Origin of the sequence: Paenibacillus naphthalenovorans (assembly GCF_001465255.1) — a bacterium.
Taxonomy (GTDB): domain Bacteria; phylum Bacillota; class Bacilli; order Paenibacillales; family NBRC-103111; genus Paenibacillus_G; species Paenibacillus_G naphthalenovorans.
In genome coordinates, this window is the sequence record NZ_CP013652.1 from 3,880,001 (window position 1) to 3,937,039 (window position 57,039).

Annotated in this window: 60 protein-coding genes and 1 pseudogene (2 of these 61 only partly in view); 22 read left to right on the forward strand and 39 right to left on the reverse strand. The window is 51.5% G+C overall.

All coding sequences use genetic code 11. The features are described from left to right. From IJ22_RS19005 to IJ22_RS19030, 6 genes are all read right to left on the reverse strand, one after another. Positions 1-1,076, reverse strand: the 5' portion of a protein-coding gene (locus tag IJ22_RS19005) for a putative ABC transporter permease subunit (RefSeq protein WP_062409933.1). It extends 598 nt beyond the left edge of the window; the window shows 1,076 of its 1,674 coding nt (coding positions 1-1,076); its start codon is at positions 1,074-1,076; its stop codon lies off the left edge, out of view. Next, on the reverse strand, positions 1,069-1,794 hold the full coding sequence (locus tag IJ22_RS19010) for an ABC transporter ATP-binding protein (protein WP_062409934.1): 726 nt from the start codon (positions 1,792-1,794) through the stop codon (positions 1,069-1,071). The genes IJ22_RS19005 and IJ22_RS19010 overlap by 8 nt, the downstream gene beginning before the upstream one ends. A gap of 207 nt (positions 1,795-2,001) precedes the next feature. Then, on the reverse strand, positions 2,002-2,517 hold the full coding sequence (locus IJ22_RS19015; protein WP_309144123.1) for an ABC transporter permease: 516 nt from the start codon (positions 2,515-2,517) through the stop codon (positions 2,002-2,004). A gap of 197 nt (positions 2,518-2,714) precedes the next feature. After that, on the reverse strand, positions 2,715-3,482 hold the full coding sequence (gene fabI / locus IJ22_RS19020; protein ID WP_054819545.1) for an enoyl-ACP reductase FabI: 768 nt from the start codon (positions 3,480-3,482) through the stop codon (positions 2,715-2,717). 312 nt (positions 3,483-3,794) lie between these two features. After that, positions 3,795-4,112 (reverse strand): hypothetical protein, encoded by a 318-nt coding sequence (locus IJ22_RS19025; protein ID WP_054819544.1) that lies wholly within the window; start codon positions 4,110-4,112, stop codon positions 3,795-3,797. Positions 4,113-4,330: 218 nt separating this feature from the next. After that, on the reverse strand, positions 4,331-5,353 hold the full coding sequence (locus IJ22_RS19030; RefSeq protein ID WP_054819543.1) for an amidase domain-containing protein: 1,023 nt from the start codon (positions 5,351-5,353) through the stop codon (positions 4,331-4,333). A 225-nt stretch (positions 5,354-5,578) separates the two neighbouring features. Here IJ22_RS19030 and acnA point away from each other — a divergent pair, with 225 nt between their 5' ends. Then, a complete protein-coding gene (gene acnA, locus IJ22_RS19035) occupies positions 5,579-8,287 on the forward strand; it encodes an aconitate hydratase AcnA (protein ID WP_062409936.1) in 2,709 nt (902 codons plus the stop codon). 113 nt (positions 8,288-8,400) lie between these two features. Here acnA and IJ22_RS19040 read toward each other — a convergent pair whose 3' ends face one another. After that, positions 8,401-9,144, reverse strand: coding sequence for an IclR family transcriptional regulator (locus IJ22_RS19040; RefSeq protein ID WP_054819542.1), 744 nt, complete (start codon positions 9,142-9,144; stop codon positions 8,401-8,403). Positions 9,145-9,472: 328 nt separating this feature from the next. On the opposite strand from IJ22_RS19040, the gene IJ22_RS19045 reads away from it, so the two are divergent. Continuing rightward, positions 9,473-10,492, forward strand: coding sequence for an alpha/beta hydrolase (locus IJ22_RS19045; RefSeq protein WP_054819541.1), 1,020 nt, complete (start codon positions 9,473-9,475; stop codon positions 10,490-10,492). An 84-nt stretch (positions 10,493-10,576) separates the two neighbouring features. Then, positions 10,577-11,803, forward strand: coding sequence for a Fe-Mn family superoxide dismutase (locus tag IJ22_RS19050; RefSeq protein WP_062409937.1), 1,227 nt, complete (start codon positions 10,577-10,579; stop codon positions 11,801-11,803). A gap of 125 nt (positions 11,804-11,928) precedes the next feature. On the opposite strand, the gene folE is transcribed toward IJ22_RS19050, so the two are convergent. From folE to xylA, 9 genes are all read right to left on the reverse strand, one after another. Next, complete coding sequence (folE, locus tag IJ22_RS19055; protein ID WP_062409938.1) at positions 11,929-12,519, reverse strand: GTP cyclohydrolase I FolE; 591 nt, start codon at positions 12,517-12,519, stop codon at positions 11,929-11,931. Positions 12,520-12,589: 70 nt separating this feature from the next. After that, a complete protein-coding gene (locus IJ22_RS19060; protein ID WP_062409939.1) occupies positions 12,590-12,805 on the reverse strand; it encodes a YneF family protein in 216 nt (71 codons plus the stop codon). A gap of 89 nt (positions 12,806-12,894) precedes the next feature. Next, complete coding sequence (locus IJ22_RS19065) at positions 12,895-13,923, reverse strand: HD-GYP domain-containing protein (protein WP_062409940.1); 1,029 nt, start codon at positions 13,921-13,923, stop codon at positions 12,895-12,897. Then, positions 13,920-14,450: a methylated-DNA--[protein]-cysteine S-methyltransferase gene (locus IJ22_RS19070; protein WP_062409941.1), complete on the reverse strand. Its 531-nt coding sequence runs from the start codon at positions 14,448-14,450 to the stop codon at positions 13,920-13,922. Before IJ22_RS19070 ends, IJ22_RS19065 begins: the two co-directional genes overlap by 4 nt. A 1-nt stretch (position 14,451) precedes the next feature. Further along, positions 14,452-15,621, reverse strand: coding sequence for a tRNA epoxyqueuosine(34) reductase QueG (gene queG / locus IJ22_RS19075; protein ID WP_235594169.1), 1,170 nt, complete (start codon positions 15,619-15,621; stop codon positions 14,452-14,454). Beyond that, entirely contained in the window at positions 15,621-15,872 is a 252-nt protein-coding gene (locus IJ22_RS19080; protein WP_235594170.1) for a S26 family signal peptidase, read from the reverse strand. The genes queG and IJ22_RS19080 overlap by 1 nt, the downstream gene beginning before the upstream one ends. A 20-nt stretch (positions 15,873-15,892) precedes the next feature. After that, positions 15,893-16,465: a DUF402 domain-containing protein gene (locus IJ22_RS19085; protein ID WP_082661025.1), complete on the reverse strand. Its 573-nt coding sequence runs from the start codon at positions 16,463-16,465 to the stop codon at positions 15,893-15,895. 189 nt (positions 16,466-16,654) lie between these two features. Continuing rightward, a complete protein-coding gene (locus IJ22_RS19090) occupies positions 16,655-17,092 on the reverse strand; it encodes a GNAT family N-acetyltransferase (RefSeq protein ID WP_062409944.1) in 438 nt (145 codons plus the stop codon). A 349-nt stretch (positions 17,093-17,441) separates the two neighbouring features. Next, positions 17,442-18,608, reverse strand: coding sequence for a xylose isomerase (gene xylA / locus IJ22_RS19095; RefSeq protein ID WP_062409945.1), 1,167 nt, complete (start codon positions 18,606-18,608; stop codon positions 17,442-17,444). 185 nt (positions 18,609-18,793) lie between these two features. Here xylA and IJ22_RS19100 point away from each other — a divergent pair, with 185 nt between their 5' ends. Together IJ22_RS19100 and IJ22_RS19105 are read left to right on the forward strand one after the other, a co-directional pair. Then, positions 18,794-19,003 carry a hypothetical protein gene (locus IJ22_RS19100; protein ID WP_062409947.1) on the forward strand — a complete coding sequence of 70 codons (210 nt, stop codon included), beginning with the start codon at positions 18,794-18,796 and terminating at the stop codon, positions 19,001-19,003. Positions 19,004-19,108: 105 nt separating this feature from the next. After that, complete coding sequence (locus IJ22_RS19105) at positions 19,109-19,723, forward strand: superoxide dismutase (protein WP_062409949.1); 615 nt, start codon at positions 19,109-19,111, stop codon at positions 19,721-19,723. 59 nt (positions 19,724-19,782) lie between these two features. On the opposite strand, the gene IJ22_RS19110 is transcribed toward IJ22_RS19105, so the two are convergent. After that, on the reverse strand, positions 19,783-20,406 hold the full coding sequence (locus tag IJ22_RS19110; RefSeq protein WP_054819537.1) for a LysE family translocator: 624 nt from the start codon (positions 20,404-20,406) through the stop codon (positions 19,783-19,785). Positions 20,407-20,578: 172 nt separating this feature from the next. On the opposite strand from IJ22_RS19110, the gene IJ22_RS19115 reads away from it, so the two are divergent. Next, complete coding sequence (locus tag IJ22_RS19115; protein WP_062409951.1) at positions 20,579-21,262, forward strand: Crp/Fnr family transcriptional regulator; 684 nt, start codon at positions 20,579-20,581, stop codon at positions 21,260-21,262. Here IJ22_RS19115 and mutY read toward each other — a convergent pair. After that, positions 21,259-22,425 carry an A/G-specific adenine glycosylase gene (gene mutY / locus IJ22_RS19120; RefSeq protein WP_062409953.1) on the reverse strand — a complete coding sequence of 389 codons (1,167 nt, stop codon included), beginning with the start codon at positions 22,423-22,425 and terminating at the stop codon, positions 21,259-21,261. The two genes, IJ22_RS19115 and mutY, sit on opposite strands and share 4 nt — an antisense overlap. 69 nt (positions 22,426-22,494) lie before the next feature. On the opposite strand from mutY, the gene IJ22_RS19125 reads away from it, so the two are divergent. From IJ22_RS19125 to IJ22_RS19135, 3 genes are all read left to right on the forward strand, one after another. Further along, positions 22,495-23,349 (forward strand): AraC family transcriptional regulator, encoded by an 855-nt coding sequence (locus IJ22_RS19125; RefSeq protein ID WP_062411060.1) that lies wholly within the window; start codon positions 22,495-22,497, stop codon positions 23,347-23,349. 213 nt (positions 23,350-23,562) lie between these two features. Beyond that, positions 23,563-24,102, forward strand: coding sequence for a hypothetical protein (locus IJ22_RS19130; protein ID WP_062409955.1), 540 nt, complete (start codon positions 23,563-23,565; stop codon positions 24,100-24,102). 2 nt (positions 24,103-24,104) lie between these two features. Beyond that, on the forward strand, positions 24,105-24,485 hold the full coding sequence (locus tag IJ22_RS19135) for a c-type cytochrome (RefSeq protein WP_082660884.1): 381 nt from the start codon (positions 24,105-24,107) through the stop codon (positions 24,483-24,485). Between the two features lie 114 nt (positions 24,486-24,599). Here the strand turns inward: IJ22_RS19135 and acpS are convergent, their stop codons facing one another. Next, positions 24,600-25,028, reverse strand: coding sequence for a holo-ACP synthase (gene acpS / locus IJ22_RS19140; RefSeq protein WP_062409957.1), 429 nt, complete (start codon positions 25,026-25,028; stop codon positions 24,600-24,602). Between the two features lie 114 nt (positions 25,029-25,142). Here acpS and bioA point away from each other — a divergent pair, with 114 nt between their 5' ends. Beyond that, a complete protein-coding gene (gene bioA / locus IJ22_RS19145) occupies positions 25,143-26,498 on the forward strand; it encodes an adenosylmethionine--8-amino-7-oxononanoate transaminase (RefSeq protein ID WP_062409958.1) in 1,356 nt (451 codons plus the stop codon). A 150-nt stretch (positions 26,499-26,648) separates the two neighbouring features. After that, positions 26,649-26,922, forward strand: a pseudogene (locus IJ22_RS25835) (manganese catalase family protein); the annotation flags it as partial. A 101-nt stretch (positions 26,923-27,023) separates the two neighbouring features. Here the strand turns inward: IJ22_RS25835 and nadE are convergent. From nadE to IJ22_RS26580, 4 genes are all read right to left on the reverse strand, one after another. Continuing rightward, positions 27,024-27,833, reverse strand: a complete 810-nt coding sequence (nadE, locus tag IJ22_RS19155; protein WP_062409960.1) for an NAD(+) synthase — start codon at positions 27,831-27,833, stop codon at positions 27,024-27,026. A 120-nt stretch (positions 27,834-27,953) separates the two neighbouring features. Next, positions 27,954-28,388: a BrxA/BrxB family bacilliredoxin gene (locus IJ22_RS19160; RefSeq protein ID WP_062409961.1), complete on the reverse strand. Its 435-nt coding sequence runs from the start codon at positions 28,386-28,388 to the stop codon at positions 27,954-27,956. A 114-nt stretch (positions 28,389-28,502) separates the two neighbouring features. After that, complete coding sequence (locus tag IJ22_RS19165) at positions 28,503-28,928, reverse strand: DUF3905 domain-containing protein (RefSeq protein ID WP_062409962.1); 426 nt, start codon at positions 28,926-28,928, stop codon at positions 28,503-28,505. 26 nt (positions 28,929-28,954) lie between these two features. Continuing rightward, on the reverse strand, positions 28,955-29,095 hold the full coding sequence (locus IJ22_RS26580) for a hypothetical protein (RefSeq protein WP_201023567.1): 141 nt from the start codon (positions 29,093-29,095) through the stop codon (positions 28,955-28,957). An 859-nt stretch (positions 29,096-29,954) separates the two neighbouring features. Here IJ22_RS26580 and IJ22_RS19170 point away from each other — a divergent pair. Together IJ22_RS19170 and IJ22_RS19175 are read left to right on the forward strand one after the other, a co-directional pair. Then, a complete protein-coding gene (locus IJ22_RS19170) occupies positions 29,955-31,280 on the forward strand; it encodes a hemolysin family protein (protein WP_062409963.1) in 1,326 nt (441 codons plus the stop codon). A gap of 143 nt (positions 31,281-31,423) precedes the next feature. Continuing rightward, positions 31,424-32,686, forward strand: coding sequence for a BaiN/RdsA family NAD(P)/FAD-dependent oxidoreductase (locus tag IJ22_RS19175; RefSeq protein WP_256380570.1), 1,263 nt, complete (start codon positions 31,424-31,426; stop codon positions 32,684-32,686). 66 nt (positions 32,687-32,752) lie between these two features. Here IJ22_RS19175 and IJ22_RS19180 read toward each other — a convergent pair whose 3' ends face one another. Continuing rightward, positions 32,753-33,109, reverse strand: a complete 357-nt coding sequence (locus tag IJ22_RS19180) for an aminoacyl-tRNA hydrolase (protein WP_062409964.1) — start codon at positions 33,107-33,109, stop codon at positions 32,753-32,755. Positions 33,110-33,280: 171 nt separating this feature from the next. On the opposite strand from IJ22_RS19180, the gene IJ22_RS19185 reads away from it, so the two are divergent. Further along, positions 33,281-33,574 (forward strand): hypothetical protein, encoded by a 294-nt coding sequence (locus IJ22_RS19185; protein WP_062409965.1) that lies wholly within the window; start codon positions 33,281-33,283, stop codon positions 33,572-33,574. Between the two features lie 147 nt (positions 33,575-33,721). On the opposite strand, the gene IJ22_RS19190 is transcribed toward IJ22_RS19185, so the two are convergent. The 3 genes from IJ22_RS19190 to IJ22_RS19200 form a co-directional block, all read right to left on the reverse strand. After that, a complete protein-coding gene (locus IJ22_RS19190; RefSeq protein ID WP_062411063.1) occupies positions 33,722-34,600 on the reverse strand; it encodes a cation diffusion facilitator family transporter in 879 nt (292 codons plus the stop codon). Positions 34,601-34,879: 279 nt separating this feature from the next. Beyond that, positions 34,880-35,299, reverse strand: a complete 420-nt coding sequence (locus tag IJ22_RS19195; RefSeq protein WP_062409966.1) for a hypothetical protein — start codon at positions 35,297-35,299, stop codon at positions 34,880-34,882. 133 nt (positions 35,300-35,432) lie between these two features. After that, positions 35,433-35,954: an NUDIX hydrolase gene (locus IJ22_RS19200; RefSeq protein ID WP_235594172.1), complete on the reverse strand. Its 522-nt coding sequence runs from the start codon at positions 35,952-35,954 to the stop codon at positions 35,433-35,435. 227 nt (positions 35,955-36,181) lie between these two features. Between IJ22_RS19200 and IJ22_RS19205 the strand changes: the two genes are divergently transcribed. Both IJ22_RS19205 and IJ22_RS19210 read left to right on the forward strand, forming a co-directional pair. Continuing rightward, the gene (locus IJ22_RS19205; RefSeq protein WP_054820242.1) at positions 36,182-37,144 is read left to right on the forward strand and encodes an aldolase catalytic domain-containing protein; all 963 of its coding nucleotides are present in this window, start codon (positions 36,182-36,184) and stop codon (positions 37,142-37,144) included. Positions 37,145-37,247: 103 nt separating this feature from the next. Further along, on the forward strand, positions 37,248-38,081 hold the full coding sequence (locus IJ22_RS19210; RefSeq protein WP_062409967.1) for an SPL family radical SAM protein: 834 nt from the start codon (positions 37,248-37,250) through the stop codon (positions 38,079-38,081). Between the two features lie 94 nt (positions 38,082-38,175). Here the strand turns inward: IJ22_RS19210 and IJ22_RS19215 are convergent, their stop codons facing one another. After that, positions 38,176-39,579, reverse strand: coding sequence for an NAD-dependent malic enzyme (locus IJ22_RS19215; RefSeq protein ID WP_054820239.1), 1,404 nt, complete (start codon positions 39,577-39,579; stop codon positions 38,176-38,178). Between the two features lie 130 nt (positions 39,580-39,709). Then, a complete protein-coding gene (locus IJ22_RS19220) occupies positions 39,710-40,759 on the reverse strand; it encodes a peroxiredoxin family protein (protein ID WP_062409968.1) in 1,050 nt (349 codons plus the stop codon). A 165-nt stretch (positions 40,760-40,924) separates the two neighbouring features. Here IJ22_RS19220 and IJ22_RS19225 point away from each other — a divergent pair, with 165 nt between their 5' ends. Further along, the gene (locus tag IJ22_RS19225) at positions 40,925-41,710 is read left to right on the forward strand and encodes a C40 family peptidase (RefSeq protein WP_062409969.1); all 786 of its coding nucleotides are present in this window, start codon (positions 40,925-40,927) and stop codon (positions 41,708-41,710) included. A gap of 122 nt (positions 41,711-41,832) precedes the next feature. Here IJ22_RS19225 and IJ22_RS19230 read toward each other — a convergent pair whose 3' ends face one another. From IJ22_RS19230 to coxB, 6 genes are all read right to left on the reverse strand, one after another. Beyond that, a complete protein-coding gene (locus IJ22_RS19230; protein WP_062411064.1) occupies positions 41,833-42,294 on the reverse strand; it encodes a DUF420 domain-containing protein in 462 nt (153 codons plus the stop codon). Between the two features lie 45 nt (positions 42,295-42,339). Next, complete coding sequence (locus tag IJ22_RS19235) at positions 42,340-43,212, reverse strand: cytochrome c oxidase assembly protein (RefSeq protein ID WP_062409970.1); 873 nt, start codon at positions 43,210-43,212, stop codon at positions 42,340-42,342. A 122-nt stretch (positions 43,213-43,334) separates the two neighbouring features. Next, entirely contained in the window at positions 43,335-43,646 is a 312-nt protein-coding gene (locus IJ22_RS19240) for a cytochrome C oxidase subunit IV family protein (protein ID WP_062409971.1), read from the reverse strand. A gap of 1 nt (position 43,647) precedes the next feature. Continuing rightward, positions 43,648-44,271 (reverse strand): cytochrome (ubi)quinol oxidase subunit III, encoded by a 624-nt coding sequence (locus IJ22_RS19245; RefSeq protein ID WP_062409972.1) that lies wholly within the window; start codon positions 44,269-44,271, stop codon positions 43,648-43,650. Next, the gene (gene ctaD, locus IJ22_RS19250; protein ID WP_062411065.1) at positions 44,268-46,079 is read right to left on the reverse strand and encodes a cytochrome c oxidase subunit I; all 1,812 of its coding nucleotides are present in this window, start codon (positions 46,077-46,079) and stop codon (positions 44,268-44,270) included. Before ctaD ends, IJ22_RS19245 begins: the two co-directional genes overlap by 4 nt. Before the next feature lie 69 nt (positions 46,080-46,148). After that, complete coding sequence (gene coxB, locus IJ22_RS19255; protein WP_062409973.1) at positions 46,149-47,174, reverse strand: cytochrome c oxidase subunit II; 1,026 nt, start codon at positions 47,172-47,174, stop codon at positions 46,149-46,151. 341 nt (positions 47,175-47,515) lie between these two features. Here coxB and IJ22_RS19260 point away from each other — a divergent pair, with 341 nt between their 5' ends. The 4 genes from IJ22_RS19260 to IJ22_RS19275 all read left to right on the forward strand — a co-directional run bounded on the left by IJ22_RS19260 (position 47,516) and on the right by IJ22_RS19275 (position 51,824). Beyond that, positions 47,516-48,226 carry a hypothetical protein gene (locus IJ22_RS19260; RefSeq protein ID WP_054820232.1) on the forward strand — a complete coding sequence of 237 codons (711 nt, stop codon included), beginning with the start codon at positions 47,516-47,518 and terminating at the stop codon, positions 48,224-48,226. Positions 48,227-48,411: 185 nt separating this feature from the next. After that, complete coding sequence (locus tag IJ22_RS19265; protein WP_062409974.1) at positions 48,412-49,833, forward strand: DEAD/DEAH box helicase; 1,422 nt, start codon at positions 48,412-48,414, stop codon at positions 49,831-49,833. Positions 49,834-49,935: 102 nt separating this feature from the next. Next, the gene (locus IJ22_RS19270) at positions 49,936-50,526 is read left to right on the forward strand and encodes a guanylate kinase (RefSeq protein WP_062409975.1); all 591 of its coding nucleotides are present in this window, start codon (positions 49,936-49,938) and stop codon (positions 50,524-50,526) included. A gap of 104 nt (positions 50,527-50,630) precedes the next feature. After that, on the forward strand, positions 50,631-51,824 hold the full coding sequence (locus IJ22_RS19275; RefSeq protein WP_062409976.1) for a conserved virulence factor C family protein: 1,194 nt from the start codon (positions 50,631-50,633) through the stop codon (positions 51,822-51,824). 153 nt (positions 51,825-51,977) lie between these two features. Here IJ22_RS19275 and IJ22_RS19280 read toward each other — a convergent pair whose 3' ends face one another. Continuing rightward, positions 51,978-54,065 carry an ABC transporter ATP-binding protein gene (locus IJ22_RS19280; protein ID WP_062409977.1) on the reverse strand — a complete coding sequence of 696 codons (2,088 nt, stop codon included), beginning with the start codon at positions 54,063-54,065 and terminating at the stop codon, positions 51,978-51,980. A 39-nt stretch (positions 54,066-54,104) separates the two neighbouring features. Next, positions 54,105-55,907: an ABC transporter ATP-binding protein gene (locus IJ22_RS19285; protein ID WP_062409978.1), complete on the reverse strand. Its 1,803-nt coding sequence runs from the start codon at positions 55,905-55,907 to the stop codon at positions 54,105-54,107. Between the two features lie 113 nt (positions 55,908-56,020). Here IJ22_RS19285 and IJ22_RS19290 point away from each other — a divergent pair, with 113 nt between their 5' ends. Further along, positions 56,021-56,266: a hypothetical protein gene (locus IJ22_RS19290; RefSeq protein WP_054820332.1), complete on the forward strand. Its 246-nt coding sequence runs from the start codon at positions 56,021-56,023 to the stop codon at positions 56,264-56,266. A 61-nt stretch (positions 56,267-56,327) separates the two neighbouring features. Here the strand turns inward: IJ22_RS19290 and rnhA are convergent, their stop codons facing one another. Then, on the reverse strand, positions 56,328-56,984 hold the full coding sequence (gene rnhA / locus IJ22_RS19295) for a ribonuclease H (protein ID WP_062409979.1): 657 nt from the start codon (positions 56,982-56,984) through the stop codon (positions 56,328-56,330). Between the two features lie 49 nt (positions 56,985-57,033). Further along, positions 57,034-57,039, reverse strand: partial view of a DNA helicase RecQ gene (recQ, locus tag IJ22_RS19300; RefSeq protein WP_235594173.1) — the 3' portion only. 1,824 nt of this gene lie beyond the right edge of the window; the window shows 6 of its 1,830 coding nt (coding positions 1,825-1,830); its start codon lies beyond the right edge, outside the window; the stop codon is at positions 57,034-57,036.

A 57,039-nucleotide genomic window follows, 5' to 3' on the forward strand; every position in this document is an offset into this window, starting at 1 on the left:
ATCAAATTCGGCTGTGTCAGAACCGGAATAAGAAAAAACACCGGCCACAAAAAAGACATCAGTACACAGTTCAGGAAGTAGGGCGGGGTTCGAAACAGAATACGAAGTTCTTTGATCAAGTAAGCTTTTAGTACAGACTGCTGCACAGTCAACTTGTCATACCGGGATGCGCTAAGCCGTTTCCGCCGCGCCGACGATTCCGAAATGCCTAACACGCCTTTAAAATACAGGCGCTGTCCAAGAAAGACAAATCCGATAAAGAACAGACAAGAAAGGCTTAAGAAAAGCGTCAGATTCGCCAACCCTGCCAATGACGTCTCCTTCAACAGCGCATCAGCCGCCAGCTTGGCGCTTGGAAATGCCCGGGCCGCCAAATCGATGAAGGCGTTATGGCCGTTCTGCAGCATGTCTTGCAGCTGTTCGGGATTCATCGATTTGTTCATCGTACGTTGAAATAAAATATTGCCCCCGACAGAAAGAATAACCGCCACAATTCCCGCCAACATCCTAAAACGGTCTTTGTTGCGGGCGATACTGGAAAAGCTCATGGTGATCATGGCTACAAGGGAAGACAACACCAGCGGAATGATAGGGAGCGCCAGGAAGATAAGCCCCGAATAGATATAGTAGACGATTCCGCTGCCATTCTTGATCCCAAAGGTCAGCAGCACGGGCAAAAGCAGAAGCAGCTGCGTCAAATACTCATAAAGCAGCGTTACGATCAATTTGGCCGTCAAGATCTGGGCAGGCTTCAATGGAAGCGGCAGCAAGTGCTCGACGTCCTGAGAGAAGTAAAAGACGTTGATGACATAAAAAACGCCGAAAATGAAGATGACTACACATGTGACTGCCAGGCCAAGACCCGGGATCATCCCTTCGAGTCCAAAAGACGCAAGTCCGTCGTACATAAAAGAGACCAACGAAACCAAAGAGAACATCAAAGGCAAGAAGGCGGCCAATAGAAGCACCGGCAAAAGAAACCGTACGGAAAGCCTGCGTTTTTTCCTGCCTGCCCCCGTTAGCTGTCCTCCGCCGTTCTTGAGCAGGATGCGTGTTAGCAGAAGCGTTTTATTCATGATTCGTCAGCTCCAAAAACAGGCTTTCCAAGGACTGATCCGATTGGAAGCGCTCCTGCATGTCCTTAAATGTTCCGCAGAACAAGATCACGCCCTTATTGATGATCGCCACCCGGTCACACAGCTTTTCAGCCACCTCAAGCACATGGGTGGAGAAAAGTACCGTTTTGCCGCTGTCCGTATGCTCCCGCATCATTTCCTTCAGCGTGTACGATGATTTGGGGTCAAGACCGGTCAGGGGCTCGTCGAGAATCCATACGGCCGGGTCATGCACAAGGACACCCATAATAACGATTTTTTGCCGCATGCCGTGAGAATAGCTTTGGATCGGGTCAGATAACGCATGCAGCATATCGAAACGCCGGGCGAGCGCCTCTATACGTTCCTTTCTCAGCTCTCGCGGCACATCGTACATGTCGGCCATAAAATTCAAATATTCCAACCCCTTGAGCCGTAAAAACAAATCCGGACTATCCGGAACGTAGCCAAACTGCTTCTTCGCTTCAAGCGGCGATTGGGATATGTCCTTCCCGTTGATCCGGATCGTGCCTTTGTCCGGCTGAATAATGCCGGTGATCATTTTGATCGTTGTCGTTTTCCCGGCGCCGTTCGGTCCGAGAAAACCGAAGATTTCGCCGCCCCGGACAGTCAGCGTCAGGTTATCCACCGCTTTTACCGTACCGTTATAGCTTTTGGTCACGTCCATGAGCTCGATCATAACCATTCTCCTTCCCGATATGCCTTTATGTTCGTTAACTTAGTATCGTATTATATATGCCGGGTTTAACCGTCGCGAACAGAATCATGGTTCGCTTTTGGCGGGCCGCTTGTCTCGATCCGCACTCCCAATATCATCAGCCGGGATACGGCATAAGCCAGGCCTGTCCCGGCCGAAAGCATCAGCGGTACACCCAGCCACAACCTTTCAGGCCATGCAGTGCAAGCGAGAGCAACGCTCATGGCTAAGGTTGCCGGGAGCAGCAGCGTAAATACCGCACGGCTCATGCCGTCGGACAAATCCGCGGCCTCCCACCGGAACAGCCGGAGAACGGGAATCCAGCAGCTCCTGCCCGCTAATCCTAAGCCATGAAGCCAGCAGAAAAGCTACAACGCCCCAAAGCAGCCACTTCAACCATGAGGGCACGATCGCCACTGCATACATCACAAGCACCACAAACTGCACATAAAGCTTCATTCGCGGCCCGCTTCTGACAAACGCCTTCAAGGCCGCTTCCGCCACCCCTGTCCCCGGTGTCCGCCGGTGAAACAATCTGCCGGACCTGCGGAATAACAAGGGCCGGGAACGAGGGGTGCTCGGCGGTTTCTCTATCCCTTGGCTCAGCACAAGCGCAGCAATCTTCATCTTCTCTTTATGTTCGCGTTCGATATCGCCGAAGAAAGCCCCTTTACACGGATTCGGCGGCGAATGAATAACGATAATGTCCCCGCTGACAAGAAGCTGAGAAGCACCGGCACTACGCCGGCATCAGGCAATAAGCAAGTTTTGCCGGATACAAATGAATGGTATATTATAGTATAAATTTTATACACTTTCCCCAAGAATACCATATACCATAAAGCACAAAAAAACCACCTGTCAATAAAACAACAGGTGGTCCACTATTTGGAAATCTCGTATTACACACCAACGATGTGATACCCGCTATCTACATAAATTACTTCGCCAGTGATGCCCCGGGACAAGTTACTCATCAGGAACATAGCCGTATCGCCAACTTCGGCGGTTTCCGTCGTCCGGCGAAGAGGTGCTTTTTCCTCTACGGTTTTCAGGATGGAGTTAAAATCCTTAATCCCTTTCGCGGCAAGCGTCCGGATCGGACCGGCGGAGATGGCGTTCACGCGAATGTTGAATTGGCCCAGATCGTTCGCCAAATAACGCACGCTGGCTTCCAGAGCAGCCTTGGCAACCCCCATGACATTGTAGTTTTTCATGGCGCGTTCAGCCCCGAGGTAGGTCATCGTCATAATGCTTCCGCCCTCGGTCATGAGCGGATACAGCTTTTGTGCAACAGCAACCAGCGAATACGCGCTGATGTCGTGCGCCAGAGCGAATCCGTCCCGGCTCGTATTCACGAACAAGCCTTCAAGCTCTTCGGTCCGGGCAAAAGCAATGCTGTGCACGATACCGTGAAGCGCGCCGAAATGCTCCTTTAAGGAACCCGCCAGCTTCTCGATATCTTCATCAACGGTCACATTGCAAGGCAGCATGACCGCATCCGGAATCGTATTCACCAGTTTGCGCACGCGTTCCTCCACCCGTTCGTTCTCATACGTAAACACCAATTTGGCGCCTTGGCTCGCCAAAGACTGCGCAATCGCCCATGCGATACTCCGGTCATTAGCCACACCCATAACCACAATATTTTTACCCTCTAGCAAACTCATCCGTACGTTCCCCTCTCCATTGTCAAATAGGGCTTGGACACTTTCTTCCCTACTCAAAGTATATCATTTTACCGAATATTTCAAGCGAGCTTTTCGCCCCTGAACAGGACCGTTCACAGTTCAAAAGAAGCTTGGAACAGCACGGTTAAACCGGATTCTCCCCTCACAGATTAAATCAGCTTAAACAGCGCATCATCTTTCCTCCCGGCCTCCGATATCATATCGTGTATTCCGCCCATCCTAAATTCGAACTTAAAAACAAAGCACCCATACCATTAAGGAATGAGTGCTCCAAACTCCGGTTTGTAGGATCTACTTTCCAGCTCCAAAAAACAATTCGTCGGCTAATGCGGTTTGAATGCGCGCTTCTTCATCCGTGAGCTTGCGGACCAGCTCCATTTCGACCTCCGTCACTTCTTCCCCCTGGAAATTGATTTCGGCGATGGAGGCGAGAATCTTCACGATGGCAATCGCCTGATTGTCCGGGGTGTAAGCAATCACCTTCTGTCCTGCGGGATAAACGCGAAAGCCTTTCTTTACCATTTTGCCGCGGCCGTATTCCAGCAGCTCGAACAGCTCCTGCTCGGACTTAAATTTGCAAACGGAATTAAATTCGGTTTGAAAACCCATAGAATTTCTCCTCCCGGCTTGTTCATTAGCCTTAGCATAATGGAAGCGGCAAGGCAAAAGCAAGCCTGGACACGCGGCACATTCCCCGCATCCGATACCGAAACCCCGGAAAATTCCGACACCGCCCGCGAATCATAAATATAGAAAAACAACGCCTCGAAGGTGCATGGACACGGTAAAATTAGCAAAACCTAATCTACGGCACGTCTCATATGCATTTAAAAAGAATCCGAAATATGTAAAAGCCGGTAACGCGTACGTTCAGTCCACGCCGGCGAATCCGTGTAGCTCCAATAACGGTGCTTGCTGCTGACCGTATTGGCGTTAACCAGCGGCATCCCGTTGGAATCTTTGGCGGCAACCACTGTCGTGTGCTGGAATCGGCCGTCGCCGTCCCAGTCATAGCTGATGACATCGCCAGGCTCAAGCTCGGCCGCGCTGGAAACCTCCTGAGCGCGAAGACCTGATCGGCTGGTCAGCAAATAAAACTGCAGGCTTTCGGCAACAGCCCAACTGAAGCTCCACAGCTCCCGCCCGCCTACACGGCCTTTGTACCACCATCCCGTATCTCTCTGGCCCGTATGCTTCATCGGAGCGCCTCCGGCAAACAGACATTGGGACACATAGTTACTGCAGTTCACTTCGAATGTCAGGTAAGCCGGGTTCCCTTTATCCCACCAGAGATCCGCGTAACGGGCGGCCTCCATTCGATTGTATATCGCCCGCGCCGCGGAATGCTGCAGCTCCGGCACAAGCTGCCGGTTCAGGAAAGGCACGGACGGCGCCCGCATCAAACCGACCGCTGCGAATTCGTCCTCCGCCTCCATAATGCCGCCGGCAACAGCCGGCTTCAAACGAAGCGCCGCTTCCGTTTGGAGCGCTTCAATCTTAGCAATGATCCAGCCGTCGGCTCCGGGTACCAGCGTCACGCGCTCCTGCTCCAGCCGTTGTTCTTCATAAGAAGAGTGGCCAATCTGGCCTACGGAGGTTCTTCGCAGCAATACATCGGCCATAACCCGGTCTTCCCGCTCTGCAGCGCGTAATATCGTAAGGCGGGTTTCGCTTTTGACCGGCATGAAATGTCTATCCTTGTCCGTCGCCGCTCTGCGGGAAAGTCGGGCGGTCTGGTCGTGGAGGTATGCTTCGTCCTCTACAATCGGCAGCATGGGATCTACGGAATAATCGATGTCCATTTGATTGCGATGATGTACATAGTCGTACAGGATCGTTTTCCAAGTCATGGCATCTGGCCCCTTTCCTTAAAAAACCTGTCGGGAGTTATTCGGCGTTTCAAACATTCATTCCATTCGTATGCATAAAACCGTACAAAAATGATTCAAATCAACCTTTACGAAAAGGGGCCGCAGCATGTATACTGTAATTAGAGCTAATTTTGAAATCTAGTTTTACTAGGTGAAACAAAATAAAAGGCTGAATAATTGTTTTATAAGGAGGAATTAGCGACGATGTCTATCAAAGACCAATTTTCAGTCCGCAAGCAGCTGAACGTAGGCAATAAATCCTATAGCTACTACAGCCTGCCGGCGTTCGAAGAGCAAGGAAACGGAACGATTTCCAATCTCCCTTTTTCCATTAAAGTTCTTCTTGAAGCAGCCGTTCGTCAATTCGACGGAAAGGCCATTACACAAGAGCATGTCAAACAAATCGCTAACTGGGCCTCCGAACGCGACGCCAACAAAGAAATTCCTTTCATTCCTGCACGTATCGTGCTGCAGGACTTCACTGGCGTACCGGTTGTCGTTGACCTCGCAGCCATGAGAGATACCATGAAGCGTGCCGGAGGAGACCCGAAACGCATCAATCCGCTCGTGCCCGTTGATCTTGTTATCGACCACTCCGTCATGGTTGACGCATTCGGCTCCAAGGAAGCGCGTGAATATAACGAGAGAGTGGAGTTTGAACGCAACGAGGAACGCTACCGCTTCCTGCGCTGGGCGCAAACCGCTTTTGACAACTTCCGCGCCGTTCCGCCGGATACGGGGATCGTCCACCAGGTCAACCTGGAGTATCTGGCATCGGTTGCCGCTACGAAAACCGTTGACGGCGAAACGTTCGTATACCCGGATTCCCTTGTAGGCACCGACTCCCACACGACGATGATCAACGGTCTCGGTATCGTGGGCTGGGGCGTCGGCGGTATCGAGGCGGAAGCCGGAATGCTTGGCCAACCGCTCTATTTTGTTACACCTGAGGTTATCGGCTTCAAGCTGACAGGTACACTGGCAGAAGGCGCTACGGCAACAGACCTTGCTTTGACCGTTACGCAAATGCTGCGCAAGAAAGGCGTTGTCGGCAAATTCGTTGAATTCTACGGTCCCGGTCTGAGCAACATCAGCTTGGCAGACCGTGCAACGGTAGCCAACATGGCACCGGAATACGGCGCAACGATCGGCTTCTTCCCGGTGGACGCAGAGTCCTTGAACTACCTGAGAGGTACAGGGCGTTCCGAAGAACAAATCGCGCTCGTTGAAGCTTACTATAAAGCGCAAGGCATGTTCCGTACCGATGATACGCCGGATCCGGTATTCAGCGACACCATTGAGCTTGATCTTGGTTCCGTCGTTCCAAGCTTGGCCGGTCCGAAGCGTCCGCAGGACCGCGTAGAGCTGACGAACATGAAAGAATCGTTCAACAGCATCATTCGCACCCCGATTGAAAAAGGCGGCTACGGTCTCTCCGAAGAAAAAATCGCCGAAGTGGTGGAAGTGAAGCATCCTAACGGGGAGACAAGCAAAATGGGCACCGGTGCAGTGGTCATTGCTGCGATTACTTCCTGTACGAATACGTCCAACCCAAGCGTTATGCTGGGCGCCGGCCTTGTTGCGAAGAAAGCTGTAGCACGCGGTCTGCGCAAACCGGGTTATGTCAAGAGCTCTTTGACACCAGGTTCCCTGGTTGTAACCGACTACCTGAAAAAAGCGGGGCTTCTCGAACCGCTCGAATCGCTTGGCTTCCACGTGGCAGGCTACGGCTGCGCTACTTGTATCGGTAACTCCGGACCGCTTCCGGACGAAGTAAGCGCGGCGATTGCCGACAACGATATGACGGTTGCTGCCGTGCTTTCCGGTAACCGGAACTTTGAAGGCCGCGTTCATGCGCAAGTCAAAGCAAACTACCTGGCTTCTCCACCGCTAGTCGTAGCTTACGCTTTGGCGGGCACGGTGAATATTGACCTGGCCAACGATCCGATCGGTTACGATCAGAAGAACGAACCGGTATACCTGAAAGACATCTGGCCAACGGCTCAAGAGATTCAAGAAGCGATCCAGTCCGCAATGAGCCCTGAATTGTACCGTGCAAAATATGCCGACGTATTCCGTTCCAACCCTCGCTTCAATGCGATCCAGGTTCCGGAAGGCGATCTGTATGAGTGGGATGAAAAATCCACCTACATTGCCAATCCGCCGTTCTTTACCAATGTTGGCGATCAGCTCTCCGACATTACGAATATCCGCGGCGCCAAAACGCTGGCCTTGCTGGGCGACTCCGTAACAACGGACCACATCTCGCCTGCAGGCAACATCAAAGTCGACAGCCCGGCGGGTAAATACCTGATCGAGCATGGCGTGAAGAAGGAAGACTTTAACTCGTACGGCTCCCGCCGCGGTAACCACGAAGTGATGATGCGCGGCACATTCGCCAACATCCGGATCCGCAACCAAGTGGCTCCGGGTACTGAGGGCGGCGTAACCACTTACCTGCCGACAGGCGAGGTCATGTCCATCTATGACGCTTCCATGAAGTATCAAGAGCAAGGCACGAACCTTGTTGTCATTGCGGGTAAAGAATACGGTACGGGAAGCTCCCGCGACTGGGCGGCCAAAGGTACGTTCCTGCTCGGCGTGAAAGCCGTTATCGCCGAAAGCTTCGAGCGGATCCACCGTTCCAACCTGGTTGGCATGGGCGTATTGCCGCTGCAATTCATCGATGGCCAAAGCTGGAAATCCCTTGGCCTCACCGGTACCGAAACGTTCGATATTGTCGGCCTGAACAACGATGTACAGCCGGGTCAAAAATTAACCGTAAATGTAACCCGCGAAGACGGCTCCACCTTCAGCTTTGAAGTGATCGCCCGTCTGGACAGCTACGTTGACGTAGAATACTACCGCAACGGCGGTATTTTGCAGACAGTTCTGCGTCAAATCATGGCTTAATTGAAAATCCTTCAATATACAAAAACCTCCGAAGCCTCTATTTTTCCAGAGGCCCGGAGGTTTTTTTCATGGTTCTTCATGCGAACAGGCGTCGAAAAGAAGCGCTGCTTCATTTACTTCAGCATTTTGCCCATGCGCCGGGCGGCTTCCATAAGAATCGGCGCATGCTCTTTCATCATCTCCAGCGTCAGCCGGTTGGAGGGACCCGAAACCGCGAGCGCGGCAACCAGCCGCTGTGCCCGGCCGAAGATCGGAGCCGCCACAGCCGCAGCGCCGGGCTCGCGCTCCTCCACGCTGGTGGCATAGCCCAGCGTCCTTACTTCCTCCAGCTGCTCCATATAAGCAGCCGTACTCACCGTTTTTGGCCAGGCAGGATCGTGCAGCAAAGCCTGCTGCTCCGCAGGGTCCGCGAAGGCGACAAGGATTTTGCTCGACGCGCCGACGTACAGCGGCAGTCTTGCTCCGATCGGCGCCACACGGCGAATGGCTTGATTGCTCTGCACCGCCTGAACGCGGACACGCTCCATCCCGTCGCGCACATACAGACTGACCGTCTCTCCCACTTGGTCGCGCAGACGCTCCAGCTCCGGCAGCAGAATCAACGCGGGGTCGTCGCTGTGCGTCAGGTTCGCCGATAGCTCCCATATGCGAAAACCGAGCCGGTAGCGCTCCGATCCGGGATTGCGGATGATGAAGCCCTTGCCTTCCAGAGAAGCGAGCAGCCGATGAACCGTACTTTTGTGCAGCCCTACCCGTCCTGCAATTTCGGTTAAGCTCAAATCCTCGGCTTCCGTAAAACAAAGAAGGATATCCAAAGCACGCTCAACGGCGCGCACGGTTAATTTTCCGTCTTCCATCAGCTTCCCACCTTCCGAAAATCCGTTTCACCAGTTGAAATATATTATAGCTTATTTCGATGTATTTTCATATCTTTAAACTGAAAATCATCGTCATTCCCATTTTTCACTTCCATTAAGCATCTTCATTATTACAGGAAGATTACAGGTAGTTTACATTTTTCGACTTTCATTGACTCTATGCGGCAGTTGCCTATAATATTAAATTAATAAAATGATCCAAGCTTCATAATAATGTATGGTTCTTTATTCCCTCTTTGGAAATCAAATTTTCCTTTTGGAATAGTATAATTACAGAAACCTCAGTTTACGTTGGGAGGGATCCATCATGGAAACGAACTCTTACTCATCCGTCCCTTTAAATCCGGCAACCGTTGAAACCGCTCTCAAACGAACCTCGTTTGCCCGACGCCACAAAGGATGGCTTATCGCACTGATGTCCGTGCTGCTCTTGCTGTTCAGTTTGACTATGGCCTTTCACGCTTACGTTGCCTGGACTCTTGCACGGCCGCACATCGACCCGCTGCGCTCCAATCCCGCTCTTGCCTTCGGAGCTCCTTACGAGGACGTGCGCTTTCCGAGCCTAAACGAATTATCGGAGCTGTCAGGCTGGTACATTCCAGCTTCCGGGGCCGCGCCATCCAAGCAAACGGTCGTTTTCTCCCACGGCTACGGGGGCAACCGTGAAGAAATTTGGGTGCCGATCTATGATCTGGCCAAAGCCGTATACCATCAGGGATATAATGTATTGATGTTTGATTATGGGTATGTTCAACCCAATTGGAACGTGACCGGAGGGCTGCGCGAATCGCAGGAGCTGCTCGGTGCAGTCAAGTACGCCAAAGACCGCGGGGCCGAACGCGTCTATGTATGGGGCTTCTCTATGGGCGCGGGTACCGCTCTGCAGGCAGCGCTTCAAACCAGGGACATCGACGGCATGATTCTCGACAGCACATTTGTACTGGAGCCCGATACGCTGTATCACAACATGAAGCAAGAAGCCAATTTGCCTAAGGTCTCCCAGTCTTTGGTTCATATGTTTTTTCCATTGATCAATGGTGTCAGCATGAACCAAATGCCGTATTCGAAAGTCAAGGAAACACAGTATGATATCCCGATCTTCTTTATTCACGGCAAGAAGGATCTGAAAGCCCCTTACGAAACAGCCCAAGAGATTTACCAACGGCAAAAAGCGGATTCCGGCTCCCAGCTGTGGCTGCTCGAAAATGATGGGCATGAACTCATTTACCGGGCGCATAAAGAAGATTATCTTCAAATAACGACAGGCTTCCTGCGAACGCTGTCCAGCGCTCCTCCGGCTCCAGTTAAATTTAGCCATTCAAGGTAGCATAGGCAATGGCCTCCCCGAATACAATGATCTCGTACAACCAGCACAGAGTTGGAAGGACAGAACGACGGGGAGGTTTTTGTCATGCTGTATGTGTACGGAGCTTTGATGCCTTTAAGGGTGTTGGAGGAAATCCGTTTTTGGAAAATGCAGGAGAAGGAGCATACGGTCGTTATCCGCGAGCTTGTTCCGACGTTGGAACCGCAATTCGTTTTGCTGATGCAGCAATGGGAGGGCGTATTTGCCCAAACGGAGGCCGTTAGCGGACAGCTCATCGAAGCCGTGGTCCGTTCCCATCCGCCGATCAGCCCCTATTTGTCCGCACAAATCCAACAGCTGCTCTACATCTCCATCCGCCAATCACGCGAATTCGTCAACCAGTTGTTTAACCTCATGAAACAAAGCCAGCCTGTCCGGTCAAACCCAGTCATCCAGACGGTGGTTATGCATATTATTCGCGAATCGGAGTACTTTATTGGCGTGCTTCATGCCGCCAGCCCGGGACCATTCATGGACGAATATGTCTGGCCTCGGGAATTCGCAGTTAAAGAGGGAACGCCAGCACCATCGCCGGATACGGAGGAAAAAGCCCACATCCACAGATTAAGCAGCGATGAAGAGTTAACCGCTACACAGGAAGGAACCTGGTCGTCGGGTATTAGACCTACGACACCGGCCCTGAAACCGGTGCCGATCGGTGGTCATGTGCTGCCGGCGCTCCCCTACGCTTATGATGCGTTGGAGCCGTATATCGATACGGAAACGATGAAGCTTCATCATGATAAACATCATAAGAGCTATGTGGATGGTTTAAATTATGCGGAAACGATGCTGGCCAAAGCGAGGGAAAGCAATGATTTTGCGCTGGTGAAGCATTGGGAACGCGAACTCGCGTTTAACGGTGCGGGGCATTACCTTCATACGATATTCTGGAATATCATGAAGCCCAGCGGCGGCGGACCGGCTACCGGACCGATTGCTGCCGAGATCAGGAAATCGTTCGGCAGCTTTGAAGCGTTTAAAAAGCAGTTTAGCTCAGCAGCGGATAAAGTGGAGGGTGGAGGCTGGGCTATTCTCGTATGGAGTCCGCGCAGCCATCGGCTGGAGATTTTACAGGCGGAAAAGCACCAAAATTTATCCCAATGGGATGTGATCCCTCTACTTGTGCTGGATGTCTGGGAACACGCCTACTACCTCAAGTACAAGAATGAGCGGTCGAAGTATATCGAATCCTGGTGGCATACCATCAACTGGGATCATGTCAATGAGCGGTTCTCCGCCGCCCGGATGCTGAGGTGGCTTCCTTATTGACCGGTATATGTGAAATTATCCTTGCGGCATGAACAAAAGCACCAGAGCGCTCATCCCATGCGCCCAGTGCTTTTGTTCAACTGCGTTATCCGGTTTGGACAAACCATCGCAAACGGCCTATGTCATTACTCCTTTACCAGAGCAAGAAACTCAGCCCGCGCAGCCGCGTCCTTGCGGAACAAGCCCCGAACGGCAGAGGTCACGGTCTTGCTGCCCGGCTTCTTCACACCGCGGGCGCACATGCACAGATGCTCCCCTTCCACGACGACCATACAACCGTGCGGCTCCAGCACCTCTTCTATAATATCAGCAATCTCCGAGGTGATTCTCTCTTGTACCTGCAATCGGCGGGTCACCGCTTCCACGAGCCGGGCAAATTTGCTGAGTCCGGCAATCTTGCCGCTCGGAATATACCCGATATGAATCTTGCCGAAAAAAGGCGCCATATGATGCTCGCACTGGCTGTAGTACACGATATCCTTGACGATGACAAGCTCCTCGTGCTTTTCATCGAAAGCCACGCCCAAAATCTCCCTGAAGTCGGCCTCATAGCCCGCAAAAATTTCTTCATACATGCGCGTTACCCTCGCAGGGGTATCCAGCAGCCCTTCCCTGTCCACATCCTCGCCAATTAAACGCAAAATTTGGCGAATATGCTCTTCGATTTGTTCGCGGTTTTCGGCAACCAGACGGTTCTTATATTCCTTCGCCGGCATCGTCAATCCCCCTTCTTTTCAAATTTTCGATGGTGCAAAGAAGAAAGCCTGCGCCTTGAAGGCTTCAGGCTCACGGACGAAACTTTTGATTTTTCATCATCTGCTGCATTTTCTGCATTTGCTGTTTGTTCAAGTTATAGCCCATCTGCTTGGCCATACGCTGCAGCATTTCCGGGTTGCTCTGCATTTTTTCGAGCTGCTTGCGCAAATAGTAGACGCCGATAAAGAAACCGCCTACCCCTCCAACCAATAGCGCAATAACTCCTGTAATGATATATCCCCACATGTTGAACCTTCACCTCAAACGATGGATGTCATTTAATCATCATAGCATGTCAAGACTGCCGTTACAAATGGTTTTGCAAAGCTTTTTCATTAGGTCAGCACACCATCAATAAATATGGTCGTATGCTTAGCCAGATCGATTTCCTTGATCTCAAGGTCATCCGCGCTGCCCTTGACGACACGTACGATAGGACGGCCCGGCAGTCCGCGGTGCTGTCCTACGACTACCCCCGTTTCCCGGGTCGATAACCTGACGGAAGAGCCGGTAGGGTAAACCGACACGATGCGCAGAAATTGAATGACGATCTCCCGGTCCAGCTTGTCCCCCGCCAGCACCATCATGCGTTCACAAGCTTCATGCGGCAGCATTCTCCGTCCTTCCGACAAATCGGACAGCAGGTTGTCATATGTATTGGCTACGGCGGTGATTTTCGCATACAAATGGATTTCATCGCCTGTCAAACGCCGCGGCAGACCTTGTCCGTCCATCGTTTCATGATGCTGAAATGCCACATGGGCGATCAACAGGTTCAGCTCTCTCTTCGATTTCAGCACCTCGAAGCCCCGCCACGTATGATGCCTTTTCCTATCGGGGCTTTCGTCATCTGTGATCTTGTCCAGCTTGCCTATATCGTGCATCAGCGCTCCAATGGCCAGCTCTCTCAATTGCGGCATGGAGAGTCCCAGATTGATCCCGATCAAGGTGGACATCATACAAACGTTAATGGCATGCACGTACATCTCGTTATCTTCCGTACGGATATCGGATAATTGCACCAGCACTTCCTTGTTTTGCATGATCTCTTCCAGGAGATTATCGATACTTCCAATGACGTGCTTGGTGTTAAAATCTTTACCGGACCGGATCGAATGGAACGTTTCTCCCATTTGCTTCATCACAATCTGTTTCGTTTCCTCCGATACAAGCTCGGGAATCTCGATGTCTTCAAACTGCAAATCCTTAATATAGATCATGGTGACACCGATCCGCTTGAGCGTCGTAATCATGTAAACGGTCAACTGTACGCCTTCCGATAACAGGACCGATCCGTTCGCCGAGAAAATCGTACGTCCTAAATATTGCCCTGGCTCTACATTATCAATATGCACATACCTCATGGCTGATCTCCTTCCATCGAAAAGCCTTCGTGCTGAAGCAAAAAGGTTTTTTTGTCAAGCCCGCCGCCATAGCCGACCAAGGTTCCGTTTGCGCCGATCACTCGATGGCAGGGAACGATAATCGGCACCGGGTTGCCATTATTGGCACCTCCTACCGCCCGAACCGCTTTAGGCGAGCCGATCCGTTCGGCGATATCCTTGTACGAACGAGTGCTCCCGAACGGAATCTCCGTAAGCGCCTCCCAGACTTTCACTTGAAAGGGGGTTCCCTTCAGATCCAAAGGCAAATGAAAGGAGTGCAGCGCTCCGGCAAAATAATCCCGAAGCTGTCCCGCTGCTTCGGCCAGCGACTTCGGAGCCCGCTCCCATTCTTCCGTTCCATAGCGGAGCCGGGACCACGCTCTGAGCTTAGTCTCCGTCTCCTTAAACGTTCCGAATTCAATGGAACACAAGCCTTTATCGCTCCATCCCAACGTCAACGGCCCGATGGGCGATTCCATTTCATCATATTTAATTCGACTTGTCATATCATTCCACCTGCTGCCCCTCCGCATATTGGCTTATCGCTTTGGCGAGCTCGCGCCGCACCGCTTCGTCCTGTTCCTTCCCGGCTGCCGCTTCCAGCGCCTCACGGGCTTCCGCTCCGCCGATTCGGCCCAACGCCCACACAGCCGCACCGCGAATTTCAGGACGCTCGTCGGTCCGCAGCAGACGGATCAATTCCGGGACCGCCGTCTTATCGCGGAAATTTCCGAGCGCCAGAATCGCGTTGCGCTGGATCGGCTTACGTCCTCGCCATGCAGCCGCGCTTGAGCCGAAACGCTCTTTGAATTCGCGGTTCGACAGGAACAGCAGCGGCTTAAGCAGCGGCTTCACCAGTTCCGGGTCAGGCTCAAGCTCCGGATGATGATCCGCATGCATTCCTTTGTTCTTCGGACAGACGATTTGGCAAGTATCACAGCCGTACAGCCGGTTTCCGATCTTGCGCTTCAACTCATCATCTTCGATGTGCCCCTTGGTCTGCGTAAGATACGAAACGCAGCGCTGCGCGTTGAGCTGACCCGGCCCGACAAGAGCTCCCGTCGGACAGGCATCGATGCATAGCGTGCAGTCCCCGCAGCTCTCCGTTACAGGCGTATCCGGCGGGAACGGCACATTCGTGATCAGCTCGCCCAGATACACCCAAGAGCCCCATTCCGGCGTGATGACCGAACAGTTTTTACCCAACCAGCCAATGCCGGCCCGTTTGGCCACCGCACGGTCCACCAGCGCCCCGGTATCGACCATGCTGACCGTCCGGGCTCCCGGCACCCGTTCCCGGATCCACTGCTCAAGCCGTTCAAGCCGGTTTCGCAGCACATGATGATAATCTGTTCCCCAGGCGGAACGTGACAATATGCCACGGTAGGCGCCCGGTTCCGACCTGGGCGGATTCTTCATCTTCGACGGATAGGCCACCGCGATGGAGATTATCGATCTCGGCGCTTTCAACGTTAAAGCCGGATCCACCCGTTTATCGATATCGGGCTCCTCGAACCCCGATTCATATCCTTTTTCACGATGCTTTAAGAGAATATCCTTCAACTCAACGAACGGATCTGCTGAGGCAAAACCGATTTTATCAATTCCAAGCCGGGGAGCATCCGCCCGCAGTTCTTCCTTCAGCCGGGCCCAATCCACAGCTTCATTTTTAACCATTACAGGCTCCTCCATTGTTTTGGCGGCCATACGATCATCTCTGCCCGCCCCTCCACTTTCGATAGCGGGACCGCTCCGAAGCTTCGGCTGTCGTTGCTGGCATACCGATGCCGGTTGTCCCCCATGACGAACAGATGGCCTTCCATGATGATATACGGTTCGAACCGCCCGTCTTCTATTAAACTATCCGTATAAGACTCGTGCAACCCTTGGGGAGTTGAGGCTTTCCTCCGGTTGAGGTTCTGTTTCATCGGGAGAACACAGCCGTATCCTATCCCTCCGCTCCGTGTTCTCTCCATCGCTCATAGTAAAACTTGATGTGCTCATCACGAAAAGGCGGTTCGGCTCCCTGCACCCGCGCCAGCAGCGCCTTCAATCCCTGCTTCACTTTGCCGTCGACAACAGAGGAATAATGATACAGCTGCTTGTGCTGCTCGTATTCCTCCTGATCGACAACGTATACCTCCCCGCCCGGCATCCGTATGACATCCAAATCATAATCAATATAGGTGATCACCCTGCCGTTGACATAAGGCGGAGAGGCGACATTGCAGTAATAACGAATACCGTTGTCTTCCAGCAAAGCCACAACATTAAACCACTGCTTCGGAATAAAAAACGACACGCCTGGAATTCGGCTTACCCATTCCTTTCCGTCCGCCTCGACAATTTTGGTTTGACTGTTGATGAGCACCAGCATCGCTTCTTTGCGATGATCTTCATGGAGCAGGCCTTCAGGCACAAGCCAATTTTTCAGCCACATCCGGTGCAGGTGCCCGTCGTGCTTGAAGCTTTTGATTACATACGATGAGAAAGTGTTCATCCGGTCCTGACCCTTCTGCATTTTCGGCACCCGGCCGGCATGCGCTTTGCTTGTTTGTCCCCTTAATCTTTGATCTTAGCATAAACTTATGCAGAACAGCTTTCAAGAGTCTGGTCCCGATCGGGAATACAAAAAAAGCATAACTGCGAAAGCCGCAACAGCTCCCCGTTATGCCCCATGTATTAATAAAAGCCTGATTCTGCTTGTTATTTACCCGTTAACAATGCTTAACCGGTGGGCCGTCCGGGAAAAATCGGTCGATTGGTATCCGGCCTTTTCATAAACCGGAAGCACTACTTCGTTATGCACATCAACCGTTACCATAATACGGCGCACCTTGCGTCCCAGGAATCTTTGCCGGAGCGACTCGATCAGCGCTTGACCGATTCCACGCCGCTGATGCTGCTGCTCTACCGCGATCCGGTAGTAATAGCCATTGTCATTGTCGATCGTTCCTACGATTACTCCGACAATCTTGCCCTCTTCCTCGGCCACCAGGACGAGTTCGCTATCCCACGACAACTGCCGGGCGAAAGCTTCCATCGTCTCCTGATAACAGGGTTCGGACAATACATTCTTGAAAAGCTCGGTGACCGAAACGTAATCAGACAAATAAAAAGTACGAACCTGATAGGAATTTACAAGCATATTAAACTCCCCCACCTTGTGTGCTATTTATACAGAATACCACAAATATCGCAAAATTCCTTCTAAAATTGTATAAAAAGACACATTTATTTTCATTTTCTCGGTAAAGCGCTTTATATTAAGCGGTTTCAAGGAAATAAACAAGAAGATTAACATATTTTTACTTTCATTTCTTACTACGATAGATATGCCGTTCATAGGATTCGTATTCAAAAGAATAACAAGCCTTTCCGGCTCATTATTCCTTTTTTTTCTATTCCTTCCATAAGATCAAGGAGATTTATAGACATAACGAAATGAAAAAACAAAACCGTCCTCTGCCTATGCAAAGAACGGTCATTGACATTTCTTATCTTACCCCAAACAAAATTTCGCAAGTGAGCTGGTCCAGCCTCTCATACGGTATGCCTTCCGCGCCAATGGCTGTACGGTCCACCTGATAGCTCTGGAGAGCTTTGAGGCTTTCCGGCGAGAATTTGAAGTCGAAGTCCGGAAGCTCCAGCTTCTTGCCGTTCATTTCTGCGATGAGCGCTTGAATCTCCTGGTCCGCATTAAATTGCGCCACTTTTTCCTTGAGAATCAAGTAGGTTCTCATGCAGCCCTTGGCGAACTCAATGACGCCTTGACGGTCTTCTGTACGCAGTGCATGGGCGTCAAAATGCTTCATTCCGGTGTATTGATAATCCTCCAGCAGTTTCACGAGAAAGAATGCTTCCTTAATACCGTCGGATCCGAAGCGCAGGTCTTGGTCGAAGCGGCTCATCTTCTGATCGTTCAAGTCAATGTGGAACAGCTTGCCGGCCTCCAACGCCTGGGCTACCGCATGATAGAAGTTAAGTCCGGCCATGCGCTCGTGCGCCACCTCCGGATTAACGCCAACCATGTCCGGATAATCAAGTGTGGCAATCATGCCGAGCATAGCCCCCGTCGTCGGCAGATAAATGTCGGCGCGCGGCTCGTTCGGCTTGGCTTCAAGCGCAAACTTATATCCGTACTTTTGCGACAGGTTGTATTCACACAGGTAGTTCAACGCTTCACGGTAACGCTTCATAGCCTCGACGGCATTCTTGCCTGCATCGACCTCGGAGCCCTCACGCCCGCCCCACAGTACGAACACTTCCGCTCCAAGCTCGGCGCCCAAATCCATGGACTCTATCGTCTTTTGGAGCGCATAAGCGCGGACGCGCGGATCGTTAGAGGTGAAAGCACCGTCTTTAAAGATCGGATCGGTAAACAGGCTGACCGTAACCATCGGGACCTTCAAACCGGTTTGTTCCAAAGCACATCTGAATCCGCTTACAATCCGCTGCTTTTCAACAGGCGTCGCATCGATCGGAACAAGATCGTTATCGTGGAAGTTTACGCCGTAAGCTCCAAGCTCCGCAAGCATATGTACGGCTTCCACAGGAGAAAACCCATCGCGTACGGGCAGGCCGAACGGGTCGCGCCCCGGATTGCCGACAGTCCATAAACCAAATGTAAAGCGGTCTTCTTTGACGGGGATGAATTTACTCATAAAGCGCACCTCCGGATATACTTTGTTTATTTAATAAACAATCTTTCGGATTTAGTGTACCATCGAACATAAGAAAAGAAAAGAGAAAAAATTTGCGGAATTCGAGCTGATGATTCATGTATAAAAGCTGACGCAAGGTGAAACGATAATCCGGAAAACGCTGAGTATCCGAAAGGAGGAGACCGATGACGGAGCGGCTGACCGGCGGACCAGTACGCCGGATTCATGAATTGAATGACAGGAAGACGTCCGAGTGGACCTCTGAAGAACTGCATTACCATCAGAGGGCCATGAGCGACTTATCCCCATGGCTGAACGCGCAAGGTACGGCCATGCTCGGACAAATCATTACGGAAATCGAACGTCGGGGCGGCGTGCAGTCTCAAGGGCCGTAACGAGACTGTAATCAATACTTAATATACATAAATGTTGATTTTATATAAAAAATAGGCGTATAATAAAACTTGGAAATTTATATATCCTAGGAGGTAGATTTGAAGATGGCACACCAATTACCGGCACTTCCTTATCCAAACAACGCGCTCGAGCCTTACATTGACGAACTGACCATGACGATTCACCACGATCGTCACCACAACACATACGTAACGAACTTGAACGCGGCATTGGAAGGGCATGCTGACCTTCAGTCCAAAAGCGTTGAAGAGCTCATTGCCGACCTGAACAGCGTACCTGAAGCTATTCGTACTGCAGTTCGCAACAATGGCGGCGGCCACGCTAACCACTCCCTGTTCTGGGAAACGATCGGCCCTAACGGCGGCGGCGCTCCAAGCGGCAAGCTGGCTGACGCAATCAACAACGAGCTCGGCGGTTTCGATAAATTCAAAGAAGACTTTACCAAAGCGGCCACTACCCGTTTTGGCTCTGGTTGGGCTTTCCTTGCCGTATCCAAAGACGGCAAGCTGAAAGTATACAGCCTGCCAAACCAAGATAGCCCGATCATGGAAGGCGACACGCCGATCCTCGGACTGGACGTATGGGAGCACGCTTACTACCTGAAGTACCAAAACAAACGCCCTGACTACATTGCAGCGTTCTGGAACGTTGTCAACTGGGCTGAAGTAGGCAAACGTTACGAAGCTGCTGTAAAGTAACGTTCTTTCATAGTAAAGACCGCTCGGTATTTTCTCCGAGCGGTCTTTTTGCGCTGTCTTCATTTTTGGGCAAACATCAATCGCAAACCAATCACCGCATACAAAAGGGCCTTGGCCCTGTTGATCCATCGGATGGTTCCGGTTCGGGCACGCAGCTTGCTGCCGACAAAACCTGCGCCCAAGGACACCAGACTGAAAACAACGATGGCCTGGACCATAAAAATAACTCCCAATACCATCATCTGCAGAGCCGGATGGCTCCCGTCGGGCGTCACAAATTGAGGCAGCAGCGCCAGAAAAAAGAGCGACACCTTTGGATTGAGCATATTCATCAGAATGCCTCTGCGATACAGCGCTCCCGCACTTTGACGCGGCACCCGTTCAAGCGACAATTCACCTGCTCCTTCCTTAAGAGCCTGCCAGGCCAAATATAAAAGATAGGCAGCTCCCGCATATTTGACAAGCTGGAAAAGCAGCGCAGAGTTATAAAGCAAGGCAGAAATGCCCGCTGCTGCGGCAAAGGTATGGGCAAGCACACCGGTACATAAACCCAATGCTGTGGCAATCCCCGCCTTACGGCCGTTGGATACGCTCTGTGCGGCAACAAACAGAATGTCCGGCCCCGGCGCCAGCGTCAGAAGTATGGATGCCGCCGTAAAATACAGTACGATGTGAATATCCATAAGGTATGAGTCCTCCCTTAATCAGAAATCGTTTTATTCCGATATATACATCATGATGCTTCAGGGCAGCATGGACGAGTTGGCGCACAAGGCTAATCGTGCTATCATTTAGGCCGGCAATTCCGCCTATGGTGGAGAAATCAGGAAAACCGTATGAGAAAAGAGTGAGATAATGAATAGATTGATCTCTCTTCTGCAGAATGTGCCGTTGTTTCAGGATTTATCTGCAGCTGAGCTGGAGGAGATCTCTCCGTTATTTGCCGAACGCACATTTAAAAAAAATACTGTTCTGTTTGTTGAAGGCGATCCCGGCGAAGAATTTTTTCTCGTACAAACCGGGGCTGTCAAGGTTTACCGAATCGATAATGCCAAGGAAATTATCCTCTCCCTGTTCCGGGAAGGTGATTTCTTTGGAGAGATGGCGCTGATCCAGCAAGGGATGAGACGCTCCGCCAGCGTCGAAACGCTGGAGGATTGTTCCATGTATACGCTGACGCGATCCGATTTTCAACAATTCATGGAACGAAGTCCCAAACTGTGCCTGCGTCTGCTTGAAGTTACGATGGAACGACTTCGTAAAGCCAATGAGCAAATTTACGATCTGACCTTTCTCGATGTCCGTTCGCGCACCGTCAAAATGATTTGCCGGCTGTCAGAACAATACGGTACGCCGAAGCCGGGCGGCACGCTCATCAATATGAAGCTGACGCATCAGCAGCTCGCCAATATGGTAGGTACCGTGCGCGAGTCGGTCACCAAGGTCCTTCAGGATTTGCAGGAGGACGGAATCATCGCCATCGACAAGAAGTATATTCTGGTCAAAGAGCCCGAATCACTGAAGAAGCAGATTTATTAAAGAACAGATTGTCTTGAATGGAGGCTGCGCCGCTCTTTTTCTTTCAACTGGAACGTACCTTTAAAATAGGTGTTCAAAATACGAAGGAATACATTCGGAAACGCATACTGCTCCATCTCCTCGCGGCTGATCCAACGATAATGTGACGGCAGCAGCTCAGGCAGCTCCGAAAGCAGCGGCGAAGGCTCGGGCCGGCATACGTATACCTGCATATCCCAGCGGATATGGCTGAATACGTGCTCCGCCTGCATAAGCAGGTGAAGCGAGTCGATGCCCAGTCCGTCGGCGGCCAGATGCGAGGCCAACGCCTCATGCGCAGCGGCCGGATCTCCGGCAGCGCCAGTGGCAAGCGTATGCGGCAGCTCCCACATCCGGGCGAGCAGCCCTTCCGCCGGACGCTGACGGATCAATACCTTGCCGGTATGCTCACCGGTACCCTCGACCAGCGCTGTGTATCTGCTCTCCGGACGCGGGGGCTTCGCCTTCTTTTTGATCGGGAGGGAGTCCTCCATTCCGGCGGCTCTTCCCGCGCAGTGCGCCATCACCGGACAGGTCAGGCAGTGCGGTGATTTGGGCGTGCAAACCAGCGCGCCGAGTTCCATGAGCGCTTGGTTGAAATCCCCGGCCTCCCCTTCCGGAATCAGTTCCTTTGCCAGCTTTTCCATAAGCACGCGGGTACTGCCTTTCATGATGTCCTCTTCAATGAGAAAATAGCGCGACAGCACACGCATAACATTGCCGTCTACCGCGGGCTCCGGTTTATTGTAGGCGATGCTGAGAATCGCTCCGGCCGTATAAGGTCCAACGCCCTTCAGCGAGAATACGTCCTCCTTCGTATCCGGCACGGTACCCCCGTAGCGCTCCTGTACTTCCCGTACAGCGGTTTGGAGATTGCGGGCACGCGAATAATATCCGAGTCCTTCCCACGCCTTGAGCACCTCTTCTTCCGGCGCTTCCGCCAACGCCTCTATCGTCGGGAACTTGTCCATGAAGCGTTCAAAATAAGGAATGACCGTGTCAACGCGAGTCTGCTGCAGCATAATTTCCGATACCCAGATATGATATGGATTACGGCTGCGCCGCCAAGGAAGATCGCGTTTATGCCGCTTATACCAGGACATCAGCTCTGCGCTGAAATATTGTTTTTGTTCTAAACTGTACATGATGTCTCCTTCTCTTTGCACACGTTTTCGAGATATAATAAATTTAAAAACATGAAAGGACCGATGCCGATGCTCACCCCCGGAGAGTTGGCCTCTCGCTTGAATAAGCTGGTGATATCCATTCTTATTGTCGGCCATAGAAAGTGCGAGACGGACTGGTACCAAAAAGCGCAGCCGATCAAACATCATTCCGTCTGGCTCATCATCAAGGGGAAGGGCACCTTCACCATCAATGGAACCCATTATCCGGCGGAGCCCGGCAAGCTCTTTTGGTTTGCCCCCGGTATGGTCGTGGAGCGCACCACCGATCCGGAGCATCCCCTGGAATACTATTTCATACGTTTTCATTATACGGAATGTTATGAGGATAAGGAACAGTGGGTTTACAACAACGCCTCGGAAACGCGTTTTCCCTTGGAGGGTATGTATACGGTAACCAACACCCCCCAGCTGATCTATCTGTTTGAGCAGCTGGATGTGCTGTGGAAGCGGCGGGGGCACATGACGGCGATGCGCCGCAAAATCTTGCTTCAGGAACTGCTGCTGACGCTCGTGACCGATTTTCGCGCACAAAAAATTGCGGGCGATACCACCGCCGCCATTGAGTTAACCCAGGATTATATGATAGGCCACTATCAGGAGCCGCTCACGCTGGAAGGATTGGCCCAAATGGCGGGGCTGAGCGTCAGCCACTATTCCCGGTTGTTCAAAAAATATATCGGCTACAGCCCCATCGATTACTTGACGCACCTGCGTGTTGACCGGGCCAAGGAGCTTCTCGTGCTTTCGGATTATCGTCTGAAATCGATCGCAAGCAGCGTGGGCTATACGGACGAGTTTTATTTCAGCCGCATCTTCAAAAAAGTGACCGGCGTCTCCCCTCGGGAATACGCAAAAAATCATCGGATTACTTCGGGGAACTGAGCCCTCGGAGCAACTGGCTCGTCAGGGTATACCGGCACGTTTGACTTCACTACCGAAAAAAGTGTACTCTCTCTTTAGAAAGCGCGAACTTACCATGATTGTTTAGCTGCCCTTATGACTTGTTGATCATGAGATGGCACTTCGTACGTGCGGCCGCCGGTTTTTTCAGGCGGCTAAAAAGGTTAAACCGGCTGCGGCCAAAGAGGTGTAACGATGAGTATTAATCAAGTGGAAGCCGCCTATCAAAAGGCTGCGCCATATACCGCTTTTCTGTATATCTGGGGCCTGCAATGGGCGCTGTCGGCCGGGTTGCGGTTTTTTGCGCAATGGCGGGATCTCGATCCGCTGCAGCCGGTCGTGATGTGGACGGCACTTGCGGCATCCGCGGTCCTGCTGTTTAGGACATTTCGCCACTATGGCGGGACAAGCCCTGCCTTAAGCGGAGCCGGTATAACCCTGTGCGCCGCAGTAGTGCTGGTTGTGTCGGGGCTCTATGCGCTGGCGCGCTGGAAAAGCATCGACCCGTTGGTTTGGCCGCTGTTTAAGGGCATACTGCTGACATTGGCTTACGCTTGGTTTAGCCGCTGGTTAGGACGCCCGCTGCTGTATCTAAGCTTATGGATGCTGGCTTTAACCGTAACCGTGGCTTGGTCATATTTAGGCTTTGCGCAGGTAGCTCTCGGAGTCTTCGGCGGACTCAGTATGATGGCTCTCGCATGGATGATCGGAATGTGGAACAGGGGGACGAGGTAAGAATGAAACGTATGAATACTTGGGCCGCTTTTTCAATGGCGTTAATGATGGCAGCCGTTCTCGGAGCATGCACGCCCCAAAATAGCCCTGCGCCGTTTGGCGGCGGTAAATCCTCCGGCGGCATGACGGAGGAGCAGGCGATGGCCGGAGCGAGCGATACGGTGCAATCGCTCTATAAGCAGAACTGTATGTCATGCCATGCCTCCAACCTGGAAGGAAAAGTAGGGCCAAATACAAACCTGCAGCAAGCAGGCGCACGACTGACCAAGGAGCAAATCGTCGAGCAGATCAATCGGGGCGGCAACGGCATGCCCGGCTATCAAGGCAAGCTCAAAACCGAGGAGATTGATGCGCTCGCCGATTGGCTGGCAAACAAAAAATAATCCGATGCCGGCCGCCGTTAGACGGTTTTTCAGCATAACAGCGACCTGAACGCTTAATCAAACAAGCAGCCCCTCTTAAGAAGGGACTGCTTGTTTGCTTTTACACTGCCGTTTTCATCCGGCCGCGCCCTCTCTGCGCTCCACAATCGCGTAAGCCATCGCGGTCGTCTCCGTATGAGTGACGCTCAGGTGAATCCAAATAGAGCCGCTTGTCCCCGCGCCCGGGAGTAATCCGGCCGCAATCATCCGCTCCATCGCTGTCTCCGATAACCGGCAAACCGGTTTGCCCTTCGGATCAGGCAGGATCTCTACATCCTGAAATGAGAGCTCTTTGCCGATGCCGCAGCCGATCGCCTTCGATACCGCTTCTTTGGCTGCAAAGCGGCCTGCCGTAAATTCAGCCAAGCGCCCCTGTTTGCCCTCAGCCAGCTCGCGCTCGCGGGGTGTGAGAACCCGCTCCAAAAATCTTCCGCCCGCGGGCTGCTCCAAAATTTTGCGCACGCGCGCGATATCCAGTAAATCGGTGCCGATGCCGATAATCATAGCGCTTGTTCCTTTCCGGTTTCGCGTTTTGCTTCTCTTGGTGGTACAATGTGGTGTGGATTAATGGATTAATCGTATCCGATCCGACCATGAAGTTCAAGGAGGACGCAGTGGATGAAAGCAAATGAAAAGCAGTTGCTTTTGCAAATGGACCGTCAGCATGTATGGCACCCTTTTACCCAGATGAAGGATTACGCTGATACGGATCCCGTCCTGATCGAGAAAGCGGAAGGCGTCTACTTATACGATGCCGACGGGAATCGTTACTACGATACCAACTCTTCCTGGTGGGTTAACGTGCACGGCCATGCGCATCCGCGTATCCGGGAGGCCATAAACCGGCAGCTTGCCCAAATGGATCACGTGATGTTCGCCGGCCTTACGCATCGGCCCGGTATTGAATTGGCTCATCAATTGGTTGAGCTTACTCCGCCCGGGCTGGACCGAGTGTTTTACTCCGACAACGGCTCCACTTCCGTGGAAGTGGCGTTGAAGATGTCGTTTCAATATTGGCAGCAGACCGGACGGACCGGCAAAACCAAATTCGCCTTCGTGGAGAACAGCTATCACGGCGATACGATCGGAGCGGTCAGCGTCGGCGGCGTAGATCATTACTTCTCCGTATTCCGGCCCCTGCTGTTCGCGGCCAGCGCGGTACCGTCGCCGGACGTGCGCAAGGGACCCAGCGCCGAGGCTTGTGTGGCGGAGGCGCTGGAGGGCGCACGCAAGCTCTTTGAATCATCGGCGGACGAGCTGGCTGCGCTGATCGTCGAGCCGATGATTCAGGCCGCGGGAGGAATGATCATATACCCCGCCGCGTATTTGCAAGGATTGCGTGAGCTGTGCACGCAATATGAAGTACACCTGATCGCCGACGAAGTGGCGGTCGGGTTCGGCCGGACAGGCCGGATGTTCGCTTGCGATCACGCAGGGATCTCGCCGGACTTCATGTGCCTGTCCAAAGGGCTTACGGCGGGCGTGCTGCCTCTGTCCGCTACAATCACGACGAATGCGATCTACGACGCATTCTATGACGACTACGTGAAGCTGAAGACCTTCACGCACGGTCACAGCTTCACCGGCAATCCGCTCGCTGCGGCTGTAGCGCTGGAATCGCTTCGCATCTTTGAGGAAGAACGCGTCTTGGACCACGTCCAGGATGCGGCGGCTCACCTTAAAGAACAGCTGAAGCGATTCGAGGCATTTTCCGGCGTAGCGAACGTGCGCAGCCTCGGCATGGTCGGCGCCTTCGAGCTGTATAAGGACCGCGCCGCCGGAGTCCGCTTCGATTTTGCCGAGCGCATCGGCTTCCGCGTATATCTGGAAGGGCTGAAGGAAGGCCTGTTCCTGCGCCCGCTTGGGGATACGATCTATTATTGGCTGCCGCTGTGCACCACCAAAAAGCAGATCGACGATATCGTCGCCCGGACGGAAACCGTGCTGAAGCGGATGGGCTTCCGAGATTTCTAAGTCTCGTCCCTGCATAAATCTCTCCTTTGTTTCATACAGCTTAATGGAGCCTTGCGCTTTAAATGCGGTTTGGGATAAGGAGGGGTTTCTTCTGTTTACACGCATCAATCAACTGTTGATCGAGCTGCCGCAGTCCCCGTATGCGGATCCGAATGCGGCGCACGGACGCACAAAATGCGCGTCTACGAGATGACCAATCATCCGGTTGCCCGTGAAATGATCGGTTACCTGCTCGTTCGAGGCGGCGTACATATCCTGGCGTATGCCAAAGCCCTGGAGGTGGCCACCGGGACGACGAAGGTGTCCCGCAAGGGGCTCCGATCCCCGAACATGCGGAGTTCCCGAAGAATTCGCCCCCGGCATCTCCCAAGAGGATGTTCTGGAAATCGCAAAAAGGCTGCAAAATGCCGCCGGAATAAAGTAAGGCAGGCACACAGACAAACCACCTTGCAGCCTAAAGGGGCATGCTCGTACTCATACATGCCTTTTCGGTTACAAGGTGGCTATAAAGTCAACGGCCCGCCCTTAAATCCCGGGGATCGGGGCCCGCTTATGCTCGGTCTTTAAATACTGCTGTTCCAGCTTGGCCTGCGCTTGCGGCGAAATGGTCTTGCCTTCCAAATAATCGCTGTTGTCGTCATAGGTGATCCCCAGCTCGTTCTCGTCGGTCTGACCTTCCCACAGCCCCGCCGTCGGCGCCTTATCCAGAACGCTTTGCGGCACGCCCAGCTTACGCGCCAGCTCGCGTACCTGACGTTTGTTCAATGTGCTGAGAGGGGTAATATCGACTGCGCCGTCGCCGTACTTCGTAAAGAATCCCGTAATGGCTTCCGAAGCATGGTCCGTTCCGACAACAAGCAGGTTCAGCTCAAATGCAAGGGCATATTGGATGACCATACGCGTTCTGGCCTTCACATTTCCTTTGCCCGCGCGGCTCAAATGCCGGTGAACCCCGATCGATTTCAAACCGTATTCGGCCTCGAGCGCGATTTCGTTCACCGCCTCTTCGATATTCGTCTCCACCCGGTACTTCAGGTTAAATGCTTCCGCTACGGCATAGCTGTCGTCGATATCCTCCTGCTTGCCATAGGGTTGGAATACGCCCACCGTTTTGTACTCCCGGCCTTTCTCCGCCGTAAGCTCATCGGTCGCCTGCTTGCATAAGCCAGTCGCCACTGCGCTGTCGATACCGCCGCTGATCGCGATAAGCAGTCCGTCCACCCCGGACTTGAGCACATACTCCTTCAAAAAATCCACTCTCTTGCGAATTTCCGCATCGGCATCAATCTTCGGCTTCACTCCGAGCTTAGCGATAATATCCTCCTGCAGGCTCACGCATCAACACTCTCCCACTTGTTTTTTTTATCAGTATACCATCAGCCCCGGTTCACGTAAAAACTCCCACCAAATGTCATCTAGACACTGGCAGGAGTTCAGAGCTAAAACCGTTATTTCTTATTTACAGTATTCTTCAAAGGCATTGATCAAATCGTTGGCGATCATCTCAGCCGAACGGTCTTCAATCTGGTGACGTTGGATAAAATGTACCAGTTGGCCATCCTTCATCAAAGCAATGGATGGAGAAGACGGCGGATACGGTGCAAAATACTCACGCGCCTTAGCTGTCGCTTCCTTATCCTGGCCTGCAAATACCGTGAACAGGCGATCCGGTTTCACTTCATGCTGAAGTGCTTTGGCTACGCCTGGACGGCATTGGCCTGCTGCACAGCCGCATACAGAATTGACGACGATCAATGTCGTCCCTTTCATATCATCAAGCGCCGCCGATACTTCCTCAGGTGTGCGGAGCTCCTGCACACCGATCCGGGTCAGTTCGTCTCTCATCGGCTGAACCATATCCTTCATATAATTCTCAAACGACAGGGACATGTCACGCTTCCACTCCTTTTACCCCACATAAATGGTTATTGTACTTCATACAACCATTATACATCGGCATCGGAGGAAAGCAAAGCACACGATCGCTATCGTGATCGAATTCCGCTATTCCGCTTGGTCGTCCTTTTCCTCCGCCCCGCTTTGGAACGCCGGGTATGCTGCGTCCTTATCAGGATGCATGAAAGGAGCGCCTTGCGGTATATTGCCTTTTTCAAAAAGCTCTTTATTTTCCGTCGTATGAAAGCCTATATCCTTGTAAGGATGGACCCAGCCATCTCCCGACATGATGGCAGGATCGGTGTTCTCAGTCCACTGCTCCAGCGGCGAGTGTTCCGACTGATACTCATGATCTCCGATAAGCACCCCGTGCTCATTCACGAACGGTTCTCTTGGTCCCCGATTTCGATCCAATCCCTTACGAAAATTGATTTCAAACGGATCAAGCTCCGAATCATTTTTCCGGTTATACGAAATATCGGTTTTCACGTGATCATACGTGGCGTCTTTCGTATCTTCAGGCTTGTCGCTCATGTATGCCATCCTCCCTCAGGTCCGCATTAGACGGACGGACGGTTCGGTCCGCTCAGCTTTTTGTCCGTGATGCCGCTGGCAGGATCGGTATGATCCGTCCCCTTATTCCGAACGGCCTGTATGCTCTGTTCTTTTGATGCGTTGGCGATGTTTTTTTGCTTAGCCACATGAATCATCTCCCTTCCTTAGGCTTTAGTATGCTTTAGCTGAATAAAAATCAGTCAGCCCCCGGGACGACGAATCAGGGAATTGAAGGAAACCAGGTGCCTCACGCGAATCAAATCATGAAAAAAGACTCCATCGGTGATTAGCCTGAACGGAGTCCCTTTTCTAAACTTTACTGCCGCCTTACCCCAAACGATATGGTAAATCCTTGCATGAAATCTGGTGATGCTGTGCAACCAAGACAATGAAAGCCCTACCTCTCTTTCATCCTTGCGGCTCCGAAGACCGCGCCAGTGTGAATCAGTATTACAACAATGTCCAATCATGGGCTCCTGACGATCACGATTTGCGGGAAAAAACGTTCTTTTCGAGGAAAATCCGATGTTAGGGGTTATGCGGGGTGAATTACTCAAATTGAGTATCATAACATTATACTATGATATATAAAAAAAGGCAAGAACCATTGCCCTGCTTCGCTTGCTGCCGCGGCTATAACGGCCAGTCCTGTGTTACCCGGCGCGGCCGCCCCGAAAGATGTATTGCCTTTTTTTAACGGCTGCCCAAAAAACGGTTATGGATAACCTTCCAACTTCCTGTTCAAAATTCATGAATATTCCAACTAATCCCACCCTGATTTACACAAAAAACGGCGAAATTGAAGCATACAGATTGAAATCAGCCATTAATGCTTACAAATATAGCCCCTGCACAGCGTGCATACCCCTGAATACCCCGGCCGATGTTTGAGCGGTTACTTTCGTATCGTTTATAATACATATTATAAATTATTAATAGTTTTGACAATTTTGAACGTCTGGAGGAGGTGTACCTATCTGCCCTCACGCAGGGGATAGGGATTGATTGAGTAGTGACCCGTTACCTTTATTATTTAACGCGGTTTTGATTATTGTGTTGGTGCTGCTGAACGGTTTCTTTGTTGCTGCCGAATTTGCTATGGTCAAGGTTAGAAACAGCCGTCTCGAAACGCTCGCCCAAGGAGGCAATATCCGAGCCCGTTTTGCACAGAAGATTACGGGAAACCTGAACGCGTATTTATCGGCCTGCCAGCTTGGGATTACACTTACATCCTTAGGTCTGGGCTGGCTCGGAGAACCGGCCATCGCTGCTTTTATCGGACCGGTATTGAAGGATTGGTTTCAACTCAATGACGTTGTCATTCATACGATTTCCTTTCTGATCGCTTTTTCTCTTATTACGATATTGCACATTACGCTCGGCGAGCAGTTCCCCAAAACGTACGCGATTCGCCAATCGGAGAACGTTACCCTGTGGTCCGCGGCGCCGATTATCTTATTTTATAAGCTGATGTTTCCTTTCATATGGCTGCTGAACGGAATATCCAACTGGATGCTCAAACGTGCGGGAATCGAACCGACGACCGAGCACGAATCCGCTCATACCGATGAGGAAATACGCATACTGATGAAAGAAAGTCACAAAAGCGGATTCATTGACAACACGGAATTGACGCTTTTTGATAATATATTTGAATTTACGGAAACGAATGCGCGCGAAATCATGATTCCAAGGACAGAGATGGGATGCTTGTACGCTAACCTCACGTTCGAGGAAAATATGGATATTGCGCTGAATGAAATGCGTACCCGCTACCCGGTGTGCGATCCGGACAAGGACAATATCATCGGCTTCGTGCATATTAAGGATTTGATGAAAGCCAGCAAGGACTTGACCGATATTCGGCTGCTTGCCCGTCCTATTACCAAAGTGCCGGAGTCGATGCCGATCAGCCAACTGCTGAAGCTTATGCAGAAGAAAAAAGTACAGATCGCGCTGCTCATCGATGAATATGGAGGGACTTCGGGCATGGTAACGCTCGAGGATATTCTCGAGGAAATTGTAGGTGAAATCCAGGATGAATTCGATCCGGATGAACGTCCAAGCATAGAGAAAAAGGACGAGACCACCTATTCCATCGACGGGCGTCTTCTAATTAATGAGTTGAACGATTATTTCGGTTTGGACATCGGAACCGAAAACTACGATACGGTTGGCGGCTGGATTTATTCCCAGGTGGAAATCCCCCCGACAAAAGGGCAGACGGTGCTTTACGATGATCAATATGAGTTTATGATCGAAGAGACAGACGATCTGCGCATTGCCCGAATTACCGTTCGTAAACTGCAATCCCAGATCCAATCGGCATAATTGATTTCTTCACGAGGCCTAAGGCCTCTTTTTTTTCGGCGGTTAGAACAACTCAGTGAACATCCTGGCCCCGTACAGATATTTTTATTTTACCAGCTGGAGGGTATAATGAAACCACAAGTTTTCATTGGAGGGGCCGCAAATTGTATGATGTCATTGTGATTGGTGGAGGTTCGTCAGGACTCATGGCAAGCATTGCCGCAAGTGAACATGGCGCGAAAGTCCTGCTGATTGATAAAGGAGATAAACTTGGCCGCAAGCTTGGGATCTCTGGTGGCGGACGATGCAATGTCACTAATGCCAAGGAGATTGACGAGTTGATTAAGCACATACCGGGGAACGGCCGTTTTCTTCATAGCGCTTTGGCTAATTTCAGCAATCGTGATATTATCTCTTTCTTTGAGGGGCTGGGGATTCGCTTAAAAGAGGAAGATAACGGACGCATGTTCCCCGTTTCAGATAAAGCCAAGACGGTTGTTGATGCTCTTGTCAATAAGGTAAGAGAGCAAGGGGTTCATATTAAGGTGAATAGTCCTGTAAAGGAAGTTCTTTACCATCATGGGCAAACTATAGGTGTTCGTCTGCGGTCCGGTGAAGAAATCAGGAGCAGCGCTGTCATCGTAGCGGCAGGAGGTAAATCCGTACCGCATACAGGCTCGGAGGGTGATGGATACGAGTGGGCGGAGAAGGCGGGTCACTCGATTACCGAACTTTACCCTACCGAGGTTCCGCTGACGTCTAATGAATCATTTATCCGTACCAAGGCATTACAAGGACTTTCATTAAGAAACATCAGTCTTACGGTCTGGAACCCGAAGGGTAAAAAGATCATTACCCATGAAGGCGACATGATATTCACTCATTTTGGGATTTCGGGTCCAACAGCATTGCGCTGCAGCCAGTTCGTTGTTAAAGCTTTGAAGCAATTCGAAATCAAGACGGTAAATGTAACGTTAGACCTGTTCCCTTCTAAGACAATTGATGAAATCTATAACGAAACATTGGAGCTTGCCAAGCAGGAATCGAAAAAAGCTGTAAAAAACGCTTTGAAGGGCTACTTGCCTGAGCGCATGATTCCAATTCTACTTGAGAAAGCCGGTTTACGTGAGGATGTTACCTATGACCATATCCCAAAACAACAATGGATGGATTTGTCCAAGCTAATCAAAGCTTTTCCTATCGCTATAAATGGAACCCTCTCGATCGAGGAAGCTTTTGTTACTGGCGGGGGTGTAAACCTTAAGGAAATTGACCCTAAGACGATGGAATCCAAGCTGATGAAGGGATTGTATTTCTGCGGCGAAATTTTAGATATTCATGGCTATACGGGAGGCTACAATATCACTGCTGCATTTTCAACTGGTTACACCGCAGGCAAAAGTGCTGCAAATGCTCAGCTGCTGTAAATGAAAAGAGCCTAAAGATTTTGAAGTCCACAGGCTCTTTTCCTTGTTCAACTCGTAGAGCAAAATCTACAGCACCTTCAGTCCGGCTATCCTTTCTTCGGCAACCTTTTTATTCATTGGCGGCAGTACGACAACGGTTAAGAAGCCTTCCGGATTTTCCATAAGCCCTGCATCCCGGATAGACGGGAATCCTTCATTAGCTAATTGCCGAAGACGCTCTTCAGGGCCTTGCAGCACGACTTTCTTTTGCCCGTTGTTCAGCCAGGCTTGAAACACCTCATAATACCTGCTGTCATTTAACAAATAGTGCAGCGTCATTGTAGCAGCCGCGTGGGCTACCTGCACAGCCAATTTCCCGGGATTCGCAACGAGCTGTTCATTGACGGCATAGTATTGCACAATATCCTGATCAGTTTGTTTCATGGCACTAAAGCTCCTTCCTCAGATTAGTGAAGCCTCAAGCTTTTTATCTCCCTATATCTATGAATCTTCCAATTCAAAATATGCTTAGAAAATAATCCATGGTTGAGAAACTTATCTTGAGCCGCATACGTTAATATATATGCAGGTTGCACATACAACTGGATACATCAGATGAAACGGGGGAATTTCCCATGCCGGGATCGCGTTTACACTTCTTCCCCTCCTCCCGGGATGCTTGGTCTACGGCCCGGACATCCTGCAGAATCCGCCGCGCTGCGGTTGGAAGCTGCGGTTCGGTCTCTTACTGCGCAGGCGACAGCAGCGGCAACGGCGGGGGCGGTGGAAGCGACGGAGAAGGGTCCTCCTGCGGCTCGGGATGCTCTTCGGATCCCGCCTCTCACACTGGCCGCTGCGCTGAAAATCAACCTTACAGAGGGCATTTTACCTCGCTCGCTGTTACGCTGATTTTCAGCTTTACAGCAGCCTCTATAGTGACTCCATAAAAATTTCAAATAACCTCAATCGATCGAGGCCATTCATGGATGAACGGCCGCAATTCAGAGGCGGGTAATCTTGCATAACAAAAGCCATAAGGCTGCCTTCCGGGCAGTCTTATGGCTTTTGTTCGGAAAAAGGTTCAATATGCACGTGAACGTTCCCGATCTGGTGCTCGTCCAACATTCTTTTCTCGATCTCGTCGCTGATTTCATGGCTTTGTCCAACCGAAAGCTCGGAGCTGACCTCCACGACGACATCCAGCAGAACGCTGCTGCCGTGAACCCTGGCGCGGATATCCTTGATCCTCTTCACGCCCGGAGTCTCTTTGACCGTTTTGCGGAATACCCGCAGTCTCTCATCGTCAAAGCCGTCGGTTAAAGCATGCGTAGCATCGGAGAATACGCTCCACGCCGTTTTACAAATCATAAGGCCTACAACGAACGCCGCAGCCGCATCGAGAATCGGAAAGCCGAGTCGGGATCCGATGATGCCAACAGCGGCCCCAATACTCACGAGCGCATCCGAACGGTTATCGTAGGCCGCGGCCATCAGCGCTTGATTGCGGATGCGTTTTGCAAGCCTGCTGTTATATACGTAGACCCCCCACATAATGATCGCGCAGCTCAAGGCAATCCATGCCGCAAGCATATCAGGCGCCGTCCGTTCGTCCGCCAGGAAGCTTTTGCCTGCTTGAATCACGACCTGCAGTCCCGCAACCGCCATAATGAAGGAAGCGACCATTGAAGCGATGGTTTCTGCCCGCATATGTCCGTACGGGTGATCCCGGTCCGGGGGTTTTCTCGAAATTCGCAAGCCGACCAGCACGGCCAGCGAAACGATAATATCCGTTGTATTGTTTATTCCGTCTGCCGTAAGCGCTTCGGAACCGGTCACAAACCCCATGCTGATTTTAAAAGCGGCTAACAGGATATATGCGACGATGCTGACCCATGCGCCCTTCTCGCCCTCTTTTAAATGTTCATAGGTTTCCACAAGCCGCTTCCCTCCATCATCCTCAATCCATCCGCATCTCATACCTATCTTCTATTTAAACCTCACTTATCATAACAAACAAAAACCGTGTGGGTCTAGAGAAACAGTGTTTTCCCCGCTTATAAAATTAGGGGTGAGGCAAATTTGTTAGTCCGGTCAAAAGTTATAGCCCTTGTCCAACAACAAAAACAGCGGCTCCCCTGCCTCGCAGGGATCCGCTGACTGGTGGACACAGGGGCTGTCGGCTCCTGCGGATGATGAGGAAGGAACGGCCTTTAGCTACATATGGATACCGGCGTCAAACCCGTTCACATCATCTCCGGACGGATCGAACTGCTCTCTTTCATCATCGTATGCTCCGCTGGAACGGTTGTCGTATGCCGAAGCGGATACGTCGGGCTCGCTATCGATTAAATCCTCGTTCACTAAATGAGCAGGAATCGGCCCTTCCATGTCGTAGGCCATGGCAAAGCCTTCCGTTTCATCCGGAGAATTCCCCGCCTGAACCATTCTGCCGCCATGCGCCTGTGCGATTTCAAGCGCCGACGCTAAATCATGGCGATCCACGATAACATGAAGTACAGGCTTGTCCGAGTGCGAATGACCGCTGATCCGGTAACCGATCTCCTCCAAGGTATCCCGGGCAAGAACGGCCTCTTTCTGAGAATTAAATTGAAAACATAACGGAGTGCTGCTCATAAACACATTCCTTTCCAGTCTCAGTAAATGGGATGATATACCGCATAGCATGCCCAGACGCAGGACGCTTATTCCGCCTTTCACACCTTTTGCCCCAAGTTGCCGGCCATAAGATCACACCTCGCGGCTTGGCTTACAACACAACCTCTTCCAACGGGCGGACCTCACAGTTCAGCAGCTTGCCCTCTTGAAAGGTACACCGATATTCCGCACAATCCCTGCTTTCCAACATGGGAGGCAAAAAATGTTTGACATGTCCCGCTACACCGTGATTGTCCGGATGGATGACCCATTCCAGCGCCTTCCAGGCCAAAATACCGTCTTCCGTTTCGACGGGAGCCTCAGCTAATGCTTCAGGAGGCGCTTCACCGATAAACACATACATGCCCCCCGCCTCCCGTCCGTCCACTTCCCATGTGACAATGCCCGAGAAGCGAAGCGCCTCCTCGGCCAGCCGCAGCCCCGTTTCCTCCCTGATTTCGCGAACAACGCTGGCATAAGGTGTTTCCCCCGGTTCAAGCTTGCCCCCCACTCCGTTCCACAGCCCAAGCAGAGGCGCTTTGCTCCGGTTTAACATCAATATCCGATCTCCCTTGCAAATAAACGCAATATTATATTTCAGCATCCGCTTCACTTCCCCCATGGCTTCATTCATATCCGCCTAATTAACGCTTAAGCTACTTTTCCACACCGCCACCGAAAATCCTGCTTCCCCCTATTCTTTCCATCCCGCATGAAATTGTCACACTTTTCGTAATTTGTTATCATTGACAAAAAGACAATCGGTATGTATTATTATTAATTATTGAAGATACTTTACCACTGAAAAGCTTAAAAGCCACAAAGTACAAAAGGCCCCATTTGGGAGAGGAGCAAATGAACATGACCAGGGAAAAACACAGCATTGTAGACTGTACGATCCGCGACGGCGGATTGGTAAACAATTGGGACTTCAGCGTCCAATTCGTAAAGGACATGTACTATGGACTGAGCGAAGCCGGCGTCGAATATATGGAGATCGGCTATAAAAACTCCGCCAAGCTCTTAAAAGGCGCCGATGCGGGACCATGGCGTTTTTTGAACGAGGATTTCCTGAAGGAAGTCATTTCGCAGAAAACCGATACGAAGCTTTCCGCTCTTGTCGATATCGGACGTGTGGACGAGAACGATATCCTTCCCCGGGAGCAAAGTCAGCTCGACTTGATCCGTGTAGCTACTTATATCAAAGACGTAGACAAAGCGCTCGATCTGGTGCAAAAGTTCAATGGTTACGGCTACGAAACAAGCATCAACATTATGGCGCTGACCCATGTGATGGAGAACGACTTGAACGAAGCGTTCGAAGAAATCGCCAAAAGCCCGGTAGATGTCGTGTATATCGTTGACTCTTACGGCAGCATGGATTACAAGGATATCGATTACCTCGTTACCAAATTCCAGCGTCTTCTGCCTGACAAAAAGCTGGGCCTGCACATGCACAATAACATGCAGCTCGCTTTCTCCAACACGATCATGGGCGCAAGCAAGGGCGTTGAATTTCTGGATGCTTCCGTATACGGCATGGGCCGCGCTGCGGGCAACTGTCCTACCGAGCTGCTCGTCAGCCATCTGAAGCATCCGAAATACGATGTTCGCCCGGTGCTCGGCATCATTGAGAAGCATATGATCGCCATGCGTGAGAAGTGGGAATGGGGATATGTCATTCCTTACATGATCGCAGGGATATTGAACGAGCACCCTCGTGCAGCCATGGCGCTTCGCTCAAGCGAGGACAAAGACAAATTCACCGAGTTTTACGACAAGCTGACATCGCCGGAAGTTATGCCTGCGGGTGCGGCCGAATAATACCGCCTGTACGGTCGAGAGCCCGGTTTCCTTGGATGTGACAAGGAACCGGGCTTCTTCGTACCCTTTTCAAGCAAGCCGAAAGAAAGGAGGAGATCCGTCCATGCATCCCCGGATGTCCCTAACTGCTCCGAGGAAGCTGCTGAATCCGGCCAGTGGTTATTTGGCCGGTTACAGCCATACGCTGAATCCGTATGTGGGCTGTACCTTCGCCTGCTCTTATTGCTATGTGCGAGAGATGCCCGTAGCCAAATTCCGCAAGGAACCTTGGGGCCGCTTTGTGGACGTGAAATCGACTGCGGCCAAGCTGCTCTCCGGCGAGCTTACAAGAGCCAAACGAAAGGGGCCTGTCACGATCTTCATGTCGTCCAGTACGGACCCTTATCAACCGGTCGAATTCCAAACCGGATTAACCCGGTCTCTGCTGGAAATTATGGCTGGCGCCGATTCTAATGCAGCGATTGACTTCCTTCTTGTCCAAACCCGCAGTCCGCTTGTCACACGTGATATCGACCTTCTTCTGAAGCTTGGGCAGCGCGTTCGCGTGAGCCTGACGATTGAGACGGATCTTGAAGAGATCCGCAAGACCTTCTCTCCCTCCGCTCCTCCTATTGCTGCCCGGCTTCAGGCGCTGCGCCGGCTTGTTCAAGCCGGCATCCCCGCCCAAGTCGCGATATCACCCATGCTGCCTTGCAGCGACCGTTTGGCCGGCCTGCTTGCAGAAACCGGCGTCAAGCGGCTTGTCCTGGACGACTTCTTCATGGGCGACGGCAGTCAGGGCAAACGAACGGAACGGCTCGGCATCCGCCGCATCTATGAAGCATGCGGGCTCGAAGCATGGTACGACCGTTCCGCCTATCTCAAGGTGCTGGAGCAGCTTAAAAAGACATTTGCCGCGCACCAAATTTACATCAGCCAGGCCGGTTTTTTACCTTAATGCTCCTTTGCATCGCCTATGCAAATAGCCGCTCCTTTCGTAAATCAATTTCACGAAAGGAGCGGCTTATTATGCCGGAACTTTTTGGCTTATCTTATCTGAAATCCCGGGGAATCCGGCGGGCCTCGCCCGTCAGGATGGCGGCTTCGATGATGGCATGACGGACCTTCGAAACGACATGCTCATTAAAGATACTTGGAATAATATAATGCTCATTCAGTTCGGCTTCACTGACAACCGATGCGATAGCGCGTGAAGCGGCAAGCTTCATCGGTTCATTGATCCGCCGAGCCCGGCAATCCAAGGCCCCGCGGAAAATGCCGGGGAATACCAGGACGTTGTTAATTTGGTTCGGATAATCGCTCCGGCCTGTAGCGAAGACGCGCACGTGCGGCAGCGCTTCTTCCGGGTCAATCTCCGGATTCGGGTTAGCCATGGCGAAGACGATCCGGTCCGGCGCCATCGTTTGTACATCCTCGGCCGTCATAATGCCGCCTCTGGACACGCCGATAAACACATCCGCATCGCGAAGCACATCCTTCAGGCCGCCCGGCTCCGCCTCGACCTGCGGCTGCTCTGCAAGCCACTGCCACATCGGGTGTGAATAGGTCCCGCCACGAACGATCGCACCTTCCCGATCCACAGGCACAAGCCGCGTGACTCCTGCAGCCAGCAGCATTTTGCAGATGGAGACGCCCGCGGCGCCAATACCATTAACGACTACACGTACTTGATCGATCCGCTTGCCTACTACTTTCAATGCATTCAAAAGCCCTGCAATGACGACGACAGCCGTACCGTGCTGGTCATCATGGAATATCGGAATATCCAATTCCTCCGCCAGCCTTGCTTCGATCTCAAAGCAGCGCGGAGAGCTGATGTCCTCCAGATTGATTCCGCCGAAAATCGGGCTGATCGCTTTAATCGTACGAATGATTTCTTCGGTATCCTTCGTATCCAAGCAAATCGGAAAAGCATCCACGCCTGCCAGTTGTTTGAACAGCATTGCTTTCCCTTCCATGACCGGAGCCGCTGCATGCGGTCCGATGTCGCCAAGGCCGAGTACCGCGGTTCCGTCGGTCACAACAGCTACCGTGTTCCGTTTGATCGTCAATGAGTAAGCTTTCTTGGGATTTTCATGGATGGCTGTACATACGCGCGCCACACCGGGAGTGTATACTCGGGACAAATCGTCGCGATTTTTGATCGGCAGCGTGGGCTGCGTCGTTATTTTTCCGCCCAAGTGCACCAGGAACGTCCGGTCAGACACGTTAATCAGCTTGATGCCGTTATGCTGCTTCAGTGCCTCCACCACTTGACTTTCCGCAGATTCCGCCACATCCACCGTAATGTCGCGCACCGAAGACTCCTTGCCCGGACGTATCACGTCAATCGATGTGATATCTCCCCCGGCTTTACTGATAGCCGCAGCTACGTCACCAAACGTGACTTGATCATGATTCAATTCCACACGCAAGATAATACTCGTCTGTGCCATGCTGTTACCATCCTTTTAAATAAAATAATATAATAAATAAAGTAATATGACCTTTTAATAATTTCATGTTACACGATGAATCTCGCATGCGCAAATGAAAAACACTAAGTGCCCTTATATATTTCTTTTATCACATTCCATGATCTGCTTTCTTCTTCGCTTCCTTCAGCATTTGCATATTCATCGGTCCGGGATGCTTGTGCCGGATCACTCCGTCTCTATCAATCACAAAAGTAGCCGGATAAGAGTTTACACGATACCTGTTGATGACCTCGCCCTGTTCATCCAGCACTACGGGGAATGTGATTCCCCACTCCTTCAGCCAAGAGTCTACCACAGGCACGCTAATCTCCGTAGAGGTCGCATTGACTCCAAGGATCACCACTCCATCCTTTTCGTATTCCGAATAAAACTGCTGCATATGCGGCATTTCCTCCCGGCAAGGAGGACACCATGTCGCCCAAAAATTAAGCATGACGGTTTTTCCCCGATAGTCCGATAGTTTGACCGTTTGGCCATTCAGCATCTTCAACTCAAACTCCGGCGCTTGCTGTCCAATCTTCAGGCCGACGGACGCATCACCCGCCTGGGCTCTCCCCGCCCCATATTTGTCCCAAATATTTACAGATAAAGTCCAGATCAACGCATAGCCGATTATAAATATTGTGAACTTCTGCAGCATCGGCCGCAAATGGTTCGCTGGCTTCTTCAACATCCATGCCACCGTAAAGCCTCCCGCAAAAAGCGCGGTCATCCCCCATGTTAGCCGATTGACTTCCCCCGCCGTATACATGACGGCTCCGTATACTGCGTACCCCCCCATAATCGAGACAAGCATCGAATCTGTATATAGGGCTCTATCCATACGTTCTTTTAGAACGGTGTACCATACATACAAACCGGAAAGCAGCACGGCTAGCCAGATTCCTTGAATGCCGCCGTTATAATAGAGCAGCGACAAGGGATTCTTCAGTACACTGCGCGGTTCGAAGAGCAGCAAGCTTAGCTTCCAGCTAATGATCCAAATGACAACGGCATTCAAACCGATCGTGCTGAATGCTGTCCCCATAGCCGTTCCCTTTAAACGCAGTCTACCTATTCCGAACCCCGCCGCTACTGCAGCTATGACAAACAACATGCTTTTTTGTATGATGAATGGTCCCCATACCCAAGTGTCCATCTGATGCTCACCGTTCTCCCATTTGAAATTCTTCATTCTATTGTGAATTGAAGGGAACATGTTGTCAAATGGTGTCCCGAACACAGGTGCGGCTTCAATGATGAAGCTGTCCGCCCTTGTGTCTTGACATAAATACAACCAGAATCTGCAGGAGGGATTATCATTTTGAAAAAGCCATTTACAGCCATTCTTCTCGCCACTACAGTCACTCTGGGTTTAGGAGCATTACCGGCCAAACCAGCCCAGGCAGCAACCGATGCCGTCATTGTCAGCAGTGTCAACTTTCGGAGCCAGCCGGATGTGAACTCTAAAAGTTATGGATTCCTGAAAAAAGGTGAAAACGTCGATATCCTCAGCAAAGTGAACAACTGGTGGTACAAGGTTCGGGACGACAGCGGAAGGATTGGATATGTTTCCACCAACAGCAAATATATCCGCACCACGGACTCAAGCTCCGGAGGAAGCTCCTCCAAACCTAGCAGTACCAGCACATCCAATGGTTCAAGCAGCACCAGCTCTACCGTGAACAAGGTGATTGCAGCCGGCAAAAAATACTTGGGTACCCCTTATGAATTTGGTTCGAGCCGTTCGAACACACGAACGTTCGATTGCTCCGATTTTGTCAGACAAGCCTTTAAAGAAGGAGCAGGCATTACTTTACCAAGCGATTCACGCGGACAAGCTTCATATGTAAAATCCAAGGGCGGAACAACGACCAACTGGCGCAACCTGAAGCCGGGTGATCTGATGTTCTTCATGGAATACCGCGGTACCAGCGCTTCTTCCTATCCCAGCAACAAGGCAAATCAACGGGTGACCCATGTCGGAATCTATTTGGGAGACGGCAAAATCCTTCATACTTACTCTAAAGAATCCGGCGGCGTGCGCATCGATTCCTTTGCCGGCAAGCATTGGGAACACCGCTTTATCTTCGGCGGAAGCGCACTGTAACCATATCGCTATCAACTATGGGTGCTTTCGGCTCCGCTCACATATATAGACTTTCTCATTAAAAAAGCTTCGGCTGCTCACGTAAGAGCGGCTGAAGCTTTTTACTTCCCGTAGTCCGAAATTTATAAGCCAAAAATGGCATCGATCATCGGCTTCGTCTCTCCACCGGGATACAATAGATACAACAGAACGTAAACCGCGACGCCGGTAGGCGCCGTAAGCAGCCATATGACGGCTGTCCAGCGTCCAATTTTTCTATGCTTGGCGAATTTTTGTTTAAACGCTAACGTTAAGGTCACTATACCGAATACCGCGGCCGTTGTTGCCAAAGTAATATGAAAAAATAAAAACAAGTGATAGGCCAGCTTCAATTCCTCTGGTCCGCCAAAAGACGTATTTCCGACGAAAACGGTGCGGCTCGCATAGACCAGAAAGAAGGCCAGAGCAAAGCCGGCGCCCCACAGCATCACCTTTTGGTGCTTTTCCCGGTTTCCTTTGATAATGTGATACCACCCGATCGCAACTAGTATGGCGCTGATGATAATGAAACTGGTACTGATAGTCGGCAATATCGCCACTTTCACATCCCACCCGTTCGTTTCAGTAAAATATGATTTTGTATGAAACACTTAAGCCCGATTCGCATGTTCCGGAGAGAAATAAGCGCTATTTGTCAAATCATCTTCTTCCTTGTTGCGTTCTTTTCGGTACCATCGGAAGAAGACATACGCAAGAGCTATACCGTAGACGATTTCTTGAACGATTTTCATAATAACCCCGCCGAGCTGTTGATCATCGATCATCGGCAGTGCCCAAAAGTGTATAGATACGGAGGCATACATATCATATAACGGTTCTTTGGCGAAGATGATCAAGGCACAAGCCGGGGTCAGCAGAATGCCGTTCAGGAAAATGTACGCCATCTTCTTCAATTCGGACATCGTATTGTACTCCGGCACCGGGCAGAAGATCGGGAACCACGCCTGAAATGCAGCGAACAGGAAAATGGCCTTATATACGGTAAGAATATAAGGGTTAGCCATCAGCCAGTCCATCACCATCGGAATATGATACATAGAGAAGATAAAATTGAAGAAGAACAGGGAAAACAACGGGGCGCTCATCCAATGTAACATACGTTGGGCGCCCTTGCCTTTGAGCCCCGCCTTGAGCAGCCAGCCCGGTGTACCCAGAAGGAACATCGGCGGCATAATCAAATACAAGATCGACTGTTGAAACATATGCACACTGAACAAGTAATGGTGTCCATAATAAGAGATCGGACTTCCGTCTGCAGCATACCAAAGGGCCAGTCCGCTCCAAAACCACAGCTTCTGCTTTAGCGTTACAGGCTCACTGTCGGCAAAATCCTTGCGCCAGCGTCCTACGCATAGTGTATATAAAACACCCAGCACAATGATAAAGAGCAAAAATCCGGGACTCCACAACTGTATGAACGTAGGGACATTCCCATGGCCTGCATGGGAGACGGTAGGATCCATATCGGATAACGACTCCTTTCTGTTTCACTCTATACCGGAAGTTGTGTCGAATTCGTGAAAATTTTCCCATAGTTATACAAAAGAGAGCGGCTTTCTAAGAATAAGCCGCCTCTCTAAACCTTTTACCACCACATCCAAAATACTGCTGCCGCCACTACGGTCAGTGCAATAAAAGTACCGAACGCGAGTCCGATGATTGGGAACATATGCCCGCGATCTTTCATATGCATCCAATAAGCTAACTGGAATAAAATCTGAACGATCCCTAAACCGACAATGAAGATGATAATAAATGTACGATCCAATCCGCCGTAAAGGACAACCGCAAAAGCAAGCATCGTAAGCAGGATGGAAACGATGTAGGACAGGTAATGATTTTTAGGACCTTCTAAACGGTGACGTTCACCTGCAGATGTCTGGTGTTGGTTGCTCATGTTAAGGACCCACCTTCCCCATCAGATACACTACCGTAAAGATGAATACCCATACGACGTCGATAAAGTGCCAGTATAAGCCAGCCACATAATATTTTGGCGCAGTAACTGTAGTAAGACCTTTTTTGAAGCCCATAATGATCAACAGCGAGATCCACAGTACCCCGAACGCTACGTGCGCTCCGTGAAAACCGACCAAGGTATAGAACGATGTAGCGAAGGCGCTCTTGGAGAACGTGTGTCCTTCATGTACGTAATGTATAAACTCGTAAACTTCAATACCCAAAAACGCAAGGCCAAGCAAAACGGTTACCGCCATCCAGGCTTGCAGCTTCTGGAATTGTCCGCGATGCAGCGCCATGGTGCCGAATACGCTTGTCAAGGAGCTCGTAAGCAAGATAAACGTCGAGAGCGCGATAAGATCCAACTGGAATAGCTGCTGAGCTGTCGGTCCATCCGGCACCTGATTGCGGAGCGCGATGAAGGAGGCGAAGAACGTACCGAAAAGCACGCATTCGCCGCCAAGGAACAGCCAAAAGCCAAGAACTTTATTTTTACCTTCCAATGTTGCTGTTTCTGCGTGAGGTGGCAGGGCACCGCCTACTTCATGATGTGCTGCACTCATGCCTTAACCCCCTTATCATTTAACTCTTCTGGTTCGATATGGAATCCGTGATCGTCAATGACGGATCGGAAGAACATAGCGATCAGAGTGATACCCAGACCGATAATGGCCACCGCATAATGATGGTACATAAATCCGTAACCGGCAACAAACAATCCTACGGACATAATAAACGGCAGAATGGAAGGATTCGGCATGTGAATCGGGCCGATCGGTTCGGCCGGCGTCATCTCTTTGTTGCCTGCCATTTTTTCTTTCCAGAATGCATCATAACCGCGAACGAGCGGAGTTTGCTTAAAGTTATATTCCGGTGGAGGAGAAGGAATCGTCCACTCCAGTGTCCGGCCGTCCCAAGGATCGGCAAGCGCGTCAACCGGTTTTCTGGCTGTGACAATAATGTTGATTACGAATACGATCGTTCCGATACCCATTAAGAACGCCCCGATCGTACTGATCAAGTTCCCTTGTTCAAGACCTACGCCAGGCTGATACGTAAATACCCGTCTCGGCATTCCCATAAGACCAAGGAAGTGCTGAGGGAAGAAAGTCATATGGAAACCGATGAAGAAGGTCCAGAAATGAATCTTGCCCAAAGTTTCATTCAGCATGCGTCCGAACATCTTCGGCCACCAGTAATAGGAAGCGGCGAACAGAGCAAGAACCAGACCGCCGACGATAACATAGTGAAAGTGCGCCACGACAAAGTACGTATCGTGGTATTGAAGGTCAGCCGCCGGTACCGCAAGCATAACCCCGGTTACGCCACCCATAACGAACGTCGGAATAAAGGACGTTGCAAAAATGTTAGCTGTCGTAAAGCGAATTTGTCCGCCCCACAGCGTGAACAACCAGTTGAAAATCTTAATCCCCGTCGGAACGGCGATAGCCATCGTTGCGACCCCAAAGATCGCGTTACCGACAGGACCAATCCCTACAGCAAACATATGATGGGCCCAAACCATGAAGCCCAGGAATCCGATCAACGCTGTCGCGAATACCATGGAGCTGTAACCGAACAAACGTTTTTTCGAGAAAGTGGCTACAACATCGGAAATGATGCCGAATGCCGGCAAAATCAAGATATATACTTCAGGGTGACCAAAAATCCAGAAAATATGCTCCCAAAGGATCGGATTACCGCCCTTGGTTATATCGAAGAACGCGCCTCCGAAAAGCCGGTCAAACATCAATTCCACAAGACCTACCGTAATGGCAGGGAAAGCAAAAAGTATAAGTAAGGATGTAATAAAAGACGCCCAAGTAAACATTGGCATTCTCATGTAAGTCATTCCCGGCGCACGCATGTTGATGATCGTTACAAGGAAGTTAATCCCCGCGATCAGCGTGCCCAAACCGGAAATCTGAATTCCGAGCACGTAGAAGTCTACACCTTTAAACGTTCCGGTGGGATCTATAATTCCGGAAAGCGGCGGATATGCCGTCCATCCGGCAGCCGGCGCGCCCCCCAGAAACCAGGATGTGTTCAGAAGTACGCCTCCAAAGAAAAACAACCAGAAGCCTAATGCATTAAGGAATGGGAACGCTACGTCGCGAGCCCCGATTTGAAGCGGGACGATAGCATTCATAAAAGCAAAGATAACCGGCATGACCGCAAAGAAAATCATGGTCGTACCATGCATTGTAGTCAATTCGTTAAACGTGTCGCCAATAAATATTTTCTGGTCGGGGTAAGCCAGTTGAATCCGAATGAGAATCGCTTCAAGACCACCGACTAAGAAAAAGAGACCGCCTGCGATCAAATATAAAATTCCGATCTTTTTATGGTCCACCGTGGTAAGCCAATCCATCAGACCAGTGTACCGTTTTGCCGAGTGTGCGTGAGCCACCGTTTTAACCTCCTTTTTCCCTGATGCTCGTTACTTCAACGAATTCAAGTATTTGATGATATCGTCGATCTCCTGATCCTTGAGAGGAGTCATTGGATTCGGTGCGTTTTCACTAAAGGCCGGCATCTTGTTGCCCGGTTTCACGGACTGCGGATCCGAAATCCATTTTTTCAAGCTCTCGTCAGAATGAGGGAGAATCCCGGCAACGAGCTCACGGGAAGCAAAACCGTTCAAGTTCGGACCGGCGCCGAGCCCTTGTGCGTTAACAGCATGACAGGCCAAGCAGTTGTTTTTGAAGAGTTCTTCTCCGCGTTTTGCTTCTGCAGGAACAGCAGCCGGCGCCTTCATCTTAGCCACCCATTGGTCGAAATCGGCTTGCTCCATAGAAACCACTTTAAAGTCCATTAAAGCATGGGATGCGCCGCAAAGCTCCGCACACTTTCCTTTAAATACATCGACATCGGATGCTTCCAAGTAGTAAACGTTCGTCGAACCCGGGTTTGTGTCCATTTTACCGCCGAGCGACGGTACCCAGAAGGAGTGTTTGACATCGGAAGCGGTTAATTCAAAAGCAATTTTTTTATTCGTAGGAATAACAAGATCCTGAGCTGTAGCGATGCCCAAGGTCGGGTATTCAAACTGCCACCAGAACGCATGCGCCGTAACCTTGACGTGAAGCGCGTCCTCGTTTTCTCTGTGATCCTCCAGCACTTTGAAGGTATACTGCACTGTCGGAACCGCCAAAATCAGAAGCAGGATGATCGGGATAACCGTCCATATGATCTCCAGCGTATGACTGCCTTCAACTTGTTTTGGAATGATATCTTTGTCGCCTTTTTTCTTTCTAAAGCGGACCAAGACATACAAATAAATAACAAATACGACCACAACAACCAGCAGCATTATACCGAAGCTGAGTTTCATCAAGAACAGCTGGTCTTCGGCTACCGGACCTCTTGGCTTCAAGGCGGAAATTGTTTCGTCTCCACACCCTGTTAACAGTGCCATCAACCCGAAGAGAGGGATGAAACGCCACAGATTTTGCCATCGAATCATCTTATTAATCCCACCTTATAAAGCAAATATTTTTCGATCAAAAAAAGGTCATTTCTTGTCAATGAACCTAATCACCATATTAACTATAAATTCGGACCTGTTTTTTGTCAATGAATCTCAGGAAGTTCACAAATTGTTCGGAAGTCAAGGTTTTTCAGAGGTTTTCCCATACAATCCCTATTAGGTTATTTCCATTTTGCGGTGTATTTATGCATGTTTTTGGCTTGCCGCAAGGACGCATAAATGCTTCTATATAATCAATCCTAAGATGAAGAAGGGATACCATGATTCGAGCGCTAACCGGGTCCCGAATTCGTCGTTGAATATGAGGAGGAATCTTGATGCGTACATTTCGTTTATTCACAGGTGTACTTGCACTCGGCATCGTCACGGCGCTGACGGGCTGTTTTTCATGGTACGATTACAACAGTGCCAACAACTACGGCAGCAAAAGGGATATGCCCAGGCAGGATACGTCGCGCGCTTACCAGACTCAACAGCAGTATGCCCCCGTTTCCCATAAAATAACCAAGCTGGAAATGAACCAGTTTCTTTCGGATCAGGTGGCCGCCATGTACGGCGTCAGCAGTGCGATCGTAATGATGGGCGATAATGTCGCCTATACGGCCATTACCATCGATAGTACGGCGAGCGGAACGCGCGGCGGGGAGGTGCGAGGCACGGAAACGAACAATTACGGACTGGTTAGAGGATTATACAATACGTACACGCCGCAAAGCGATTACGCCGACCCAAGTCAGCTCATCAGCGGAGCAAACGGAGCGGAAACCGAAATGCACCACCAGCATTTAACCCATCTGTTCAAACAAAAGATCGGAGAAAAAATCCGGTCTCTGCAGCCAACGGTTACGGATGTGTACATTACGGCGAACCGCAATATCGTGAATGAATTTACCCGTTTGGCTCAACAAAGCTGGCAGGGACGTTCACTTGAACCGTACAAGGGTCATTTTACGGAATTAATGGAAGCGACCTTTGGAACAGCGCCAACCATTCCAAACCAATCGGAATCCAACGGAAGGGAATACTGAGGTTCTTTGCATAAAGCCATGATCATATATGTTCAAGCTTTTACCCGGCTGCCTGTGCCGGGTTTTCTTTGGTTTATGCAAAAAATCTCAAGCACTCATTCAAGCCTTGGTTTCTTTTTGGTGTTACTTCCTGTAGAATGCAGTATTAATAAGTAGAATAATTCAAGCATTGAGGAGATATTATAATGAAGAAAAATGAGTTTGCTCTGCTCGGCGTCAGTACAGAATTGGCTAAGTCGCTTCAGAAGCACGGGCTTACGGAACCTACCCCTATTCAGCGGGAAGCGATTCCCACAGCACTAACCGGCAAGGACATTATTGCCCAGGCGCAGACGGGTACGGGGAAGACCCTTGCTTTTGTACTTCCGATTCTGGAAACCATTGACCCCGGTCGGCCGCATGTTCAGGCTTTGATCGTCACACCTACCCGGGAGCTGGCCATACAAATTACGGAAGAAGTTAAACGGTGGTCCCCGCTCAAAGGGGTTCGCGTGCTATCGGCTTACGGCGGGCAGGACGTCGAAAGGCAGATTCGGAAGCTTGAAGGAAGCATACATATAATTGTAGCAACACCCGGACGCCTGTTGGATCATCTGCGGCGGGGTACGGTTCAACTGCACAAGCTTTCGATACTGGTTCTCGATGAAGCTGATCAAATGCTGCATATGGGATTTTTCCCGGAAGTCGAGGAGATCATCTCAGCCACTCCCTCCCGTCGGCAGACGCTGCTTTTTTCGGCCACCATGCCTCAGCGCATCCGGGAGCTGGCCAAAGCGTATATGCGCCAGCCAGTGGAAATCGAAGTGAAAGCCAAGCGCATCACGTTAGATGAAATCGAACAAGTGGTGATCCAAACGACGGACCGCGGCAAATTTGAAGCGTTATGTAAACTCATAGAGGAAGAAAACCCTTATTTGGCGATGATTTTCTGCCGGACGAAGCTGCGGGCAAGCAAGCTGAACCATGAACTCCTTGAACGCGGCTATGCATCCGACGAACTGCATGGGGATCTTACTCAGGCCAAACGGGAGCAAGTCATGAAACGGTTTCGCGAAGCCAAGATCCAGTTATTGGTAGCTACCGATGTGGCTGCAAGAGGGCTGGATGTCGAGGGCATCACCCATTTGTTCAATTACGACATTCCGCATGAAGCGGAAAGCTACATCCACCGAATCGGTCGAACGGGCCGGGCAGGTCAAAGAGGAAAAGCGATTACGTTCGCCGCCCCTAGAGATACCACTTATCTTGAACTGATCGAAAAAGGCATTAAGAGCAGGCTGCCGAAACAATCGGGCAAAGCGCGGGACAATGAGCCCGGCGAGTTCGGCACTCCCACTCACGGGCGCAGCACGTCTGCTGCCGAAGGCCGCGGACGCAGCACAGCGGCGGGCGAACGCTCTGCCCGGAAACGTGGTCGCGGTTCAGCTTCCGAGCGCTCGACGCAAGGACGCGAACGAAGCCCTGCGCCGGGTGACCGTCGCCAGTCCCGCGGCCGTACAGCTGCAACGGGCGAACGGTCGGCCCAAGGGCGCGGGCGCGGACGCGGCGAGCGCGGTCAGGCACAGCAGCCGAAACCGCGAAACGGCGGCAGACGGCGGGGACGCTAAAAAAACGGCTGACGGCTTGGAACTTTACCTTGCATCCTGGAACATGTAGAATATGAAGTAGGCATGTTAGTATTAATTACTTTCACCTGAAGGAGGGTTTCCATGTACGAGTTGAAGGATAAGGAACTTATTTTTGTTTTTACCGGCCCTAACGGTGCCGGAAGAAGAACCGTAGCCCAAATGTCCGGCAGCACGCTGGGGATGAAGCAAGTTCTCTCGTACACGACCCGCCCTCCGCGTTCTTCTGAGGTTGACGGACAAGATTATCATTTTGTGTCGCGTGAGCAGTTCGCGGCGGCCGAGGCCAACAATGAGTTCATTGAGGTTGTGGAAATTGACGGCAACCGATATGGGATCAAAGAAAAGGATGTCGCCCAAATGCTGCAAAAACACGGGGCCATTTACCTTATTCTGAACCGGTACGGTGCGGAAATGTTAAAGAAAATTTATGGAGACCGCGTTATCCGTATTTTTATCTACGCCGACAGGGATACCGTCATGCGCAGAGAGCAGGAACGCGGGGATTCGCCGGAGCTGATCAACCGGTACATGTCGCATTATGATGAAGAAATGGCATATAAAGACTCCTGTGAGCATGCGTTCGAGAACCTGGACCTGGCGCACACCGTTTTCGATTTGACGAAGACGCTTGACGACAATTACCTTCACCGTAATTTGCTTGATCTTGACTAAGAACACCGGAAAGAAACGGAATAACAACAAAAGGACCGATTTGTCCCCGAGGGCTGACGGTCCTTTTTGCTAGTCCAAACGAGAATAGACAGGAGGAAGCGTTCATGAACATTATATCCATCGAACCTACACCCAGTCCGAACACGATGAAAATTAACGTAACAGAAAAGCTCCCCGACGGGGTGCGCCAGACGTTTACCCGGGATAAAGCGGCAGAAGCCCAGGCTCCGAAGCTGCGGCAGCTGCTTGCCATAGAAGGAGTGAAGTCATTATACCGGGCAGCGGATTTTATCGCTTTGGACCGGACTCCCAAAGGGGATTGGCCGAGCATATTGGCTGAGGCACGGGCGATCTTGGGCGAGGCCGATTCCGGTATATCCCCCGTAAGCGCACCGTCGGGCGCAAACCAGCCTGGCGAACGTATCCCTGCTAATGATGCGGAGGAGGCCGCTTTCGGCGAAGTGAAGGTGCGGCTGCAGCACTTTCGCGGCATCCCGCTTCAAGTGAGGGTGACCAACGGCCTGGAAGAACGACGCGATGCTCTTCCGCAGCGTTTCAGTGACGCTGCCATTCGTGCCGCGGCGGCCTCGCCCAACCTGATTAAGGAACGGTCGCTCGACGACTGGGATACCCGCTACGGCGAGCTACAGGAGGTATTGAATGATGTCGTTCAGGAACTGGATGCCGCTTACAGCGACGAGCAGCTGGAACAGTTAATCGCTCAAGCGCAGGAAGGACCGGCCCAAGGTGAAGCACGAGAGCTGGCCAAAACCGGCCGGAAAACACTGAGCTATGAAGAAACGGAGCGGCAGTTGAATGCACCCGATTGGAAACAGCGTTACGCTGCCTTGCAGCAGATCAAACCTTCCGACTCCACGCTTCCGCTGCTGCTGAAGGCGCTGGAGGATGAGCAAGCCAATGTCCGACGCTTGGCCGCGGTCTATCTGGGCGATCTGAAAGATCCAAAGGTACTTCCTTATCTGTATCGCGCTTTACGCGACGTCTCCTCATCCGTACGCCGAACAGCAGGCGATACCCTGTCCGACTTGGGAGACCCCGCTGCTCAAGAAGCGATGATTGAGGCACTGCAGGATCCCAACAAGCTGGTCCGTTGGCGCGCCGCCCGCTTCCTGTACGAGGTTGGCGACGAACAAGCCCTTCCAGCGCTGCGCGAGGCCCAGGATGATCCGGAGTTTGAAGTCCGGATGCAGGTACGCATGGCGCTAGAGCGCATCGAAGGCGGCCAGGCGGCGGAAGGGTCCGTATGGCAGCAAATGGCTCGCCGAAATCATTCATAACTACGGGGGATCATGCCGGAACGTCTCTTTCTTTCCTGATGCAAGCATGATAAGGCGTTCCGGCGAAAGCTAGCCCCCGTCTCCCAACTCTGCCTGCAGCCGTTCAACGACTCGCGAGGCGGGTCATCCGATTTTGCGGAAGGCGCCGATCCTCTACGCTGTGGTGGGCGGCGCCAGTCCGCCGGATTGTAGCTGATACATACGATAATAACGACCCTCCAGCTGCATTAACTGCTCATGCGTGCCGCGCTCGACGATTTCACCGCGTTGCAGTACCAGAATTTGATCCGCATCGCGAATCGTAGAGAGCCGGTGCGCGATAATAAAGGTGGTCCGACCCGCGCTGACGATTCTCAGCGCCTCCTGGATCAAGCCTTCCGTTTCGCTGTCGATGTTTGCCGTCGCTTCATCCAGGATAAGAATCGCCGGATCGAATGCCAATGCCCGTGCAAAAGAAATCAACTGCCGCTGCCCGGAAGACAACGTGCTCCCCCGCTCCACTACCGGCTCGTCGTACCCTCCTGGCAGCTGCTCTACAAAACCCGACGCGCCGACGTCGGCCAGCGCCTTGCGTACCTGTTCAGGGCCAATGGCCTCATTATACAAACTTACATTAAATTTGATATCACCCTCGAACAGGAAAGGGTCCTGCAGCACAATCCCCATATGCTTGCGCAGTGCCTGCTTGGACATGGATCGGATGTTGATGCCGTCGATACGAATTTCCCCCGAGGTTGGCTCGTAAAAGCCGAGCAGCAAATTCATGATCGAACTTTTGCCGGAGCCGGTATGTCCGACCAATGCTACGGTCTCCCCTTTTTTCGCTTCAAAGGAGATTCCCCGCAGGACGGGCTCTGCCTCCTGATAAGCAAAAGAAACACGGTCAAACGCCACATGCCCTTGCGGTCTGGGAACCTTCTCTGTCTCCTCCACCTCCGTCCCTTCCATATCCATCAATGCGAATACCTTTTCTGCCGACACGACGGCTCTCTGCGCATTCAGCAGCTGATCGAAAATTCCGATAATCGGCTGGAAGAAACGGCCCGTATAGTCAATAAAGGCATAAAACACACCGAAGGAAATCGAAGAGTGAAGCGACTGCCCGCCGAAATACCAAAGCACCCCTGCGGTAAATAACGCGCCGACAAGCCCGGTGAAGTTCCGTGAGGACAGGGAAAATACGCGGTTTTGCCTGATGTTGCTGCGATACCGGTCTTCATTGAGCGCATCGAATTCATCAAGGCGCCTTGCTTCCTGCCGAAAGGCCTGCAGAATCGGCATAACGGCGATCGATTCACTGATCATCGCATTCATGTCACTGAGTCTGGCCCTCATAATGGAGATGTACTTTTTGGAATATTTTAGATGAACCAGCATCACGATTGTAAATAACGGAATAAACAAAAGCGTAACCAGGGCCAACCTTATATCAAGTAAAAATAAAGCAATATAAATCCCGATAATGTTGATCATGCTGACCACAAACGTAGCCATAAAGCTCATAAACAAATCGCGGATCGCTTCCGTATCGTTAGCTATCCGGGATACGACCTGACCGATGGGCGTGTTGTCGAAATAGCGGATCGGAATCCGTTGAATATGCCGCATCAGATCCATTCGCATCCGTTGAATAATCCGTAGTGCAGTGGCTTGCAAAGTGTACCCCTGGATGTAATGCAGCACGCTTCCCAGGGCAAGAAGGCAGACAAACAACAGCAGCCAGCGAATCACCGGCACGATGTCATGCTGATAAAAGCTGCCGGCCTCCGCAGCAGTGAGCTTGCGCGCGGGAAACCGCTCGGATTCGCCGCCGGCCCCGGTCCATCTGACCTGCGCTCCCGCCGGACCGTCGCCATCCGTCTCCAGCGTCCAGGTTCCTTCGCCGCCCGGCACGTTACGAACCAGATATAGCCCGCGCTCAAGCTGTAGAATTATTGCTTCCCTCCACATCCCGTGTTCCAGATGTTCACTTTTCACCCAGTCTTCGCGAACATAGATGCGGCCGTCCAACTCGACCTGCGCCATCGTGCTCCCGAGCGGAGCTTCCGAAACCTTCTCATACCAAGGAAGCTGGATGCTGCCAATATGACGGTCGATGATGGTTTTCGCTATAAAAGGTCCGGCAAGCTCCGCGCCTACTGCGCAGCAAAGTACGAGCAGAGCCGCGGCAATGCGGTATTTGAACAGCATCGCATAACCGAACAGCCTGCGAAACACGGGTGTTTGTTCCCTCTCATCCATATAAGCCCGCGCACTTCCTTCCTGTTCGCCTGTCAGACGCTAATTTGATGAATCGAGCAGCTTGGCCTCCAGCTGCTGCCGTTCAAATTGATTCCTGTACCATCCGCCCTGTTTCATCAACTGTTCATGCGTTCCTTCTTCGGCAATGCGTCCGTCCTCCAGCACAATGATCCGATCCGCATGCATGACCGTAGAAAGGCGATGCGCAGCAATCCATGTCGTTTTTCCGGTACGCTCCCTCCGAATCGCTTGAAGAATGGCGCTTTCCGTCCGAGCATCCACAGCCGACAACGCATCGTCCAAGATCAGGATATCCGGATCGGCAAGAAGGGCCCTTGCGATGCTAACACGCTGCTTCTGGCCTCCGGATAGCATAACCCCGTTTTCTCCCACGATGGTCTGAAGCCCGTGCGGCAGCAGCTCCGCATCCTTCGTGAATGAAGCCAGTTCAATCACCCGACGAATATCCCCCTCAGAAGCATAGGGGCGTCCCAGAGCAATATTATCCCTGACGGATTTGGAAAGCAGAAGATGCTCCTGCGGCACATAGCCGATCCATTCGCGCACGCGCTCCATGGCCAGTTCCTCCAAGGGGATCCCGGAAATCCGAATACTGCCCGGAGGCGCCGGGTAAAAGCGGAGCAGCTGCTTTAAAAGCGTGCTTTTGCCGCTGCCGGTCCGACCGACAATACCCAGCGTCTGCCCGCGGTCCACCCTTAAAGATACAGCGGTGAGGCTGTCATACGCAGCGCCGGGATAACGAAACGTAAGCCGGCAAAACTCAATCGACTCCGGACTCTCCAGCGGCTTGGGATGAACCGGATTCCGAACATCCGGCTGCTGTTCAAAGGTCCGGCTCAACCGGTCAACCGATGCGGTACCGCGCTGCAGAACATTAATGAATTCGCCAAACGCAATCATCGGCCAGATGAGCATCCCCAGGTATATATTGAAGGACACCAGCTGTCCCAAGGTAATTTCATTATGGAACACCAAATAAGCCCCATACCCGATGCCAATGACATAGCTCATGCCGACAATCAGCGTGACGGTCGGATGGAACATCGCGTGAATTACCGCAACACGCATATTTTTCTCCATCACGTCGCTGGTGATCCGGTCAAACGCACGCAAATCATACTGCTCCTGCACATAGGAACGTATGACGCGCATGCCTGAGATCGATTCGAGCGCCTGGTCGTTCATGCGTCCGAAAGCGGTCTGCGCGCTGGCAAAGCGCCTGCGCGTCTGCCTGCCAAGGATACTGATGACAAGCGTCAGCAGCGGCAGCGGAATGAGCGCCGCCAGCATGAGCTTCCAACTGATGAACGAAACCATGGTTACAATCACTACGGTCGTGCCGGCAATCGTGTTGACCAGTGTCATGACACCGTACCCCGCCGTCTGACCGATTGCCGGGATATCATTGGTGGCCAGCGCCATCAGTTCGCCCGTGCTGTTTCTATGGAAAAAGGAGGGCGACATCCGCGTTAAATGCTGAATCAACCGGGTGCGCAGCCGTTTCTCAAGGAGTATCGAATTGCCGAACAGGGTTGTAATCCACAAGTAAATCATGAGATAAATTAGCAAAGCCAGGCCGACCAGCAGGAGCACGCCTTGCCGCAGCTCCGCACCCGTCAGGGTCCCCGTCCGAATTTGGTCGATAATACCGCCAATCATGCGGGGCGGAATCATGTTCAGCACATTTACCGCAGTCATGATCATGATAGCCAGAGCATACCTGCTCCAGCGTTCGCGGAAAAACCAAGAAAGTCTGCTGACAAAGGACAATGCGCTCACCTCCCGCAAAATGAAATCCGGTCGCTGTTCATCATGAAGCATACTTCTTTACCATACCATATTTTGGTTAAACGACAATGGAAAATTTTCATGATAACGGGATTCTGCGGGCATACTAAGGTGCGAAACGAACACAAGGGAGGATTTTGGCAAACATGGCAGAAGACAAGAGGATGAATCCGGTATCTAGCGAGGAAGTCGAAACCGACGGGATTTACGAAAATGAATGGGGACGCGAAGAGACGCTTAAACGCGGGGACGAATTTCCGTATGATCCGGCCATGGGGCAAACGGAATGGGAACTGGTGAGCCTGCCGCTCGAAAGCCAGGAGGAAGAAGTGTACAAGGATACGACGTATAAAAGAAAACCGCGCTTGCACATTGATCGGCAAGATAAATAGCACGAAAACAAGAGCGCCCATTCCTTTTGCAGGAGCAGGCGCTCTTGGCGGTTTCAACTACTTATTTTCTCCCGTAATCGGCTTTGATCTCGCCCCACGCCTTCGTGTTCCACTTTACGATTTTATTCGGGTAGCTGTTGTGCTTCAGCCACGCTTCCGCACGATCGACCAGCGTCCAGATTTCCTTGGTGGATGCGTCCCGCACCAATGTAGAGGCGACGGCTTTCTTCCGCACCCAGCTGATGGCGGTCATCGAATCGCTGTAGATGGTCATGGCGCTTCCTTGTTTCTTGAGGTAAGCCAGTCCGTGCACGATCGCAAGGAATTCCCCCATGTTATTCGTCCCCTTAGAGATCGGCGGATGCTGGAACAGCACTTCGCCTGTCCGCGTATAAACGCCTTTGTATTCGACAATACCGGGATTGCCGCTGCAGCCAACGTCCACGGAAAGGCTGTCCAGTTCGATCTCGGTCGGCAGCTCTCCCGCCGCCGCTTGTCCATCGGCGCTCTTGGCCGCCCCGTTCGCTTGAGCCCGGGCTGCGGCGCCAAACGCTTTTTTCCATCCGGCCTCAAACGCCTTTTTTGCATCCGACTCGCTTTCATAAGCTTTAAACTTTGCCTGCGGATATCCGTTCGTTTGTGCCTGGCATTCGGCCCACGTCTTGTATATGCCGGGCCGGCGCCCTTCCCAAACCACATAAAACTTCGATTTCGCCACGCTGCTGCGCCTCCTTTCTCCCGTCCAAACTCATCCCATCATTACCTTCTCACTG

Excerpts from the sequence above, each read along its gene's own strand:
- IJ22_RS19030 (WP_054819543.1), bottom strand. The coding sequence starts at position 5,353 with ATGACTTGGAAAACGATCCTGTACGACTATGTACATCATCGCAATCAA.
- IJ22_RS19220 (WP_062409968.1), bottom strand. The coding sequence starts at position 40,759 with ATGGACACTTGGGTATGGGGACCATTCATCATACAAAAAAGCATGTTG.
- IJ22_RS19070 (WP_062409941.1), bottom strand. The coding sequence starts at position 14,450 with ATGACAAGTCGAATTAAATATGATGAAATGGAATCGCCCATCGGGCCG.
- IJ22_RS19240 (WP_062409971.1), bottom strand. The coding sequence starts at position 43,646 with ATGAGCAACCAACACCAGACATCTGCAGGTGAACGTCACCGTTTAGAA.
- xylA (WP_062409945.1), bottom strand. The coding sequence starts at position 18,608 with ATGAGTAAATTCATCCCCGTCAAAGAAGACCGCTTTACATTTGGTTTA.
- IJ22_RS19125 (WP_062411060.1), top strand. The coding sequence starts at position 22,495 with ATGCTCACCCCCGGAGAGTTGGCCTCTCGCTTGAATAAGCTGGTGATA.
- IJ22_RS19210 (WP_062409967.1), top strand. The coding sequence starts at position 37,248 with ATGCATCCCCGGATGTCCCTAACTGCTCCGAGGAAGCTGCTGAATCCG.
- IJ22_RS19105 (WP_062409949.1), top strand. The coding sequence starts at position 19,109 with ATGGCACACCAATTACCGGCACTTCCTTATCCAAACAACGCGCTCGAG.
- IJ22_RS19160 (WP_062409961.1), bottom strand. The coding sequence starts at position 28,388 with ATGTCCCTGTCGTTTGAGAATTATATGAAGGATATGGTTCAGCCGATG.
- IJ22_RS19290 (WP_054820332.1), top strand. The coding sequence starts at position 56,021 with ATGGCAGAAGACAAGAGGATGAATCCGGTATCTAGCGAGGAAGTCGAA.
- IJ22_RS19085 (WP_082661025.1), bottom strand. The coding sequence starts at position 16,465 with ATGCAGAAGGGTCAGGACCGGATGAACACTTTCTCATCGTATGTAATC.
- IJ22_RS19130 (WP_062409955.1), top strand. The coding sequence starts at position 23,563 with ATGAGTATTAATCAAGTGGAAGCCGCCTATCAAAAGGCTGCGCCATAT.
- IJ22_RS19280 (WP_062409977.1), bottom strand. The coding sequence starts at position 54,065 with ATGGATGAGAGGGAACAAACACCCGTGTTTCGCAGGCTGTTCGGTTAT.
- IJ22_RS19200 (WP_235594172.1), bottom strand. The coding sequence starts at position 35,954 with ATGAATGAAGCCATGGGGGAAGTGAAGCGGATGCTGAAATATAATATT.
- IJ22_RS19060 (WP_062409939.1), bottom strand. The coding sequence starts at position 12,805 with ATGTGGGGATATATCATTACAGGAGTTATTGCGCTATTGGTTGGAGGG.
- IJ22_RS19165 (WP_062409962.1), bottom strand. The coding sequence starts at position 28,928 with ATGAGCGACAAGCCTGAAGATACGAAAGACGCCACGTATGATCACGTG.
- IJ22_RS19050 (WP_062409937.1), top strand. The coding sequence starts at position 10,577 with ATGCTGTATGTGTACGGAGCTTTGATGCCTTTAAGGGTGTTGGAGGAA.
- acnA (WP_062409936.1), top strand. The coding sequence starts at position 5,579 with ATGTCTATCAAAGACCAATTTTCAGTCCGCAAGCAGCTGAACGTAGGC.
- IJ22_RS19135 (WP_082660884.1), top strand. The coding sequence starts at position 24,105 with ATGAAACGTATGAATACTTGGGCCGCTTTTTCAATGGCGTTAATGATG.
- coxB (WP_062409973.1), bottom strand. The coding sequence starts at position 47,174 with ATGATTCGATGGCAAAATCTGTGGCGTTTCATCCCTCTCTTCGGGTTG.
- ctaD (WP_062411065.1), bottom strand. The coding sequence starts at position 46,079 with ATGGATTGGCTTACCACGGTGGACCATAAAAAGATCGGAATTTTATAT.
- IJ22_RS19040 (WP_054819542.1), bottom strand. The coding sequence starts at position 9,144 with ATGGAAGACGGAAAATTAACCGTGCGCGCCGTTGAGCGTGCTTTGGAT.
- IJ22_RS19080 (WP_235594170.1), bottom strand. The coding sequence starts at position 15,872 with ATGAAACAGAACCTCAACCGGAGGAAAGCCTCAACTCCCCAAGGGTTG.
- IJ22_RS19180 (WP_062409964.1), bottom strand. The coding sequence starts at position 33,109 with ATGAAACAAACTGATCAGGATATTGTGCAATACTATGCCGTCAATGAA.
- acpS (WP_062409957.1), bottom strand. The coding sequence starts at position 25,028 with ATGATTATCGGCATCGGCACCGATTTACTGGATATCGCGCGCGTGCGC.
- queG (WP_235594169.1), bottom strand. The coding sequence starts at position 15,621 with ATGGTTAAAAATGAAGCTGTGGATTGGGCCCGGCTGAAGGAAGAACTG.
- IJ22_RS19235 (WP_062409970.1), bottom strand. The coding sequence starts at position 43,212 with ATGGATCCTACCGTCTCCCATGCAGGCCATGGGAATGTCCCTACGTTC.
- IJ22_RS19195 (WP_062409966.1), bottom strand. The coding sequence starts at position 35,299 with ATGAGCAGCACTCCGTTATGTTTTCAATTTAATTCTCAGAAAGAGGCC.
- IJ22_RS19260 (WP_054820232.1), top strand. The coding sequence starts at position 47,516 with ATGCGTACATTTCGTTTATTCACAGGTGTACTTGCACTCGGCATCGTC.
- IJ22_RS19215 (WP_054820239.1), bottom strand. The coding sequence starts at position 39,579 with ATGGCACAGACGAGTATTATCTTGCGTGTGGAATTGAATCATGATCAA.
- bioA (WP_062409958.1), top strand. The coding sequence starts at position 25,143 with ATGAAAGCAAATGAAAAGCAGTTGCTTTTGCAAATGGACCGTCAGCAT.
- IJ22_RS19275 (WP_062409976.1), top strand. The coding sequence starts at position 50,631 with ATGAACATTATATCCATCGAACCTACACCCAGTCCGAACACGATGAAA.
- IJ22_RS19065 (WP_062409940.1), bottom strand. The coding sequence starts at position 13,923 with ATGAGGTATGTGCATATTGATAATGTAGAGCCAGGGCAATATTTAGGA.
- IJ22_RS19025 (WP_054819544.1), bottom strand. The coding sequence starts at position 4,112 with ATGGGTTTTCAAACCGAATTTAATTCCGTTTGCAAATTTAAGTCCGAG.
- IJ22_RS19010 (WP_062409934.1), bottom strand. The coding sequence starts at position 1,794 with ATGATCGAGCTCATGGACGTGACCAAAAGCTATAACGGTACGGTAAAA.
- IJ22_RS19115 (WP_062409951.1), top strand. The coding sequence starts at position 20,579 with ATGAATAGATTGATCTCTCTTCTGCAGAATGTGCCGTTGTTTCAGGAT.
- IJ22_RS19110 (WP_054819537.1), bottom strand. The coding sequence starts at position 20,406 with ATGGATATTCACATCGTACTGTATTTTACGGCGGCATCCATACTTCTG.
- IJ22_RS19265 (WP_062409974.1), top strand. The coding sequence starts at position 48,412 with ATGAAGAAAAATGAGTTTGCTCTGCTCGGCGTCAGTACAGAATTGGCT.
- fabI (WP_054819545.1), bottom strand. The coding sequence starts at position 3,482 with ATGAGTTTGCTAGAGGGTAAAAATATTGTGGTTATGGGTGTGGCTAAT.
- mutY (WP_062409953.1), bottom strand. The coding sequence starts at position 22,425 with ATGTACAGTTTAGAACAAAAACAATATTTCAGCGCAGAGCTGATGTCC.
- IJ22_RS19045 (WP_054819541.1), top strand. The coding sequence starts at position 9,473 with ATGGAAACGAACTCTTACTCATCCGTCCCTTTAAATCCGGCAACCGTT.
- IJ22_RS19285 (WP_062409978.1), bottom strand. The coding sequence starts at position 55,907 with ATGCTTCATGATGAACAGCGACCGGATTTCATTTTGCGGGAGGTGAGC.
- IJ22_RS19245 (WP_062409972.1), bottom strand. The coding sequence starts at position 44,271 with ATGAGTGCAGCACATCATGAAGTAGGCGGTGCCCTGCCACCTCACGCA.
- IJ22_RS19270 (WP_062409975.1), top strand. The coding sequence starts at position 49,936 with ATGTACGAGTTGAAGGATAAGGAACTTATTTTTGTTTTTACCGGCCCT.
- IJ22_RS19205 (WP_054820242.1), top strand. The coding sequence starts at position 36,182 with ATGACCAGGGAAAAACACAGCATTGTAGACTGTACGATCCGCGACGGC.
- IJ22_RS19185 (WP_062409965.1), top strand. The coding sequence starts at position 33,281 with ATGAAACGGGGGAATTTCCCATGCCGGGATCGCGTTTACACTTCTTCC.
- IJ22_RS19090 (WP_062409944.1), bottom strand. The coding sequence starts at position 17,092 with ATGCTTGTAAATTCCTATCAGGTTCGTACTTTTTATTTGTCTGATTAC.
- IJ22_RS19100 (WP_062409947.1), top strand. The coding sequence starts at position 18,794 with ATGACGGAGCGGCTGACCGGCGGACCAGTACGCCGGATTCATGAATTG.
- folE (WP_062409938.1), bottom strand. The coding sequence starts at position 12,519 with ATGCCGGCGAAGGAATATAAGAACCGTCTGGTTGCCGAAAACCGCGAA.